A 57,671-nucleotide genomic window follows, 5' to 3' on the forward strand; every position below is an offset into this window, starting at 1 on the left:
AATTAACGGTTACGGGCCGACCGAAAATACGACTTTTACTTGCTGCGCGCCGCTCGACTCGGCCAGTGAAATTAGCAATTCCGTTCCCATCGGGCGGGCGATCGCCAATACTCAAGTTTACATACTCGATCGGTATTTGCAGCCAGTGCCGATCGGCGTTCCGGGGGAATTGTATGCAGGCGGCGCCGGCTTGGCCAGAGGCTATCTCAACCGTCCCGATCTGACAGCCGAAAGGTTCATTCCCAATCCTTTGATCGACAACGAAGAAGATGGATTGGAAAATGCACCAGAGCGATCGGTTTCAAGCCTTCTTCCTTCCTCAAATCGCCTTTACAAAACAGGGGATTTAGCCCGCTACCTGAGTGACGGTAACATCGAGTACCTCGGACGCACCGACAATCAGGTAAAGATTCGCGGCTTCCGCATAGAAATAGGAGAAATTGAAGCAGTATTAGCCGGACATCCAGATGTCACCCAAGCGGCGATCGCAGTTCAGTTAGATGCTTCGGGCAACAAATGTCTCGCAGCTTATGCAGTTTCCCGCCCAGGTCAAATTCTCGCAGCCGGTACCCTGCGCTCCTTCCTGCAAGAGAGACTGCCAGACTACATGATACCCGCTGGGTTTGTGTTCCTCGACGCTTTGCCCTTAAACCCGAACGGCAAAGTTGACCGCCGCGCTTTGGCAACTCAAAAGTGGCAATCTAGCGGCGCTGCGCCCAATGAAATAATTGCTGTTGCTCCCCGCGACAAGTTGGAATTCCAGGTGACAAAAATTTGGGAAAAAGTTTTAGGCATCAATTCAATTGGCATCAGGGACAATTTCTTCGAGGTGGGAGGACATTCCCTGCTAGGGGCGCGCTTGTTAGCTGAAATTGAAAAAGTCTTCGACAAAAAGCTGCCGCTGTCTGCTATTTTCCAATCGCCAACTGTTGAGCAATTGGCTGACATTCTCCGCGAACCGGAATGGTCGTCACCTTCTCCGTCGATGGTGGTTATTCAACCGGGGACAGGGAGTTACAAACCTCCTCTGTTCTGCATCCACGTGCTCGGCCGAGGATTGGAATTTTACCGTCCTTTAATGAATTATTTGGAGCCATCGCAGCCTGTTTTGGGACTGTCAACCCAGATTATGGATGAAAAATTGGCTCCCCCCAATCGAGTTGAGGAATTGGCAGCTTATTACATCAAAGAAATGCAAACTTTTCAGCCACACGGCCCTTATTTTCTGTTAGGAGTATCTTTTGGGGGGACGGTAGCTTTTGAGATGGCTCGGCAACTTCACGATCTAGGTGAGAAGGTAGCTTTGCTGGGATTGTTGGACACTTACGGGCCGGATGCTTTCAAAAATTCGTCTGAGATGAAGAAGAGTCAACGGGCGATGAAAGTTTTACGGCTCACGTCTGCTGTATTTATGAAAAAAGCGAAGAGCAATCTGATGGGAAAAATCGAGGTCCTCACTCATATTCAGTGGAGAATTTTGTGCAAGTGGTACCGGGCGGTGGGGCGTCCCCTGCCAATTTATCTGGAAAACTTCACTCATCGAGAACTCAATGAAGAGGCATTAAGACATTATGTAGCGGGAGTTTATCCGGGTCGAGCCTCTATTTTCAAGGCAATTGAGAGTGCGGAGGCGTTTGGGGTTGACCTCGAATTAGGTTGGGGTAGGGTAATTACGGGAGGAATAGAGGTTCAGGAGATTCCTAGCGACCACCTTGGGATGTTAAAAGAACCTCACGTTCGGATACTGGGGGAAAAATTGCAGGCTGCGGTCGATCGGGCTCAAGGTTAACATAGGACAACTAGGACAATTGACAGTGGACAATGGACAGCAAAAACTCCGAGATAATTTTCGCTGTGAACTATCAACTATCAACTATCAAATCGTTTCTGGTTGCATCGGAATGATTTAACCACAGAGGGCGCAGAGAACACAGAGGAAGATCGCAGAGAGATGAATACAGGACTATGAAGCGCGGATTTGATATGACTCGATTTTACAATTCCGATGCTATGGGATTTGATATCAATTGTTTAAATCCCCATGCTAAAAACTCGCTGTCAACTGTCAACTGTTTAACCTTCCAACGCCGCCAAAAGACACAGCAACAAAGCCTCCGTCCACTCGACTACAGCACCGTAAGTATCGCCCGTGTGGCCGCCCAAACGGTGGTTAAACCAGGCTCCGGCAAAAATTCCGATCGCACTTCCCCCCAAAGCCATCCCCGCCGCCAACAGCCACCGATCGCCCTCCAAGATAACTTGCACCACGCTCAAACTCAGCAGCAACAGCACTCCCGGTATAAAATCAAAAGGAGAATAAATAGATTCCTTGTGAAAAGCTCCCTTACCCTCGGCCCGGAGATAGGGATAGCGGGCGATCGCCACCAGTTGGGCCCACCTTCCCCAACCCGCCACACCCATCAAAGCCAGCCACCGATAGTTATTCAAGTCGGAGAGAGCGGCAGTTTTCAGCAGCACGATCGCGATCGCAGCCATCGCCCCAAAGGCTCCTGTAACGCTGTCCCGCATGACTTCCAGCCTGCGTACCGGGTCGGGTACAGCCAGCCCGTCCGCCGCGTCCATTGCCCCGTCTAGGTGCAGCCCCCCAGTCACCGCGATGCCCAAAACTACCACCAAGGCCGATCGAGTCAGAGCAGGCATTCCCAACAACTGCAACCCAACATCCCCCAGTCCCAGCATCCCCCCAATCAAAAGCCCGATCGCCGGTGCCAAGCGGGCAATGCCCCGAAACTCCAAAGTCCAAGACACCGGTACCGGCAAACAAGTATAAAAAGCGACTGCGGCTGCGATGGCAGCGCCTTGATTCCGGAAAAAGTCGATCGTAGAGCGAACCCATTTATCATGCACCATAAGATAGAAAATTTTTCATCTGGTATGCAGTTGTCAATCGATTAGCGTGTGCCAGAATTGGACTGTAACACCCTAGTTTTTTGGATCGAGCATTCCTCCTGTCGCCCGCTCTTTTCCCCGGAAAACCTCTGTCGGCAGCGATCCCAAAGCTCCCTATCTAAAATGACTAAACTCCAGATCCGCGTTTCCCTTCCCAAGAATTCTAGCTAACTCCCTGATGTTCAAGACGGGAAAATACTACAACAGAGGCTTTTACTCCATGAGTCACGATCAATTGAATAACAGGGTAGTTGCTCCTTGCATCATCGATACAGGGATTGTCGTCAACAAACGCGATATCAAAAGATTGCTGTTTGATTTAGGACGTGTCCGCTACCTTCACATACAAGATGGCGAGATTTATAGCGAAGGAGAAGGTTATGTGCTCGAAGTCTTCGCCAACCCCCACCGTTCTACCCTGATTGCCAATCATGCGCTTTATTTGAACGTCTATAGTTTTGATTACCTGGAACTTAAACAGTCCCCTGAAGATGGTGCTTATTTTGACCTGATTCAAGATGGACGGCAGTTGCGGTTAATTCCCCTCTCCAATCCTTTGCAAGAGCAATTCGCCCGGAATTTAAATGCTGCGGCTTTGGATGCGGTTGTCGATCAGGTACTTTCAGGCAACTGGGATCTGCAATTGGACGACGATGATTCCCCGTTTTAATCGTCAGTCAGTCGATTTTAGATTTTAGATTTACTTGCAGCATTGAATCTGGGAGTTAGAACTAAGGTCTAAAATTTTTTGCCCTCCACGACGATGGTCGGAAACTTGTATCCGTTTTTGTGCGGGGTCATGAGTTTTTTGTCGCGATGTCAACAACAATAGATTAGATAACACGGACGGCCGAGTAGCGGTTAACGAGCATCGGGGACTAATGACTGAGGACAGGGCGAAATTTTCTTTTAAATGTCAGGCTAATTGCAGCCATACCCAAGCCCGTGCAGGGGTTTTTGCCACTCCCCACGGTGTGGTGGAAACGCCTAAATTTATGCCAGTGGGGACGCTAGCTAATGTCAAAACTTTGACCCCGGCACATCTTGAGGCGGCGGGTTCTCAAATGGTTTTGGCAAATACTTATCACTTGCACTTGCAGCCGGGGGAAGCGATTGTCGCAGGCGCCGGCGGATTGCACAAATTTATGGCTTGGCCGGGCCCGATGCTGACGGATTCGGGAGGCTTTCAGGTGTTTAGCTTGAGCCAAATGCGGACTATTTCTGAGAATGGGGTGACTTTTCGCTCTCCCCGCGACGGCCGCATGATTAATTTGACGCCGGAAAGATCGATCGAAATTCAGAATGAGTTGGGCGCTGATGTGATTATGGCCTTTGACGAGTGTCCCCCTTACCCCGCTACGCGGGAGGAGGTGGAGGCTGCCACAAATCGCACTTACCGCTGGCTGCAACGCTGCATTCAAGCTCACTCGCGCCCGGATCAAGCTTTGTTCGGAATCGTCCAGGGGGGCGTTTTCCCCGATTTGCGATCGCGCGCGGCGAACCAGTTGGTAGATTTGGATTTACCAGGCTACGCCATCGGCGGGGTTAGTGTCGGGGAATCGGGGGATTTGATCGCAGAGATTGTGAAGGTGACTGCGCCTCTGTTGCCGGCAAATAAACCGCGTTATTTGATGGGGATTGGGACTTATCGGGAAATGGCGTTGGCGGTGGCGAGTGGCGTAGATATGTTTGACTGCGTGATTCCGACTCGGCTGGCCCGCCACGGGACGGCTTTTGTGGGTGGGGAACGCTGGAATTTGAAAAATGCTCGATTCCGGGAGGATTTTGCTCCGCTGGATGAGTCTTGTCCTTGTTATACCTGCGAAAAATTCAGTCGGGCTTATTTGGCGCATTTGGCGCGGGCTAACGAAGTGCTGGGGTATACTTTGCTGGCGCTTCACAATGTGACGGAGTTGATTCGCTTTACGGGGAGGATGCGGGAGGCGATTTTGGCCGATCGATTTACTGAAGAGTTTGCCTGCTGGCTCGCACCGAGAGTCGATCGATCGTGATTCCCTTGGGTAAAGATATGCGACAATTATGAAAATTCTGTTGGATAGGTAGGTTGATTCATGGAAGCTGCATTACTCTTAGCAAAACTGCCCGAAGCTTATTCGATTTTTGAGCCTTTGGTTAATGTTTTGCCGGTCATTCCCGTATTTTTCTTGCTGCTGGCTTTTGTTTGGCAGGCGGCTGTCGGATTTAGATAAGTTTGATTTCACTAAAAGCAGGGGCAATTTTTGAATTGCCCCTGCTTTTAGGTATTAAGTTTTGTCTCGTTGTTCTTTCTGCGTTCAGCTACCGCCGATCGCACTTTTGAAAGCCGGTCTTTCTGTGATCCGCTTGATGTAATCTACAACGGCCGGATAAGCACTGAGGTCGAGTTTTAGCATCATCGGAATGTAGGCCAACATTGACCCGACTGCTGCGTCGGCTACGCCAAATTCATCACCCATTACAAACGCCTGTTTCTCGAAGATTTCATTTAACGGTTTTAACAACTTGGGAGTTTCGCGATCGCGAGTTGCTTCTGTAAATATTCCCGGCCCCAGGGTGGCGTTAGCAAACGTGACCCACTGCACGATTTGAGCTTGCTGCTCCAAAGTGTCGGGCATCTTACCATATTTTTGAGCTAAATACAGCAGAATTGCGCCGGATTCCCAAAGTTTAAAATCTCCGTCAACAATTGCCGGTACTTTGCCGATCGGGTTAATTTCGAGATACTCTGGCTGCAAGTGTGCCCCTGCTTGCATATCCAGCATGACGAATTCGTAAGGAACTCCTATTTCTTCTAGATACCACTTGACAATTGAGGCCCTGCTGCGGGCTCCGCCGTAAAGTTTCAGCACAAAATTTTTATCCTTTAACGCAATATTGCTGTTATAGCATTTTTTGGGAATTGGTAATTGGTAATTGCAGCCAGCAGAGACTTTGATGTCACTGTTCCACTAATAACTACTGATTAATGACTACTGACTACTGACTAATTGCCGATCGCTAATGGCACTTCCGTCAAGTGCATAAACAAGATTCTGCTGCCAATAAAAATCAAAATTGCTCCGCCCAATATCTCAATTTTATTTGCAAACAAGTTGCCGCATTTGTGACCGATAAACACGCCTGCAAAGGCTAAAAAGAAAGTAATAAATCCGATCGCAGTCACCGCAGGAGCAATAGAATCTTTCAGGACAGCAAATCCGAGGCCAACTGCGAGAGCATCGATACTCGTCGCCACCGACAGCGTTATCAAAGTCCCTGTATCTAAGGGATTGAACTTTTTCTCGCATTCTTCGCTTTGCAGCGATTCATAAATCATTCTCCCGCCAATGAAACTCAAAAGCCCAAAAGCTATCCAATGGTCGATCGGTGTTATCAAAAAACTAAAACTAAGACCAATTAACCATCCTATTACGGGCATTAAAGCTTGAAAGCCTCCGAAAAATAAAGCAATTTTTAAAGCTTTATTGACCTTCATGTGTTTGATTGCTAAGCCGCTAGAAACAGCAACCGCAAAAGCATCTGCTGCTAGTCCCAAGGAAAGTAATATGGTAGTGGCTGCATCCATTTTTGTAAGGTGTTATGTGCTATAAATAAAGTGTTCATCTTGACCGTTTTAGTTTACACTAAATTTTGATATAAGTGCGTTATTATCATAATCTATTCATTTTTTACTCACATTTATTTCACAATTGGCGAGGGTTGAAAAAATCAGAGCTTAGCTGTATTGTGTAAAAGATCATTTATGAAGTAGCAGAATCGACTATGGCGCCATCTAGACCCTACCAGCCATTGCTGCTCAGATTACTGCATGGGGTTAACGCTGCGATCGCCCTTTTAGCAATTTTGAGCGCATTTCTGGTTTACAACACCTACGATGGGCGGTTTGGCAAAGTCCCCCTGCCTCTGATTGCAGATATTATCGGGATTCACGGCACTTTTGGCAAGATGTTGCTGTTAGGAATAATGCCTGCTTTTGCATTGTACAGTTTTCACCTAGGTCAAAAACGCTTGGTGCAGCCGGATTCTTTTGGGAAACTAACGCAGTTGGGAAAACAGATTTGGTGGTACAGTTTGCACCGGATTGTTAATACGTTGATGTTGCTGGCACTGACTTTTTCGCTTACTTCTGGCAGTATGGTTAAGGAAGAATGGCTGCCGGCTGGGGAATTGACGCAGGTTTGGTATTATTTACACGCTTCGGGTTGGGTGGTATTGGTATTTTGTCTGGCAATGCACTTGTTGATGAGTGCGAAGGTGGGGGGTTTGCCGCTAATTTTGTCGATGTTTGATGCCGCATATCGCCCGGAAGATTCGCCGGCGACTTGGTGGAAGAAAATTCGCTCTTTGGTCGATCGCTCTTAATCTGAAAATGCTTAATTTGAAAATGAACAGAAATATTTTATTAATTGTTGCGGAAGTCTTGGTCATGGGAGGCTGGTTGTTTGCTGTGGTTGCACCTTTATTATTTCCCTAATCCTAGGATAGCAATTTAGGTTAACAAAAGATCGTTAGGTTTTTAGTGAGGAATTCCGCCCTCCGTTTTATGAGGACTAAAGTCTTCACTGCCAACCCAAATTAAGCTTTTCGCGGAGCTTGCTGGCAAGATTTGCGACGGTTTTCCCTGGAGGTCAAATGCGAGATCAAAAGAGCGGCAATTTTACCATAAACTCAGCACCGCCCCCAGTTTGAGATTGCACTGGAGATTCAACTGTCAGCTTGCCGCCGTGCAATTCTACAATAATTTTATAGCAAACCGACAACTCCAATCCTGTAAAATTTTTAAATGATTTAGTAGGGCCAAACTGGTCAAATATTCTGTGTTGAATTTCCCGTGGAATTGTGGAGCCGTTGTGGGCGATCGATACAACAATAAATCTGCCTGTATATTCCTCGACAATATCGGTTTTGATTGTAATAATTTGAGCCGAGTTTTCAATCGTTTTAACTGCATCTATAGCATTGATCGTGAGACTTGCGAATACCTGGCTCAGTTGACCGGGATAACACAAAATTGGCGGCAGGTTGTGGTACTCCTTGACTACTAATATTTTTTGCTCCAGTCTGTGAGCGAGCAACAGCAAAATATTGTCGATTCTCTCATTAACGTTGGCGTGTTCTTTGTTGGCTTCGTCAGGAAGTGAAAATTTTCGCAAAGCCAGGACTATCTGGCGAATGCCATCGGCTCCTATTTTCAAAAAATTGAGAATATTTGGCAACTCTTGGCTGATAAAATCTAGGTCGCCTGTCTCTATTTTTTTGGCAATTCGCCGCCCTGGTTCGGGATATTGTTCGCGATAGAGGCGAATAATATGGAGCAAGTATTTGATATAATCGTTGAGGTGAATCAGGCGGCCGTAAATAAAGTTAATCGGGTTATTAATTTCCTGGGCAACTTCGGCGGCTAGTTGACCGACACTGGTCATTCTTTCGCGTTGTACTAAATGCTCTTCGGTTCTTCTGAGTTTGACTAATACTTCTTCTAAAAGTTTGAAGTTTTCTTGAATTTGCCCGTGGACTTGGGATTGGGAAATAGCGACTCCCAGTAAGTCTGCAATTGCTTCCAAAACTTCCACCTCGTCGGGAGTCGCAAACCGCCGATTTGCACAGGCGAACAGATATCCGAGCCGATTAGTCTGAGTTAATACGGGTACTGCTGCGTAGTGACTATTTGTGAGTTCGATATAGGCGTGTTCCTCAGAGGCTGTGGCATCAGCGGCGGCGGTTTTATGTAGCAGAATCGTTTCGCAGCGGTGAAGCCGTGCAGCTAAATCTCCAGAGGGGCCTCCTGGAACACCAAAGATTCCCAAGCGCCCCGGCAAACCTTCCCGGCAATATTCCCAGCCAAATTCTAAAGTATCTTGTCGGGGATCGTACCATGCGAAAATTGCTCGATCGAGCTTCAGTAAAGTACCGAGTTCGTCTACTGTAGTTTGGAGGATGCGATCGAGGTGCAAGCAAGCCCGAATGCGGCCGGTCAAGCGGTGGAGAAGGGCTTCTGTGCATCTGCGAATGCAATTTAGGGCAAACAGCTTGAGCGCCACAATTGCGGAGAAAATAGCTGCGACGGCAAGTACGCCGGCGGCTACTGCTAGTATCTTGAAAGGAAAAAGTTCTTTTTCGAGATTGTCGCGGGGAATTACGAGGGCGATCGACCATTCAGCTTGTTCTAAAGGAAGATAGGCAACATAAACTCTAGCGCCGTTGATTTGAGTCAGCACAATGCCCGTTTTTTGATAAACCATCTCCCTGGCTACATTTGCCAAATTAGCATCTGCGGACTCTAAAAGACTGGGAGCAGAATTGTCGATATTTCCGATTAATCCAGCGTCGGGGTGCACAATCGGCACTCCTTGAGAATTGAGAACAAAAGCGTAAGTTCCGGGGGCATATTCCAGCTTTCTTACTACTTGGGCAATGCGGTCAATGCTAATGACGCCGTTCATTACTCCGATCGGCTTTTGTGCTTTTTTCTCAATATAATTTGCCGAATTTGACCACACCGGAGCCGAAATGGGAACAATACTTTGTCCTTTGAGCGTGCGAGAAATGGTAGGATCGGAAACATAGACTTCCCCAGCCATTGCCTTTTTGAAGTGTTGGCGATCGCTCACAGTAATCAACGCTCTGCCGACTTTTGTGGTGAAATAAGAACCGTCGGGATTGATTAATGCGAAATGCTGGAATTCTTGCAGTCGAATTACTTCGGATTTTAAGTAAGGCTCTGCCACTGACCAATTCATCGAACGAACGGGAGGAGTGTGGGCGAGGATTTCGATCTCTGCCTTTCTAGTGCCGAGCCAGCGATCGATCTTGTTGGCGCGATCCCTAACTTCTAACAAAGCATTTCGCTCGCTTTTGGTGAGAATCAAGCGGTGAACGCTTTGATAGCTAATACAACCAGTGATGCTAGCTGCCAGAATTGTTCCCCCCAAAATTAAGAGCGCAGTTTGGTACCCAAGATGGTATTCGCCCTTTAATCCCGCTGGCAATAGTCGAGTTAATTTCCACCACTTTACTTTCGCAAAGCTTCGCATGGTTTGACCAATTTGTGAGATTGAAATCCTTAGCTCACCTACGATCTACTCGCCCGTATGCCAGTAGTCTTAAACTACTAGCATTCAATAATTGCGGGGATTTTTTAATGTTCCCCCCGAGCAGCTCCATCGTTTCCGGCTGCACCGGAATGATATAAAGGACACGGCAGTGCCGTTTCCCTACCCAGATTAATTGTAGGGACACGGCAGTGCCGTGTCCTGGCGGTGGGTAATATGAATTCCGATGCTACCCGATTTGATATAACTTTGTTAAACAGGAATAATATGATACCATATTTTTGACAAATTAAAAAATTTCATCACCTACTTATTTTTTTTACATTCGTTAATAATTTATGTTATTTAGGTGAATGTGAGCAGTAAATTTTTTAGGTTGAGATTTTTGGTGTTTGTCTTAATCAATAGTCCAGACTGTTTTTAGTTCCTAGCCTGAAACCCTAGATTTTCCGTTGATAGTTCGATTGCCGAATTGCCTAGAAACCCTTATTCTACGGTTTTCTATCAAAAACTGTCTGCAGTATTGCTTAATAACGAAATATTAAAAGTTTTTCCTTCATTAATAATGAACGAAAAACTTGTTAAATCTTTAATTTACATCTCAACAATCAAAACTATTTTCGGTGCATCCGCTGGCTGAGGCACTGCTAAATTGCCCCAGTTGCGGGATTTGTTTAAAGAACCTTGTGAGTGTGTTCGTGCTGTTTCACATTGTCTTCAGTGCGAATGACGCGCTCGGAGTTGAGCACTCTTTTGCGTTCTAAGGAATAAGTAAAGTCGTTGCGAACTGTTCCCAAGGGAATGTGAAGTTGAGCTTGGGGGCGGATTTTGTAAGTGCGGGCAGCGGCGATCGCCCGAAAGGCAAATTCTTCGCTAAACTGAGCTGAGGCCGGGAATTCTGGCAACATTTTGGGTGTTTCGCCGTCGAGCACTGCTCCCAAAGTCGTCCCGCAAACCATTAAATAAGATGTGGGAATTCCCTTCACAATTGCTTCTAAAGCTGCTGAGGGAATAGCTTCGATTACTTGCACTTCAAAAACTTCGCCTTCTTCTTTGATGAAGCAGGTAGCTACACCGACTGCTATGTAGTCGTCGGTGCAGAGATCGGGAGCGTTGGGATAAACTGTTGCAGTCGTCATAAGAAAAGCTTGGTAGTGTGGAAACCGGGAACGAGAAATTATATCATTTCCGGTTACACCGGAATGATGTTGACTGTTGACTGTTCACTGTTGACTGTTCACTGTTGACTGTTCACTGTCAACCGTCAACTCGAATTTACTATTCCGATGCTAACGGATTTGATATTAAGCGATTTTAGATTTTAGATTTTAGATTTTAAATTTGAGATTTCTTCCACGGTTTTTTTCCGGGATTTTACGTGAAAAATCTCAAACTGGCCGTTCTAATACCTAAAATTGTTGAGTTAAGCTCCAAGGAGCCGATCGCACGAGTGTGTCGATCGTACCACATCAAGGTAGATGCCGGATGATTCGGCAAGGATTCCCCGCCGCCACGACGTTTGCGGGAATATCTTTGACCACAACACTGCCTGCGCCGATCGTGCTATTGTCGCCAATAGTGACTCCTGGACAAATAATACTCCCACCGCCAATCCAAACATTATTGCCAATATTAATTTCAGCGGCGAGTTCTTGGCCAGAAAGCCTTATTTCCGGGTCTGTGGGGTGAAGAGCGGTGTAAATTTGTACGTTGGGCCCGCACAGTAAATTTTCGCCAATGTTAACTCGATTGCAGTCGAGAATCACGCAACCAAAATTCATATACAACCCGTTTCCAGCATAAATATTGCTGCCGTAGTCGCAGTAGAAAGGTGGCTCGATTTCAACTTTGGGGCCAACTGCACCGAACAATTCTGCAAGAATTTCTAACCGTTTGTCTGGTTCGTCTTCGCGGGTAGAATTGTAAGTTCTGGCGAGGCGGCGGGCTCGCTGGCGATCTAAAATTAATTGCTCATCAGCAGCTAAATACAATTCGCCGGCGAGCATTTTTTGTTTCTCGGTTTTTTCCATAAGAATAGGCGGTTGTAACCGCCACTATACAAACTTTCCTCGCTCTTTAACAGACGGAAGAATAATGTAGGGTGCGTCAGGGCGCACCTTACCGCTATAATTAGCGCGTCCGATCATTTTTCGATGTTGCAGCAGACATTTAGGGTTCAGCTTTTGACTGCAAACAAACAGCTAAATCCAGATTGGCTAATTGCTCAAAAGCTCGATCGATCGATCCTTTTCCCCGCAAAAAACCAGTATTTGCACCGGGACAAATATACTGTAAAGTTTCCGGTGAAAATCGCTCGATAATTGACTTCACGCTGTTAATTTGCCGGGGCCAGTGAAAAGTTTTTGGCGTCCACAGCGGTACTGGGGCGGCTTCTCGGTTGGGGAGCAAGTGCCTACCCGAAAACAGCACTCCACCGCTGCCACTATGATAAAGGCAAGAGGAACCAGGAGAATGGCCGGGAGTCCAAAATGCTTTGATTCGATCGCTCACAACAAATTCTCGCTCAAAAACCGTCACCTTCAAACCCGGCAGTAAATAAGCTTCCTGTTCTTGAATCAGGATCTCGCACCCCGTGGCTTCCTGAATCTCCCGCGCCTTGGCGATAGCGCCGCGGTGGGTGAGAAACAGCAGTCGCACGCCGCCGTGTTCCCGCAAAAATGTTTGGTTAATCTCATCCCATGCGGGACAATCCACCAGGATGTTAGTTTGGTTTTCTACAATGAAATAGGCTGTTGCACCCAGAGTTTCCCGGTTAGGCGGGAAAGCAAGGATATTGTCGAGCACGGGCCTGGGTTGTTTGGAGACTAAACTCTGTTGTTTCAAGGAAGTATTTCAGAAGGGAATGGGATAAATATTATGTTCTTTTTACTATGGTTGTTCGTATTGGGGCTGATATCGTACTACTTGTTGCAGAACGGCACCAGTCGCATCACCAGAACTCCGGTATGGCTGCTGTGGCTGGTAATGATGGCGCCCGCGCTGATTTGGAGCGGTTGGATTTTAGTCAACGGCACGAGCAAAACTGTACCGCCGGAGTTGGTAATTATACCTTTTCTGGTTTGCCCTTTTTTGTATTGGTTTCTGGTACAGTTGGGGCGCAAGAAAATTACCGCCGAAACTGCTGAGCAGGTAGCAGACTCTGCGACTGAACCTGTTAAGCCAAAACCGCCCGTGCGCCCGATAGATGCAGCGGAAGAAGCGAGTTTGCGCGATTGTTTTCCTTGGTCAATTTACTTTCTGCGAGATTTGGAATTTCGGCCGCAGGCTGTAATTTGTCGGGGACAGTTGCGGACGAACCCGGAGGCGGCTTATCAAACAATTCGGGAGAATGTGGAGAGGCTTTTTGGCGATCGCTTTTTAGTAGTATTTCAAAACAGCTTGAGCGGTCAACCTTTTTTTGCTATAGTTCCCAATCCCAGCCACCAATCAGGGGAAACTCCTGTCAAAACCGAATCTGTAACCCGGCCATTTTTTGCATTAGCTTTGCTGCTGATCACGGTGTTTACGACTACGCTTGTCGGGGCGCGAATTGCCGGAGTTACTGAACAAGCTTTGCAGTCCAACTCATCAATGTTGCTCCAGGGTTTGTCTTACTCACTGGCTCTAATTACAATTTTAGCAATTCACGAATCCGGCCACTATTTAGCTGCTCGATTCTACAAAATTCGCACGACTTTGCCTTATTTTATCCCGATTCCTTTTTTCTTGGGAACTTTTGGGGCCTTCATTCAAATACGGAGTCCAATTCCGAACCGCCGAGCTTTATTTGATGTTAGCATTGCCGGCCCCCTTGCGGGTTTAGTGGTGACAGTGCCATTATTAATTTGGGGTTTGAATCATTCGACTATTGTACCGCTGTCTGACAAGTCGGGAATGTTAAATTTTGACTCTTTCAAACCCAGTTTTTCGCTGCTGATGACTTTGTTGAGCAAGTTAACCTTGGGCGGCGCTTTGAATGCTGAAACTGCGATCGATTTGCATCCGGTAGCGGTGGCGGGCTATTTGGGTTTGATCGTGACGGCGTTTAATTTGATGCCGGTGGGACAACTCGACGGCGGGCACATCGTACACGCGATGTTCGGCCAGCGAGCGAGTATGGCGATCGGGCAATTTGCTAGACTTTGTATGTTGCTGCTTTCTTTTTTGGAACAGGGTTTGCTGCTGTGGGCGATTATTTTGTTTTTGACGCCACTAAACGACGAACCAGCGCTGAATGATGTTAGCGAATTGGATAATCGTCGGGATTTTTTGGGGTTGTTGGCGATCGCGCTTTTGTTAATGATTTTGTTGCCGGCGCCCAGGGTACTCCTTGAGTGGTTAAATGTTTAGAAGGAAGATCGGCAACGGATTATGTAACGGATTTAACTAACGGATTGATGTTGAAGTCTGAGGGAAGAGAGAAGAAGGAAAACAAGAGAGGTTGACAAAATTTTGCAAGGGTTGCTATACAAGGGTGTTTAGCATTTATTAACTCGCTTTGTCTCTCCAAGTAATCTAGAGTTTCAGCGACTTATCTGAAAAATATGCCTTACAAATCCTTTACTTTCCAACAATTAAAAGAGCGATTTGGATTGGAACCGTCACTCAGTCCTATTTTGAGTTCCAAGATTGTTCCTGTAGAACCCTCCGAATGGCTTTGGAGAACCCTCGAAATTAGTTCCAACACTGCGGTTACAACTGCAAAAGAACGTTCCGAACGGATTATTTCTCCTCTTTTGTTAGAATTTAGGGAAAGGAACAACAGACAATTTTCTATTTTTTCTGGTTGGTCGTTTGATGTAGATGTTGACCAGGGATTGACTGGGGAATGCGACTTTCTATTATCTTCCGTGCCGTTTGATTTTGAAATTAAAGTTCCTGTTTTTGCATTGAGAGAAACGAAAGGTCCAAAAATAGAATCTTGTCTGCCACAGTGTGCAGCACAAATGGTAGCGGCTCAGCTATTTAACGAACGCGAACACAATTCCATACCTGCCGTATTTGGCTGCGTAACTACTGGCGTTGTCTGGCGGTTTCTTAAATTAGATGGAAATAATTTAATTATTGATGCTGATGTTTATTGTGTGGATAATGTTCCTATGATTTTAGGTGTGTTGCAAACAATCGTTAATTTATACCAATAATTTGACAACTCTAATAAAATAGGTTTGTAGGGAAAATTCCGTTATTTTTGCAAACTGAATGATAATTTTTACCGGATGCGAAAGCAAAATTTTTTGACCGCCAATCAAATAATCTAGCTCTACAAATGGTCGCAATTACTCCAAAACAAATAGCGCTAATTCCGATTTATCGCGAGAAGTGGCGACAAATTGGACTTTCGATAAAACCAGTCGATCGCCCGCAAGCGACAGCGGCCATCAACACCGCCTACCACATCATCCGCTGTCCTGAACCGGAAATTATTTTCTGTGACAGCCCTTACACGGCTTTGCAAGCTGTTGAACCGCTAAGGATACGCGATTATGGTCTGGGAATGGCTAGCGAAATCAGAAACAAAATTCATAATGAATTGTACGATATATTAAGAAGTCAACTCGACAGGGAACTGGAAAATCAAATTTACAGCAAACTCTATAATCCGCTGTATGCTCAACTTATGAATCAACTGCACGTTCATGTTAAAGACGAAGTTTACGTCAAATTAGCAAGGTATTTGGGCGGGAAATTTCAGAGATTACCGAGCGCTCAAGCTGATATTAATAACAGCATATTTTCAGAACTGTCAGCCTGTCACGGAAGTTGGGTGGATTTTTGTATAGGCGTGTTAAATTTGGAGTACGATCGCCCTTTATACTCAGCCTTTAAATCTTTAGTGGAAAACTGCGGCTGGATTTACCCGTTTGAGAAAAAGTGCTTTGTGTGCGATCGCCCGATCCAACTTCATTTTGATAGCGAATATTTGCTCCACGCAGAAGGTCAACCAGCCGTTGAATTTGCTGACAAGTTCAGTGTATACTGTTATCGCGGCGTCCGACTGCCGGAAATAATTGGTCAAGTTCCGCCGCAGTCTTGGCAAGCTTCCTGGCTGTTAACAGAACAGAATGCCGAAGTGCGGCGAGTTTTGATTAAGGCGATCGGCTATCCGAGAATTTGTCAAGAATTGCAAGCAACTGAATTGGATACTTGGCAAGAATATACTTTGTTGAAAATTGACAATAATATTGACATAGAGCCAATTTATTTGTTAAAGATGACTTGTCCGAGTACGGGACACCTTCATGCCTTGCGAGTGCCTCCAAAAGTGCGATCCTCTTCGAGGGCTTCGCTAACGGCTAAAGAAGCGATTAGCTGGGTAAATTGGGGAATAGATCCCGAAGAATTTCAAGTCCAGACTTGAGGGAAAGTTTAGAGTTTTGAGCGCGCGAGTTTACAGTTAAAGAATTACAGCGCCACAAAAGCAGCATTCTGCACAAGTCCAGAACAATTAAAAAATGTAGAATTGCAGCCACCGCTTGATACTATGTACTCTGGCAGCTAAAACCCACAACTTCAAATCGACATGAGCCAGCATTCAGACCGCATTGCCCCTCACGGCGGCATCCTGGTCAACCGCATTGCCACACTAGACCAAAGACAAGAATTTTTCGACAAAGCAGAAGTATTGCCGCGAGTCCAGCTTTCGGATCGATCGATCTCCGACCTGCAAATGATCGCCATCGGCGCCCTGAGTCCCCTCAAAGGGTTCATGAACGAAGCTGATTATCGATCGGTCGTCAAACAAATGCGCCTCTCCAACGGCCTCCCTTGGTCGGTTCCCATCACCCTCTCCGTCTCCCAAGCAGTCGCCGACTCCCTCAAAGAAGGCACTTTAGTGCGCCTCGACTCGCCGGCGGGCGAATTTGTCGGGCTCTTGGAACTCGCAGAAAAATATCACTACAGTAAAGAAGAAGAAGCCCTCAACGTCTACCGCACTGACGACCTCAAACACCCGGGCGTCCAAGTAGTAGACAAATCCGGGCCCGTTAACCTCGCAGGCGACATTTGGCTGCTGGAACGCGAACTAGATGTCCGCTTTCCCCAATACCAAATTGACCCTGCGAAATCGAGAATGCTGTTCGCAGAAAAAGGATGGAAAACGATAGTCGGTTTCCAAACCCGAAACCCCATCCACCGCGCACACGAATACATCCAAAAATGTGCCTTAGAAACAGTAGACGGCTTGTTTCTGCACCCGCTAGTCGGGACGACAAAAGAAGACGACATCCCGGCTGATGTGCGGATGCGCTGCTACGAAATTCTGCTAGAAAAATACTATCCAAAAGATCGCGTAATTTTGGCAATTAATCCGGCGGCGATGCGCTACGCCGGGCCGCGAGAAGCAATTTTTCATGCTTTAATCCGCAAAAACTACGGCTGCACTCACTTTATCGTGGGGCGCGATCACGCTGGAGTTGGCGATTATTACGGCACTTACGATGCCCAACATATTTTTGATGAATTTGAGCCGGGAGAATTGGGAATTGTGCCGATGAAATTCGAGCACGCTTTCTATTGCAAACTGACGGAACAAATGGCTACAACTAAAACAAGTCCCAGCACTCCCGAACAACGGGTGCATTTGTCGGGAACCAAAGTTCGGGAAATGCTGCGCGCTGGAAAATTGCCGCCGCCGCAGTTTTCCCGGCCGGAAGTCGCCGCAGAATTAGCCAAGGCAATGAATATTTTCAATTACGAGATTTAAATCTTGAACTTGGGTGGGGGCGGCATTCTGCATAGTTTTTAATTTTGAGTTTTGAGTTTTAAATGGGAAATTTTTAACTTAAAGCTCAAAAGTTAAAACTTAAAAACTCCCTTAATACTAAACACTCACAATCTAATTAATTCCCCTAAAATTATTGAGGGGAATGTAACTTAGAATTCAAAACTTAAAATTCAAAGCTATTTAAAAATGGGACTCAAGCGGCGGGAATTTTTGCAGCAAGCTGGCCGGGTGCTGGCCGCCATCGGAATCAGCGAGGCCCTGTGGCTGCCGTTGGGCGATCGCTACCTCCAAGCCTTAGCGCAGCCGACAGCCAGGAAATTGGCTTTGTTGGTTGGCGTTGACAAATATCCAGACTCGCCCCTGCACGGCTGCGTGACGGATGTGGAATTGCAGCGGGAACTGCTGATATATCGGTTTGGGTTTGTGCCGTCGGACATTTTGACTTTGACTGACGCTAAAGCTACGAGGGAGAATATCGAGACGGCTTTTGTCACTCACTTGACTCAACAAGCAAAACCCGGTGACGTGGTAGTTTTTCACTTTAGCGGCTGCGGTAGCCGAGTCAGTTTGGGCGAGTCTCCCGGAAAAATGCAAAACAGTTTGGTGCCGGCGGATGATGTTTTGCCGTTGCTACCAAACCGGGCGGTGAACGATATTTTAGAGGAAACGCTGTTGCTGTTGATGCGATCGCTCGCGACAGAAAATGCGATCGCCATCCTCGACACCAGCTACCCCTATCGGGGTTTCCCTACAAACGGCAACTTTCGCATTCGCTCCCGCCCCCGCCCCACCATCGGCGAGCCTCGCCTCGGAGAATTAACGTTCGCCGAAGACCTCAGATCCGGCACAAATCTCCGTCCGGCCGCCACCGTACTGGCCGCGGGTGCGAATTCCCAACTCGCCGCCGAACAAGAGTGGAACGGATTTACCGCAGGTTTGTTTACCTACGCCCTCACCCAAACTTTGTGGTGGGCAACTCCCGCTAGCAGCTTCAGCGTCAGTTTCAGCCGCGCCGCGGGCAATGTCGAGCAAATGACAGGGTTATCGCAGCAACCGCAAATTCTCAATCACGATTTAACAACCGCGCCGGCGGTGAATTTTTCAAATTTAATCTTCAATTCCCCTGCATCTGACGGCGCTGTGACGGCGGTGGAAGAGGGGGGCAAAACTGTGCAGTTGTGGCTGGGCGGGTTGTCGCCGGGGGTTTTGGAGTGCTCCGGGGGTTCTGTGTTTGCAGTGGATTCCTCGGAGGGCGCGAGGCTTTTGCTGCGGGGACGCACGGGCCTCTCTGCTAAAGCCCAAGTTGTAGACGGGTTCGATCGAACAGACGGCCAACTAACAGTCGGCGAACTCGTGAAGGAAGAAATTCGGGTATTGCCGCGAAACATCGGTTTGACAGTAGCTTTGGACTCGGGTTTGGAACGCATCGAGCGGGTAGACGCTACCAGCGCCTTTGCGACTGTGCCGCAAGTTTCGGCGGTAGGCAGCGAGCAATTGGCTGACTGTCGGTTCGGCAGAGTCCCGGAAACGACTTTAGCCGAAACAGTCTCGCCTCACGAGCCTGCTTTGCCTCAAAGCCGTTACGGTTTGTTTTCTTTGGCTCAAATGCTGATTCCCGATACTCAGGGCGACGGGGGAGAAGCAGTCAAGGTGGCGGTGCAGCGCTTGACTCCGCAGTTGAAAGCGCTGCAGGCTGGGAAGTTGCTGCGGCTGACAGTCAATGAGGGGTCTTCGCGCCTCAAGGTGCGGGCGGAGTTGGCAACTCTCGCACCGCAAGCGCGGGCTGTGGCGCAGCGAGAGCCGGTGCGGGCCGGCGGTGATTATCGCCTGGAACCGCTGAGCGGGGAAAGTGAGAAATCCGCAAGCGCTCATATACTAAGTTTGCCAGAAGGCAGCCGAGTTCGGTACAGATTGTATAACGACAGCGATCGCCCGGTTTACTTTGCGGCGTTTTGCTCGGACAGCGCGGGACGGCTGTCAGTGCTCGGCGTTGAGGGCAAAGATGCTGTGGGGGGAATGTCGCGGGCGATCGCTCCTGGGGAGAATTTGACCGTGCCGGCGGCTGGGGCGATCCTCTTCGAGGGCTTCGCTAACGGGTGGGCGGTATCTGGGCCGATCGGACTTGCAGAAATTATGATTATATTTAGTGAGAGTCCCTTCGCTCAAACTCTGGCTGCAATAGAAGCCGAAATGCAGCAAACGAGGGATGCCCTGCCAATTCGAGAGTTGTTGAATCCTTTAAATGTGGCGCGGGCGGTACTAGAAGATTTGCACGCCGCTAGCATTCCGGGGGTGCAGAAAGTGGGGATATCGACCGATGATTTGGCTTTGGATGTGAATGTTTGGGCAACTCTGAGTTTTGTTTATCGAGTCGTTTAATTGTTAAAAACTCCTCGCTCATAGTCCGCGATTTCAATCGCTTTTGACCTCAAACTACACCAACGAAGTCCACCTACGCAAGACAGAGAAATCATATCAAATTCGGCTTAAACACCCCATTGATCTCGCTTGTCCCTATGATCTATGACGAAAGTTTCACTTGCAGAGCGGTTTCAACCGCCGAATCAGCAACGAGGTGGATTTCGGCGGATTTGGTATAAGAAATCAAGACTGATAAAGCTTTTCTACCATTTGAGCCAAGCGTTTCATTGCAGTTTCAATCTCCTCATTTGTTGCGGTCAAACTGATGCGTAAACACTCATGTTTATGCTGCCAATCTTCCCGCAAACCGGGGAAGAAAGAACTTCCAGGCACGACAATTACACCCACTTTCTTCAACTCTTGATACAGTTCCCAATCAGTCATTGGCAAATCTTTCAGCCACAACCACGCAAAAATTGCTCCTTCGCCCCGGTGCAAAAACCACGGCAAATTTTTCGGCATTGCTTGTTCAAGAGTGCTTTCTACGATCGCAAATTTGCTTTGATAGTACGGCCGAATTACGTTGATGGAAATATCGGCAAGAGCGCCGGAAGCAATGGCACGAGTGGCGATCGCCTGTCCGTATCTTGGCGAATGAATGCACATATTGGTCTGAAAACATTCTAATATTTGAATGAGTTTTTCATCGCCGATCGCAATTCCGATTCTTTCACCAGGTAATCCTGCTTTCGACAAACTCATACAGTGCACGATATTGCCGCCAAAAATCGGCGTCATTTCGGTAAAATTCAAGGACGGGAAGGGAGGGCCGTAGGCGGAATCAACGAACACCGGCACGTCGAAAGCGGCCGCTAAATCGGCAATTTTCTTAACTTCGTCGTCAGTGAGAACGTTGCCGGTGGGGTTGCAGGGACGGGAAAAAATGACGCAACCGGTGGTTTGGTCGATCGACAGTTGGCTGAAATCCGGGCGGTATTTGAACCTGTGGGCGGCTGCATCAATATCGAGGGTGGGTTTGCAGGCGACTACCGCTTCGGGAATCAAGCTAACGCCGCCGTAACCCGTGTAGTCTGGGCTCAGCGGTAAAACAATATTTTTAAGGCTACCCCCCCTAGCCCCCCCTTGGTAAGGGGGGGATGGGGGGGGTGCGGTGTAGCCGCCGAAAGCGTTGGCTGCGTAGAAATAGATCGATTGACTGCCGGGAGTAATTAGAATATTGCGATCCGTCAAATTCAGTCCGTAACGCTGGTTGAAATCCGCCAATACCGCATTGATAAACGGCTGATAACCTTGACTGGAACCGTAGCGACAAACCACCTCGCCGTATTCTGGGCTAGCCAAAAGTTCCGCAGTGCAGTCGCGCCACAACTGCTCGACTTGCGGCAAAATCACCGGGTTTCCGGCGCTCAAATTGATAAACTCCTGCCCGCTGCCGGCTCTGAGAGTTTCAATAATATCTTTCATAATTGCCCGAACTCCCGTGAGGTGGGACATCTGAGCGCCAAATTGAGTCAGGGCAGGGTTCATAGCAAATGCAGCGACAATGATAGAAGTTTACAGTTTACCCATAATAACTCCAGTCGCAGGCGTTAGCCTAGCTTGTCTGGGGCATGGGTTGTCGATCGAGCGTCTGATTAATTCAATAAACTCGATCGCACTGCATTTTGTTTTTCCCCTGTGCGCGCGCCGGATCATAAGATTCAGGCCATTTGTGGAGCTGGATCGATCGATCGAACAGTCTTTTTTGCCTAAAAATTAGCGAACGGAACAGCAATCGCTAATTCAAGAGTTGTGGTAAGATTTCACGCCGTCGCGCCAGATGAATTGCCGATACTTGACAACAACCATTGGGAGAATCTAAAATTAGCCGTAGAACCCGATCGCAACAGAATTTTATGGACTCCTGTTACTTCTATAATTACAGGTTTAATCCAGCCTCAAGAATCAGATTTGTTGCTAGCTCATTTTCATGATTCGCGGTTTGCTGACAGCGGTGCATTTTATTATCAATCCGACTAAAGCCAAGATAGGTCGTAAGGTCGCCCTTTGAGGCGCGTTACATAACAAACACGTAAATTCCCAACCCAATTAACAGCCGTAAAATTCAACACAACAATGACACACTTTCCACTTATAGAATACGAGCAGCTTACCGATCCTAAAGCCAAAGCAGTGTACGAAGAAATCTTGACAGACTTGGGGTTTGGCATCGTCCCCAACCTGTTCAAGTCAATGGCAATCAACCCTGACCTATTAGAAGCAAATTGGAAAAAATTCCGGGGAACAATCCTGCAAGGAGACTTACCTCGCACGCTTAAAGAAATGGTCGGCGTCGCTATTTCCCAATCAAATAATAGCGAGTACGCTCTACAAGTTCACCTGCACGGATTGTCAGCCTTGGGGATGAGCGAAGAACTACTGCGAACCCTAGTTTCTGACTTTGCCAACTGCCCTTTGCCAAAACGTGATAAAGCCGTAATTACCTTTGGCTTGCTGGCTGCTACAAAACCCCTGGAAATGACAGAAACTGATTACCAAAACCTGCGGGATTTAGGACTTGATGATTCAGAAATTTTTGAGATTATTGCGACAGCAGACTTGTTTAGCTTTGTTAACCGATATACTGATGCAATAGCCCTCGAAATAGATGCTTTGTAATCTATATTGTATACCCATATTATGGGCGATCGGCTAGAAGATCAAGATCGAGAAGAGCTTCTGTTGACAGCCCGCCGTTTGTTAGCAGAAGCTCAAGCGCTTTCCATCCGCATTTCCGCTGTCAACGAAGTTGCCACTGCCATTAACCGCACCCTGGATCTCAACCAGATTTTGCGGGTACTAGGCAAGCAAGCCAAATGGCTACTCGACTTTGAACACTGTAGCGTTTGCCTGCACAGCACTAACACTTGCATGACCTTATTTGGCCGGCATATTCCTGTAGATATTGCAGCCCTCCCAAAGGGCGGCCCTATTCACAAGGCTTTCACAACACGTCAACCTCAATTAATTCAAGAAGCGGGTGCTACTGCTATTTTATCCCCCTACGCTTCGCAAATTATCCTTCCTTTGGAAAGCGAAGGTAAGGTTTTAGGGACAATTAATTTTGCCACAACCAAGTCGAGAGCTTACACTCAAGAAGATTTACGAATTGGCTATCTTTTGGCTTTGCAACTATCTTCAGCTATCCGAAATGCTGAACGCTTTAAAGAGATAAATAGGCTGTATTCCGAACTCGATGCCGAAAAGCACAAATCCGATCGGCTACTGTTGAACGTGCTGCCGGTTGAAATTGCCGAGGAACTTAAAAATAACGGCAAAGTGGAACCACTTTATTATGATAACGTATCGGTTTTATTTACTGACTTTCAAGGCTTTACTCAGTTATCTGAAAAAATGAAGCCGCGAGAGTTAGTTGACGAACTAGATTATTGTTTTTCTTATTTCGATCGCGTGATGGATAAATATTCTATGGAAAAACTGAAGACTATTGGCGACAGCTATATGTGCGCTGCAGGAATTCCTACGCCTCGCCCAACACACGCCTTTGACGCTGTACTTGCTGCCCTAGAAATTCGACAGTTCATGGATTTGCGAAAAATACAGAAAGCTCAACAAAATATCCCTTATTGGGATATCCGCATTGGCATTCATTCAGGCCCAATACTTGCTGGGGTAATTGGCAATAAAAAATTTTCCTATGATGTCTGGGGAGATACAGTTAATACTGCATCTCGGATGGAATCTTCCGGCGTAGCTGGAAATATCAATATCTCTCACGACACGTTTGAATTAGTTAGAGATTTTTTTGAATGCGACTACCGAGGAAAAATTTATGCTAAAAATAAGGGCGAGTTGGATATGTATTTGGTTCGCCATCTTAAATAAATTTTGGAAGCGCTAATTGCTAATGGAGGATGGCAAGCCCAGCCTTTATACCCTTTTAAATTTTAGAGAAAAAGTTTTATAATTGGCAATGACTGATAACTATCCTGATTGGGTTCACCAGGCTACAGTGGCCTTTTTTTAACCGCTGTTAGATATACAAATCTAACTCAACTACGAACTCAGAATATATAAGTCGAATTTTTTTCAAAGTTCGGTATTGTATCGGATTGTCACCAGACTATATTAAAATTATCGAGTTGTAGATTTTATTTGTTAATTATTTATGCGTATTTGGCAAGCCGATTTTTACCGCCGTCCTCTCCAAGACGAAACTGGCAAACCACTGTGGGAACTCTTAATTTGCGACTCGGAAGGCAGTTTTCAATTAAGCGCTGTTTGTCGCCAAGGGGACGCAAATTCTCATTGGCTAGCTTCGCAGTTGCAGCAGCAAGCTCAAACTCAGAATTTGCCCGACTTGATTCAAGTATTTAGGCCTCAGTCTCTGGGCTTAATCGAAGCTGCGGGCAAAGTTTTGGGTGTCAAGGTGGAAGCGACTCGGCGCACTGCGAGTCTGAAATTGTTGCTGCAAAAACGCGCAAAAGAATATTTGAGTATGCCTAATTATACAGGTGAAACTTACAGCGCGATCGCCCTCGACTCGCCGCCGCCCGTACCCTTACCCGAAAACCTCTGGGGCGATGGCTGGCGTTTTGCTTCCCTACCCGCCGGCGACATTGAAGATGCTTTTCAAGGGCGTCCCCTGCCAATTTTGGAAATGCCAGAATTGCTGTTACCGCTGAATTTGGGCTTGGCCTCAACAGTACCCGTACCGGGAGTTGTGATTGACGGCGGGCGCCAGTCTATGCGGTTGGCTAGATGGCTTCAGGATGCCAAACCTTTCGCTTTGAATTATATTGCTGGAGAACCAGACGGATTGATATTGGAAGCTGGGTTAGTAGATAGGTGGGTTGTGGCTACTTTTGAAGATAGCGAGGTGAAAGCCGCGGCCCAAATTTACCAACAGCGCAAGCAATTAAGTAAAGGATTGCATTTTTTGTTAGTCCAGCCCGATGATAGTGGCATGACTTATACAGGCTTTTGGCTATTGAATTTTGAGCGATAATTTAAGATGTAAATAATATTATTTGTGATGTCAAGGGTTCGCGCACCTAAAAATAGTAAAACACCGCCCGAACTCAGTTCCCGCCCATACAGACTCAAACACAAATTTTAAAACAGCTTCTTGAGTCAGCAAGAGATAGTGCTGCAAATTTATTCTACAACTAAAATCAATCCGTTTCGGATGCCCTGACACACTCGGTTGATGTGAGAGTGGTCTTTTTCGTTCAGACCTTTCTGGGCTAGCATGGCTGATTTCAGCAGCCGTCTATCAAGGGGGGTAATTTGACGAAAAGCAAAAATACGCTGGACGATCGCCTCGATCGAGATTTTGGGGAGGTTAGCAGAGCTGACTGTCATGGTCTTAACACGCTAAAAGTAGGTAACAGAACTATGTACCTTTATTTTTAAAGATTTTGTGAAGGTAGTTTGTGATTGAGATCACATATATTTAGTGACAAAATAGTGTATGTGGGGGTGACTGTTGTCACCAAATCTTCAATTATCTTTACGTCAACTTAACGATGGCCCGATAGAATCACTGTGGTAAAACTCAAGCAGAGGGTAAAAATGGCACAAGCAAAAATCGGAATTATCGGCGGCAGCGGTTTGTATAAAATGGAGGCCCTCAAGGATATTGAAGAGGTGAAAATTGATACACCTTTTGGATCGCCATCGGATGCCGCAATTGTGGGAACATTGGACGGTACGCCAGTAGCATTTCTGGCTAGACACGGCCGCAACCACACTTTTTTGCCGTCAGAAGTGCCTTACCGGGCAAATGTTTATGCCATGAAGAGTTTGGGAGTGGAGTATTTAATCTCAGCGTCGGCGGTTGGTTCCCTGAAAGCTGAGGCGAAACCTTTAGATATGGTAGTGCCGGATCAGTTTATCGATCGCACAAAAAATCGAGTTTCTACTTTTTTTGGAGAAGGAATAGTCGGTCACATCACATTCGGCGATCCGGTTTGCGGCGAATTGGCTAAAGTATTGGCAAGTGCGATCGAATCCTTGAACCTCTCCGACGTTACCCTGCACCGGGGCGGCACTTACGTCTGCATGGAAGGCCCGGCATTTTCCACAAAAGCAGAATCCCACCTTTACCGCAGTTGGGGGGCGACAGTCATCGGAATGACAAATTTGCCGGAAGCAAAATTAGCCAGAGAAGCAGAAATTGCCTACGCAACTTTAGCATTAGTCACCGATTACGACTGCTGGCACGAAGATCACGACAGCGTAACCGTAGAAATGGTAATAGCAAATTTGCACCGCAATGCAGAGAATGCTCAAAAAGTCATTCAAGAAACAGTACGGAGGTTAACAGAAAATCCCCCCGTTTCCGAGTCGCATTCAGCTTTGAAATATGCTATTCTGACTCGGCTCGATCAAGTGCCTGCCGCAACTAAGGAGAAAATGGGTTTGTTGTTGCAGAAATATTTGTAGTTGAAAGTGAGGCGTTGCATATTTGCGGGATGATTTTGAATTTTATCAAAGCTGAAAACCCTTATTTTTCTGCGTGGCTATAAGAGTCCCCCCTACAAGAGTCCTCCCAAAATTATGCAATGCCGTAAAATCAATATCAAATTGAGGTGAATCACTATTTGCCAATGACTGATTCTATTACGAGGTTTTTTTCTATTTATGTAATTTGACGCTAAGTAGACGCTAATAGGTTCTTGGAGTGTCCTGAAGCCGATCGATCGATAAGTAATTTTTTAGGTGTTATTTTACTAGGAACTTATGAGTAATAGTGCAGTTAAGCCAAATCAAATGATTGATGTTGCAGTTGTGGGTGGTGGCGTTTCTGGGGCCTACGCTGCTTGGCGGTTAGCATCTCATCACAAATCTTCTAAGATTCGTCTCTATGAATTGAGCGATCGCATTGGTGGTCGGTTACTATCAATGACAATGCCGGGGATGCCTCATGTTCAGGCTGAGTTGGGTGGGATGTATGTGACTGAATCTCAGGCTATTGTCTGGGAATTGATTAAGTTGCTGAACCTGAAGACAACGGTTGTTGACTTTAGCAGTCCGGGAGTACGGGCATATGTTCGCGATCGCCATTTGTTGATGAGTGAATTTAACCAACCGGATAAAGTCCCTTATAATTTACGGCCGGATGAAGAAGGTAAAAATTATGAGGAATTGTTCGATTTAGCTGTTGGGCGGGCGATTCCAGGGAAAGAGTTAACTCCTGAATATTTTGCTTCCGATGATTGGAAGCGCGATCGCGAAACGCTGAAAATTGACGGTCAACACTTGTATGACTTGAGTATTTGGGAAGTGTTGCTGAAGGAAATTAGCAACGAGGCTTACAATCTCAGTTTGGATACGGGCTTTTTCTATTCGGATTTGGGTACTTGGAATGCGGCTAGTGCGATCGCTACAAGTATGTCTCTTCCCTACAGCGATACTTGGTACATGATGGCTGATGGCTACCAAACATTACCGAAAACCCTCGCGACAGAATTTGAGAGAGAGGGTGGGGAAGTTTGCTTAAATCATCGCTTAAAAACTTTCGATCGCACTCCAGAAGGGCTGATTAGGTTAAATTTTGTCGATCGCGCGGGTCATTCTCTCCCGCCCGTGTTCGCGAAACATCTGATTTTAGCAATGCCGAAGCGATCGCTAGAACTGTTGGCCGTAGAAAATCAGCAGAATTTCCTATTTAGCAATTCAACTTTTCAGGTAAATATCCAAACCGTTAGCAGCGATCCCGCTTACAAACTTTTCCTCGGTTATCATCATCCTTGGTGGCACGAACTAGATATTCATGGTGGTACTTCAGCTACAGATTTGCCGATGCAAAAGTGTTACTACTTCGGTACAGAAAGCGCCCAAGGGGGCGACCCAAACAATCACAACTCGCTATTATTAAGTGTTTTTTCTGATAATATTGCTGCGGGTTTCTGGCGAACGATGGCCTATAATCCTGATAACCCAGAAAAACGTCCAGCTTTTCGCGGAGAACGAGGCGAAAAAATGGAATTGAGAGCTTTTCTGAAAAGTGATGGTTCTATTACCACAGACCCCTTAGTTCCTTCTCAGAATATGGTACGGACGGCCCAGCAACAACTCAAAGCCCTACACAATTTAGCAGATATTCCAGAACCTTATACCGCCCTTTATATCGACTGGCAAAAAGATCCCTACGGGGGTGGATGGCACTCTTGGAACCCCCGCTGTCAGCCCTGGGAAGTGATGAAACAGATGCGGCATCCGATTCGTGCTGCTAATGTTTATGTCTGTGGCGAAGCCTATTCAAATATGCAAGGATGGGTGCAAGGAGCGTTGAATAGTGCAGAATTAATGTTAGAGGAAAACTTTAACTTGAGTCGGCCTGAATGGTTGCCACCCAGTTATGATTTGGGGTCGTAAAATTCATTTTACTGTTTCCCAGACCGCCAGGGAATGAATTCCCTGGCTAATAGCTAAAGTCCTCTGAAGAGGACTGAAAAACTCATTCTACCTCGACCATATTTCTTGTGGAACAGGCATCTTGCCTGTTCAAAACTCGCTTTTTTGGAGATGTCTATTAGTCCTCTTTGAGAGGACTTTCGCTATTAGACAGGGAATTCATTCCCTGGCGGACTGACAGGCGGACGAAAGAACTGGGCGGACTGACAGCTTAAGTTGACACCAATGGAAACTAATCACCGACTCCCCAAGATAAACTCTCCCACTGAGGATTCGGCAAAATAATCGCATCCGGCTGCTGCTGCAAATAACTCGGAATTTCCCCCGCCCACTCCCGACGGCGCGAGATTCATGGCTGTTGCCACTAAATACATGGTTTGATACAAAATCCCAACGTGCTTTAATATTAGACTATAGGCCATTGATTCATAGCCCCAAGTTACTCTCGAAAACCGAGAGGATAGCAGAATTAAAATCTGTGGTTCTACCTCTATCTGTACTGACAATCCTGCACTTTTTAGCAATGCTTCTACCTGCTTTGTTTTCCCAGAAATTTTACAAAGTTGGTGTTCTTCGGGTGCATAATAATACAACCCAGCATCAATATTTTCACAGGAATTGATAGCTGTATAAATCTCTAAATCGTAGCAAGCGCCTCCGGTTGGATAAGGTCTATTGCTGCAATCCATGTTATCTCTGGGGACAATCTCGCGCAATCTCGCGGAACGATAGAGAAATTCTCCTAATTGTTCAACAGTAATCGGCTTTTCTCCATGTTGCCGAATGGATTTTCTTTCTTCTAAAATTGCTGTAAAAGGTCTATCTATTTGTTTCAAACTATCGATGTTGGGTTGATAAAGATTAATAATCTCGTTCGATGGTTTGGCTTTGAGCACGGGTGTCGGTTCGATTTGCCCTAAAAATCGAAAGGTTTTACCAATCGGATTGGAATGTCGGCCGCCTCGACTGCGGGAGTGAAATAATAAATCGTGAAATTCCCATTGAGTTAGAGTTTCACTTTGTTCTAAGCTGCTATTGTTGTTGACAGATGATAGCAGTTCAGCGGTTAACAAAAAGCTGATAAATAATCGGGCGCTGGCTTCAGAAATCCCCGGAATTTTGGTTAAATCCGAGATGGCTTTAGGTTGCGATAGTTCGTTGATTAAAGCTGCACTGCGCCAATCTTTGAGGATAATTTTGGCTTTGGAAAGGGGGGATTCGACAACTAAATGGGATTTTTCTGAGTGGCAATAGGCAAAGCGCGAAAGTAGATAGTTGTTATCAGTAATTATCTCTGATAATTGCCATTTATAGGGTGTGGCTATGGGGACGGCTGTAGCGATCGCACTGCCGTCTATTTCTAAAGTATGGTAAACTAAACCCAGGATGACAAATTGTTCTAGGTAGTAGTAGAATTTAGCGAGGGCGGAACTGCCATCGGTAGCAACTACCAGTTGAGTTAGGGCTGTTTCGGTTGCGCCTGCGGTAGAAATAACTTTAATCGCGGCGACAATTCCGGGGGAGAGTTTGTTGATGTTAAAGTCGATGTAGGGGGCTTTTAAGATTAAGCCTTTTTCGGCATCCTCAATTATAGAAATTTCTGGCTTAAAAGTTAGGATGATTTGGGGGATGGTTTCACTCATAATTAATCTTAAAAGAATATCGGGAATGGGTTGATTTGGTGTTCGGGGATGGGTGCATCTAGCCAGCCTAATTTCACCGGAATGTCATAAAGTCGCCCTGGTGCTAAGCGTTTCCAAAAGTGCCGCATTCCTGGCACTATAACTTTGACGACATTTAAGCCAATGTCTGGCCGGGTTTGATCTAAAACAAAGGTTTCTAAGCCTAATGTTTCAGCTATTTTTACGCACTTTTCAACGTCTGCTTTTAAATCATCGCTGGCTAAGGGGGGATAGTCAGATAGTAATTTTAAAGGTTGGGAAGTATCGGGCGTTAAATAAGATTTATTTTCTAGGGTGGCGGTTTTGTACCACTCAACGGTGAGGCCGTCGGAAACTCCGTAATTTGTGCTACCATCGCTGTTGAAGGTTAATACTGAGGGTAACGATTGATTGACTTCTGTTAAGGCGCGAGATAGGGCAATTTTGGGGTCAAAATGTGCGCCAAAACCAAAAATAATATCTTCGATTTCTCTGTCGATGCGGTGAGAAAGGGCGGCAAAAACGGGGATGTTAAAATCGTTGGTGAGGTCTAAAACCCACAGAGTGCGGTCTATACTTTGATAATAGTTTCTGAGTTCTTTAATGTAGGAATCGTTAAAGCTATCTAAATCAACGGCGGGGACTTTAACTTGATTGTACCACCACAAGGCAACGCTATCTCGCTCGACTAATTCCATAAATCCTTGCAAAATTGCTTCTTCTTTGGTATTGCCGGCGGCGCTACCGTTGGAGTCCGCCCAACAGTCGGGTTTTTCGGGTTTGGGATAGCCGTAATAACAGTAAGCTGTGGGTAAATATTTGACTCGTTGATGAGTTAATGACCAAATTGGTGTCCAGTCAATTTCTCGGCTGGTATCGAAGGGTTCGGGGACTCTTTGAAAGAAGCTGGGACAGGTTCTATTCCAGTCGTGGCGAGTGCTATATTGTACTTCACTGAAACCCATGCAATCATTGGGGTGAATGGCGGTTTCTCCCATTGTTTGATAGCTGCCTTTTTTTCGGATTTCGTCGCCTTGAAATACGCCGGAATATCTCTCAATGCCTTCTCCCAAGGCGCTGGCTTTGGCTTGTTCGTCGGTTTTGCCTTTGCCGGCACTTCTTCCCCGTAGGTTTTCTTTGAGGAAGTACAAATCATCGAACATGGTGGCGAAATTGTGGCCGGCTAAGTAGTTCGGTGTTAAAGCATTGGTTGTTTGGGGAACTTTGAGTAAACCGCGCACAACTCCGGTGATGGGACTGATTTGGCTGTCAAATCTTTGCAGGGTTTCGGTTGGGGAAAAGCCGCGATGGCCGCCGTCGGCGGTAAAGGTTTTTTTCTGGCTTTGGAGGACAAAGGGCTGGATTTCTTGGGGCGGAAGTTGACCGCATTCGGGGCATTGGGGGCGTTTAGTTATGGTGTGATTGGTGGTTTTGAGGGTTTTGGTGTCAAAGGCAATTATGGTATTTTCTAAATTTTTATTGTCGCCTTGGACAATCCATTTGGCTAGTTCTGTGGCGGCTAAATTTAAGCTTATTTGTAGGGTGGAAGGTAGGTAAGATGGGGGATTTGATAAGGGTTTTGAGTATTTTTTTTGACGCTGGATGAAGCTTTGGGTGGGGCGATTTGCTCTCAGGCGTTGGGCGAGACATTCCCAGCAGGCGGTGGTTTCGGGGTGGAAAATCGGGCCTATCCAAATTGTGGAACTTGTAGGTTTTAGGAGTAGCCAAGGTTTGCCTGTTTGGAGGGCTTTTTGGTTGAATTCTCCCAGTTCTGGTTGCAGGTAATCGTCGGCTACGATCAGGGTGATATCTGCGGTGGTTGAGACTTGAATGCCGAGGGTTTCTAGGGCGCTGACACAAGCTTCGGCTGGGATTTGGCTGTAGGAGATGACGGCAACTTTCAGGGATTGTAGGCGCGATGTGGCTTGTTGGGGGGAGATGTTTAAAAGGGTGTAAAAGGCGGCAGTTTCATCGGGGAGGGAGGTGTCGTTTTCGATGAGGTGGCCTTGTTTTTCTAGCAGGGCTAGGGTATAGTAAATTTCTGCGGGTGAGGCTTGACCTCGCAGTTGGTTGACGATTTCGTCGGCGGTGTTGTTACCGTTAATTAAGGGGGTTAATAGTTCGTAAAGGTGGCCTGAGAGGACGAAGGAATCTGACTCGGAGATCAGGAATACTCCTACCGATTTGATGATTTCGACGGTGAAGCAATTTTTAAACTTTGGTTGGTAGAGCATCCTGAAGGGTGTTTAATATAATTTTGCGATTGATTTTAGTAAAGCGAATCTCGCTATCCAGATACTTCCCAGTCGGTAATCACCTGAGTCTGCCATTCCTCATCCCATCCTAAATTTAGTTCATCAATTAGCTGACAAGCATCTGCTAAAGCTTGTTTTTCTTGCTGTTTTCGCCATTGTTGCAAGAGAGATTCTATCAAAGCACTGGGGTTTGGCGCTTTTTGACTGACATAGGTAACTAAGTCATCTGGTAAGCTGATAGAGATGTTGCTCATTGGCTAATCAGAATAATTTTTTACTCTTAATTTTAGCAATAATTGTGACAAATTACAACCGCCGCGTCCTCTTGTCAAGTCCGATCGCGCTTGCCAGTTTTTATCCCCGGAAAAGCTTCCTCTCCTCAAGTTTTGTAGGGTGCGGATCTGTGAGAGGTTAAATGGAACTTGCTGTTTGACCGGTGGCGACGCACCTTACCTACGACAAGATTGTGTGTACCACAATTTGTGCGATCGCCTCCTCATTCAATCTTTTTCGTTTTAGCCCGATCGCTATTTACGGTTTCCATACTCTTAAAAATTTAAATCTATAAATTAACTATAGTCGATCGCCCGAAAAGCTAACTCTCCTCGATCGACCCCGCTGTGACTAGAGAGTTCCACTTAACCAAGCCTGCGCGATCGCCTTCGACATTTCCTGTTCGCTCGCCGTCAAATCTGGTTGCAAAACTGACATAATTATATTCCTCTGTTAGATCAACCTAATCTTGTTCTGGCAATTAATGCCGATACAGTACAACAGTCTCATCCGCTTGTCAACTGCGGAAACACCAACTCTTCTGAAGCGGCCCCGCTGCGACTAACAAGCGGGGCCGAAAAACTGGCAAGCTACAGGTGCAGCCTGCGGCAAGCTAAAGGGACTTTAGGTAGACTTAGGAGGCGAACCAGGAGCTATCTCTGTTCCCCCCTCAATCCAATCGCTAATCTGTGCGTCTGTCAGATCGTCGGGTTTCGCGGGCAATCGCATTTCACCGATCGTCGTACCTTCAGGAACGCCACTTAACCAAGCCTGCGCGATCGCCTTCGACATTTCCTGTTCGCTCGCCGTCAAATCTGGTTGCAAAACTGACATAATTATATTCCTCTGTTAGATCAACCTAATCTTGTTCTGGCAATTAATGCCGATACAGTACAACAGTCTCATCCGCTTGTCAACTGCGGAAACACCAACTCTTCTGAAGCGGCCCCGCTGCGACTAACAAGCGGGGCCGAAAAACTGGCAAGCTACAGGTGCAGCCTGCGCTAAGCTAAAGGGACTTTAGGAGCAACAGACCCTAAGTCCGCCTGGTAATATCTCAGCCCGCCCATCAATCCAATTGCTAATCTGTTCGTCTGTCAGATCGTCAGGTTTGAGAGGTAGGGGTAGGACATAAATCACCGTTTCCCCTGAAGTACCTCGAAGGATGGGAACTGCATCGGGAGCCTGATTTACTTGGACTTCTACGAAATCTTCCAAAATTAACCCATTGTCTCGCAGCGTGGCTGCGGGTTCGTTGAGTAGCCGATTATATAAAGCTTCGTCCAACCATGCTTGACCAATCAGTCGGGCTATTTGTGTTTCCCAACTTCTCCAATCCTGGGGAAAAGCCATAATTTTCTCCTAGCTCCCTTTTGCGGGAAATACAGATTTTGCTGTTATTGTATAGCAGATGCGTTCTCTACAGTTTCGATCGGCAACTATTGACCGCACCCTGGTTTACAGTCGGCAAAGCCCAAGGCTTCAAAGTCTAGGAAACTGGCGATCGCCCTTTTTTGAGAAAGAGAAATAATATCATTTGCCTTTGACTGGGAATTGTATCATCCTAAATGCTGTAGGGGCGGGTTCGCCAACCATAATCGCCAAAAACAAACAATCTCGAAAACCCGCCCCACCCAACGAACAATCATCATCCACATAGTAATATTCGATGCAAATTTCTGGTTGATGTGGGCGATTGGTGGGGTTGGGCGGGTTTATTTAGATTGTTGGTTATCGTTATATATTGTTGGCGAACCAGCCCCTACAGCTTTTTTATCGTGGTGCAAAATGTGAATTTTTACGGATTTTCTTGATGATACAGTGGTTTTCACTCCCGATAGGTTAATATCACTAACAAGTACAATACCAAATAGCGCACGGACTATGCTCGGACTTAACGGATATCGCATTGTACAAGAACTTCACAGCGGCGTAAAAAGTTTGGTTTATCGAGGCTACCGCGAAGCAGACCAGCAACCCGTTATCGTCAAACTCCTTAAATCCGAGTACCCAACTCTGGAAGAAGTCACCCGCCTCAGAAATGAATACAAAATTGCCCAACCCCTAGACAGTTCTAGTATCACAAAAGTCTATAGCCTAGAAAACTATCGCAATAGCTTTGCCCTAATTTTAGAAGATTTTGGCGGCTCCTCTCTCGACCTGTTACTTACTAACCAAACCTTCCCTTTAACAGAAGTTCTGAGAATTGCCATTGTCTTAATAGATGCCTTAGATTATTTGCACCGCCATTCGATTATTCACAAAGATATTAAACCGGGCAATATCATTATTAACTCTACCACAGGCGAAGTCAAACTCACTGACTTTAGCATTTCCTCCCGCTTGCAACAAGAAAATCAATCTGTGAGCAACCCCTCGGAACTGGCGGGTACTCTCGCCTATCTCTCCCCAGAACAAACGGGGCGAATGAACCGCTCGGTAGATTACCGAACCGACTATTATTCTTTAGGAGTGACTTTATACGAACTGCTCGCGGGTCAGTTACCTTTTGCCACGGTCGAGCCGATGGAATTAATACATTGTCACTTAGCTAAACAGCCGTTACCGCTTTGTGAAATTAGAGAAATTCCCCAAGTTATTTCTGATATCGTCATGAAACTATTAGCCAAAACCGCAGAAGAGAGATATCAAAGCGCAGCGGGGTTAAAATTTGACTTAGAAACTTGTTTAAATCAGTTGCTTGCTACAGAAACAATAGCACCTTTTGCCATTGCCACCCGCGACAAAGGTAGCCAACTTCTGATTCCACAAAAACTTTACGGCCGCGAACAGGAAGTAATAGAATTACTAGCCGCCTTTGAAAGAATCAGCCAATCCACTCTTACCCCGACATCTCTAACCCCCGCCCCCCTTACTAAGGGGGCTTTAGAACCAGCAGAATCCCCTCTTACCCCAACACCTCTTACCCCCCCCTTATCAAGGGGGGCTGGGGGGGATCAAAGCTACGCTTCCGAAGCAGAATCCTCCTCCACTCTTACTCCCCCTTTATCAAGGGGGGCCGGGGGGGATCAAAGCCATGCCGAAATGATCCTCGTTTCCGGTTATTCCGGTATTGGCAAAACCGCCATCGTCAACGAAGTTCACAAACCCATAGTCCGCCAGCGGGGTTATTTCATTTCCGGCAAATTCGACCAATTTAACCGCAACATTCCCTACTCAGCCATCATCACAGCTTTTCAAGCCTTAATTAACCAATTACTCACAGAAAATGCCGGACAAATTGCCAGTTGGAAACATCAACTCTTAGATGCCCTCATCCCCAATGCCCAAGTCATCATTGATGTCATCCCCGAAGTAGAATTTATTATCGGTTCGCAGCCAGAAGTGCCACAATTAGGGCCAACAGAATCACAAAACCGCTTCAATCGAGTTTTTCAACAATTCCTCAAAGTCTTTTGTCAGCCCCAACACCCCGTTGTCCTGTTTTTAGATGACTTGCAGTGGGCAGATGCAGCCTCCCTGAAACTGATGCAACTGCTGATGAGTGACTCTGACAGCCAATTTTTGTTAATCATTGGAGCATATCGCGATAACGAAGTCAACCCCACTCACCCTTTAATTCAAACCTTAGAAAAAATCCGCGAATCCGGGGCTAATCTCAACAACATCACCGTCCAACCTTTAGCGCTAAATCATGTTAGCCAACTGATTGCCGATACTCTCAATGAATCGGCAGCCACAAAACGCATTCAATCCTTTTCCCAACTCCTGTTTAGCAAAACCCAAGGCAACCCTTTCTTTTTAACCCAACTGCTGAAAACCCTTGCCTTGGAAAGCCTACTGCATTATCAAGCCAGCAGCGACAGATGGCAATGGGATATCGAGGCAATCCAAGCCATTGGCATTACCGATTTAAACGTTGTCGAACTGATTGCTAGAAACATCCAAAAACTACCAGAGGTTACTCAGAAAGCCTTAAAACTTGCCGCTTGCATTGGCAACACTTTCAACTTAGATGTTTTAGCCATTGTTAACCAAGCATCAGAATTAGTAACGGGCGCGCAGTTGTGGCCGGCGCTTCAGGCGGGTTTGATTTTGCCTCTTTCGGAAGCCTACAAAATTCCCTTGGTATTTGTCGAGTCGGAATCTGAATCAGTGCGGCTGCAAGATGTGAAAGTAGATTACAAATTCTTGCACGATAGAGTGCAGCAATCTGCCTATTCTTTGATTCCCGAAACCGAGAAAAAATCAACTCACTTCCAAATCGGTCAATTACTGCTGCAAAATACTACAGCAGAAGAACGCAAAAACAATATTTTTGCCCTGGTTAATCAATTGAATTTTGGCATAGAGGCAACCACAGAGGCATCACTTCTACTGGCTACACAGTCAGACAAAAACCTGTTAGCAGAACTTAACTTGATTGCCGGTCAAAAAGCTAAAGCATCCGCAGCCTTTGAAGCGGCTGTTAATTATTTTAATCTCAGTTTGGGACTGCTGGCTGCCGATGGTTGGCAGAGTGATTATGACTTAACGCTGCCTATCTATGTGGAAACCGTAGAAGCTGAATATTTAAACGCTAATTTTGCACGGGCGGAACAGCTTTTAGAAGTGGTGTTGCAAGAGGCAAAAACGCTTTTGGATAGGGTGAAAGTTTATGAAGTTAAAATTCAGTCTTATATTTCTCAATACAGGTTTTCAGAAGCAATAGAGACAGGGCTGGAGGTTCTGGAAAAATTAGGGATATCGCTGTCTGAAATGTCGGAAGATCCCGGAATTTTGATTCAGGCAATTTCAAGAAAACTGGCCGAAGAAAATAAAGAAATTGAGGATTTAGCCAACCTTCCCGAAATGACATATCCTTATCACTTTGCCGCAATTCGGATTCTTTTAACAGTTACTTCGGCTGCTTATATCACGAATCCTGCTTTACTGTCGCGGCTTTTATTTGCAATGGTGGATCTCTGCTTAACTTACGGCAATCCTCCTTTAGCTGCTGGTGTGTACGTTCATTATGGTATCTTTTTGACTGCTTCTGGAGATATTGATTCAGGATATAGATTTGGTCAGTTATCTTTAAGATTGCTGGAGCAATTCAATGCCAAAAATATAAAAGCAATTGTTTTATATTGCTTTAACTCATCTATTCGACACTGGAAAGACCATGTTAGGGCAACCATAGACTCTTTGCAAGAGGCTGTTAATAGTGGGCTAGAAACCGGAAATTTAGAGTATGGCTGCTATGCAATTCTAATAAATAATCTTCATATATTCTTTGCGGGTAACGACTTAGATTTTCTGGATGTTAAAACCAGAGAGTATGTATCTTTGATTGGCAAACTCAAGCAATCTCATTCCTTTGAAGCTATTAAGATGTATCGACAACTTTACTTGAATTTACTGGGTCAGTCAAACCGACCTACTGACTTAACTGGCGATCAATATAATGAAAAAGAGGCTCTTGAAGCGGCATTACAAATGAATAATTATTATAACTTATTTTTTATATACACTTTTAAAACTTTACTTTCATATTTATTTAAAGAACGCGAAGCCGCCGTTGAAAATGCTCGGCAAGCAGATAAATATCAAGCACCTGTTCGAGGGATGCTGGTGACAGCACAACTCAACTTTTACTACTCCCTCAGCCTCCTCGCTCAATATCCCCACGTCAGCGAAACCGAACAGAGAGAATATCTCGAACAAGTAGCCACCAATCAACAAACAATGAGACATTGGGCAAACAATTGCCCCGCCAACTACCAACACAAATACGACCTAATAGAAGCAGAAAAAGCGAGAATTTTAGGAGACTACCCCGCAGCCATCACCCTCTACGATGCGGCCATCAGCGGGGCCAGAGAACAACAATACACCCAAGAAGAAGCCCTCGCCAACGAACTCAACGGCGAATTTCACCTAACTCGCGGCCAAGAAAACATGGCCCGCTTCTTCCTACTAGAAGCATACTACTGCTACATCCGCTGGGGAGCCAAAGCCAAAGTCAAAGACTTAGAAACCCGATATCCGCAATTCTTCGCCAAAATCAACGCTCAAAAACCCTCAGAAACCAGCCTCACCTTAGCCACTATCATCACCAGTAGCAGCAATTCCGAAGGATTTGACCTAGCCTCCGTCTTCAAAGCTGCCCAAGCCATTTCCAGTGAAATAGTCCTCAGTGAATTGCTAGCAAAACTAATTAAAATCGCCATAGAAAATGCCGGCGCACAAACCGGATATTTGCTGCTCAAACACTCAAACACATTCACCATAGAAGCCGTCGGACAAGTCGAAGGCGACAACATCACCCTCTCACAAATCCCCCATCTGCCCCTCCCCGAAATCCTCCCCATGAGCGTCATCAACTATGTAGAAAGAACCAAAACACCTGCCGTCTTAAACAATGCTACTACCGAGGCAATGTTTGCCGCAGACCCCTATATTGTTGCCCATCAAACCAAATCCATACTCTGTACTCCCATCATCAATCAAGGTCGCTTCATGGGCGTAGTTTACTTAGAAAATAACCTAGCAGAAAAAGTATTCACCCCAGCGCGAATAGAAGTTTTAAAACTCCTATCTTCCCAGGCATCTATCGCCTTAGAAAACGCCCAACTTTATCAAACCCTAGAACAAAAAGTAGAAGAACGCACGGCACAATTAGCCCAAGCTAATAAAGAAATATTGGTTTTGAACGATCGGCTAAAAGTAGACAACCTTCGCATGAGTGCGGAACTAGACGTAACCCGCCGCCTGCAACAAATGATTTTGCCTCAACAGCAGGAATTAGAGTCAATTGCAGGGCTAGAAATTGCTGCATTCATGGAACCGGCTGATGAAGTTGGTGGCGACTATTACGACGTACTAAATCACAGTGGTAAAGCCACAATTGGCATCGGCGACGTGACAGGACACGGTTTAGAAAGCGGCGTGTTAATGATTATGGCGCAAACAGCCATTCGCACTTTGCTGGTTCACAAGGAAACCGACCCCGTTAAATTATTGCAGACAGTCAACCAAACGCTTTTTGACAACGTAGAGCGCATGGATTCTGGTAAAAATATGAGCCTTTCTTTGCTAGAATATCGGGACAACACCCTGCATTTGAGCGGACAGCACGAAGAGGTGATTGTCGTGCGTGACTGCGGCGAAGTAGAGCGGATTGATACCATCGAGTTAGGCTTTCCCATCGCCTTGGAACCAGATATTGCCGATTTCATTGCTTCTACTGAAATACAGTTGAATTCGGGGGATGTTGTCATACTCTACACAGATGGAATTACCGAAGCTTTTGATATGAAGAAAAATCAATACGGTATCGAGCCATTGATTGAAGTTGTTGTCCTTAACAGGGAACAGTCAGCAGCAGAAATCAAGCAAGCTGTGATTGACGACGTGCGGCGATACATCGGGGAACAAAAAGTATTTGATGACATTACTTTGGTTGTAATTAAACAGAAGTAATATCATTTCCGGTTACACCGTCAGGTGATGTTGACTGTTGACTGTTCACGGCGTCAACAGTCAACAGTCAACTCGAATTTACTATTCCGATGCTAACGGATTTGATATAAGTAGGTAGGCACAAATAAACCTTGCTGTATAACCGAATGTACAACTGCCCGAACAGAAAGCCAATAGCTTCGTTTCACTCGCTTTTGACTACTTAAAGCAGATTCCCGGTTTATGAAGCAATACGGTTCAGTTAAGCCCGATCCCCCCTAGCCCCCCTTAAGAAGGGGGGGACAAGAACTTACTCAAAGTCCCCCTTCTTAAGGGGGATTTAGGGGGATCTCCGGGGAAGAAACAGTTTTAACTGAACCGTATTGCTGTATGTATTTTCCCACTCATTTCCTTAGTTCCCCTCAATTAATCAACTGCTTGAATGCGTCGTGTTCGCGAATCTTCTCCAAATCAGCTTCACTTTTGGCCAACTCTTTACATACATTCGGATTGAGATTGAGGGCGCGCTTTAAATTTTCAATTGCTAATTCAATTTTACCTTGTAGGGCATAACATCTGGCTTTGTTGTACCAAATTCTGTAAAAGTCAGGCCGAATTTTAGCAGCATTGTCGTAGGAAGCGATCGCAGCTTCGTATTTTTGCAATTTGGAGAGTGCAACGCCTCGATTGTTCCAAGCGTCAGTATAATCATTTTTAATTTGTAGGGCTTGATTGTAAGAAATTACTGCTTGTTCGTACTCCTGCATTTTGGAAAAAGCAACGCCTCGGTTGTTCCAAGCGTCGGCATAATCCGGTTTGGCTTGAATTGCTTGTTCGTAACAGCCGATCGCCTCCTGGTACTTCTGCAACTCCAACAATACCACGCCTCGATTGTTCCAAGCATCGGGATAATTCGGACGAATTGTAGTAGCTTGTTCGTAAGAGGCGATCGCCTCTGGATACCGCTGCATTCTCGTGAGCACTACTCCTCGGTTATTCCAAGTATCGGCTAAATCCGGCTGAATTTGCAGGGCCCGATCGTAAGCCGCGATCGCATCTTGATAACGGTTTTCAAAGAAACAAGCATCTCCCTGTTTAGCATAGTCGCCGGCTGTCAATAGCTGTTGGTAATTGCCATAGTTAACCGGAGCAAATTCTTGAATTTGGGCATCGGGGAATAAAAGGTCTGTTTCTGCCTCGGTCGAGTGACTTTGGTGTTGAATTTCGCCTAAGATAGTTTCAGCGTCGGAAATTAATAGTTTTAATTGAGAGATTGTATCGTAATGGAGACTTTCAATTTCTTGGCGGGCAATTGTTGTCTGCTTGGACAATTTGCTCAACAGAAACCAAACCCCGACTCCGGCTGCTGTCGGAAACAAAGTTAGGGCAATTACCAGCCCGTTAAGCAGTACCGCCGTGCGCCCAAAAGCAATGTCAACTTCTTCTTGAACTCGATCGCGAATTTCTTCTTTAAATTGCTGCTGTGAGAATTGCTGCTGAACCAACGGTATCACCCTCGGTTCAGACGCAGAAACGCTACTGGCGCAGACTAGAATAGTCAAAAGGGCGATCGGGCTAATACTTTTTCTAAAGATACTTGACAAACGCATTGCCTTAGTGATACGCACCTGAGTTGCGATTTCCATGTGTCAAGAGATGCTGATAACGATGATCCCAGACTAGCCCATTTGTTCATAAACTATTAAATACAGGATATCTGTTGTGCAGTCCCCTCCGATCAAATTGCTGACGCAAGAATTGCTAGACGAAGTTGCCGCTTCCTCCCGGCGCAGTCCCCGCCAGCGACAAAACTACAATTTCCACGATTTGTCTGAAAAAGTGCAGCGGTTTGTCAACGTGCTGCAACCAGGCACTTACGTCCGCCCTCACCAACACCTGCGCCCGCCTGCAGTTAACGGTTTTGAGTTTTTTGTGGTGATTCAAGGCGAAGTCGGTATTGTTATTTTGAACGAAAACGGTCAAATCCTGCGCTCCTTGCGAGTCAGCGCTGCGGGCCCGACTCGCGCTGTCGAACTGCCAGAGGGCACTATTCACACGTTAGTAGCTTTGACACAGGATACTGTGATTTTGGAGTTTAAGGAAGGGCCTTACGACGTGGGGGCCGATAAAGACTTTTTGGCAGGTTTTCCGGCTGAGGGAACTGCAGAGGCGCGAGAATTAGTCCTGATTTGGGAAGCGGAATTTAACACTTGACTAATGACTGTTGACTGTTGACTGTTAAATGTTGACTGTTAAAAATCTCAACTCTCAAATCTCAAATCGATGGGCTGATTACTAATTACTGATGAATCTAATTGTCGTCATCCGATTGTATAAATCGGGGGCGGTACGAATGATTTTTCTCAGGAGCTCATCCGTCACCCAAAAGACGAGGGGAAACGAAAATTTTTTGCTGAATTCGCTGCATAATAGGTTGGTAGAAATGAGCAATCGATCGATCGCCTCCACTGATTCCAAACCGAGGAGCATTAAAGCAGGAGGCTTTTCGCCGTCTATTTCTTCTGCAATTGTCGTGTAGAGAGTTGTCGCCGATTTGGGCAAAAACAGTTGCCGCGGTTTCACGGGACAATGTACTTGCAGCCGATCGACTATTTGCTGCCGCAAAGTTAGCGAGTTACAGTTGACTAAAACGAAAGAAAAGTAACCTTGGGAAAGACGGAGCGCCCGCATTAAAGTTGAGAACGACCGCTCGTTATATTTAGCTGATTCGTACTTAGCTGCATCGTCTTTAGCTGTATTTTCTGAGCTTTGCTCGACAAACATAAATTGCATATTTTTTATCTAGTTTTAGAGATTTTCTAGATTAAATGATCTTTCTAAAGAAAATGTGAATATCGGAAATTTATTTTTCGTTTAAAAACTTTGGGTAAATATACCATGGTTTTAAATTAATATCAATAGTCTGATCGAAATAGTCCGATCGACAGATTTGGCTTGCACAACTCAAAAAGCACCTGCGACGGCACAACAAAAGTATAGCTGCAGGCAGAAGGAAGAGCATATTTCGCAATGGTTTCAGCAATTAATAACGTTCTAAATATCTGGCACGATTGCTAGGTAAAATGTAATTAAAAATACAAAAAATCACCTGAAATTCTCAGCCAGTGGCAAAGTAAACCAAAAACTTGCCCCTGCACCGGGAGTGCTAATTACCCCAATTTGGCCGCCGTGAGCACCTATAATTTGCCGACAAAGATAGAGACCCAAACCCAAACCAACCGAGTGTCGGGATCGATCGCCCCTAACGTAAAGGTCAAAAAGATGTTCGCACTGTTCCGGCAATATTCCCGCCCCGTCATCTTCCACGGTACAGTAAATCATCCTAGCTCCGGGATTGGGGATTGGGGATTGGGGATTGGTAATGGGGGATTGTGGATTGGTAATCGGTAACTTGTCGGTGTCTTGTTTTGCTGTGCTTTGATTTATAATTAATTTATCCGCCTGGATTACTTGAGCCGAAACTGTTAAATTCAATCCCGGTAGATTGTGTTTCAAAGCATTAGAAATTAAATTAGATAACACGCGCCACAACTGAGTTTTATCAGCATTCACGGCTGGCAAATCATCCGGGACAAAATTTTTAAAAGTAGCTTTACCCTCATTCATTAAAGGCTCCAAATCTGTCGCAGCAGCTTCAACTAGCGCCCTCAAATCAACCGATTCGCAGTGCAAAACAAAACCGCGCAATTCCCCCGCGTGAACTTCCAACAGCGAATTTATCAAGCGCAATTGCTGCTCGCTACCTTGAATCATCCGCTCCAAAATAGAACGGGGAATTGCGATCGAATCCCCAGGTTTCGTCTGCCAATTTTTCAGCACCATTAACATTCCCGCCACCGGGTTTCGCAAGTCGTGAGAAAGAGCGTGGATAAACATCCGCAGCGATTCTTGTGCCTGTTTGCGCTGCGTGATATCCTCAATTAAACCCTCATAATAAAGCACGGCGCCGCTGCTATCCCGTACCGCCCGCGCCTTCTCAGAAATCCAGACAATACTGCCGTCTGAGCGGTAAATTTTAGATTCAAAATCCGATACTGTGCCGCTTTCCTCGATCGCTCGCAAAAACTCCTTTCTGCGAGCCGGATCGACGTACAACTGCCGCTCAATATCAGTAAACTTTGCTGTCACTTCTTCGGGAGAATCGCAGCCGTAAATCCGCGCCAAAGCTGGATTTGCAGTAATATAACGACCATCGGGAGTGCTTTGAAAAATTCCCTCGCCGGCATTCTCAAAAATGCTGCGGTACTTCGCCTCCGCCACCTCCAACTGCTGGTAAGCAGATTCCAACTCACGCCTGGTACTAAACTCTTTCCGTTGCAGACATTCGTACCAATAAACCGACAAATCGCAAATCAAACAAATCCAAAACAAATATAAGTACAACCCGGTCAACTTAAAAGGAGTATACTTAGCAAAACTTAGATTTAAAACCAAATTTATCCCGACGTGGCAACACAAAACGCCGAGTTGAGAAATCAGGTGGAGGCGCCAGCGGACGGGGATCAGCGTAGCTTGGATCAAAAACGCTAAAATCCAAGTAAAAATTGGTAATTCCCCGGCTTGTGCGACAGCTAGCCCAAGCTGTACAACCACAGTCAGCGACCACGAAAAAGCCAAAAATAGCAAACCGGGATAGCGCTGTCCAAAGGAGGTTTTTTGCAACACAAAACAGGTCAACAAACCCAATTCTACAGCAGCGCTCGTGTACAAATAAACACTTTCAAACTCCTGGTGAGCGAAGAATCTTTCGCCTAGAAAATAGACCGTTATTGTGAAGGCAAAAAAGATGGCAATTCCGACTGCAGGGCGCAGCCGCTCTCGGAGGAAGCGATCGCGCCACACCTCGTAAACCGTTAACGCCTGAACGGATTTTGCATTGCCCAAATAGTTCATAGCATTTTAGATTTTAGATTTTATATTTTATATTGACAAAGATCGATCGTCCGAGTTGACAGCAGGTAGCGAAAACCAGAAAGTCGAACCACCGCCGGGAGTGCTTTCGACGCCAATTTCGCCGCCGTGAGCTTTGATAATTTGCTTGGAGAGGTACAAGCCCAAACCCAGCCCTGTTAATTGTCGGCTATTAGGGTCGTGAACGTAAAGTTCAAATAGAGATTCCCGCTGTTTGGCGCTGATTCCTACTCCATTATCTGTTACAGTACAGCGAACCATTTTTACGGTGACTCCGGGCAATTTGCTGCCGATATTGCCAATTTGACCCTGATAGCGGGGCATTTTGCAACTGCCGTCCAGGTTAAATTTGGCCAGGGTTTCCTGATTTTTTTGGGCTGTCTCGCCTATCCTAGGACGATCGCCCGCAGGAGATATCCGGTTAGCGATACAGCGGGCAAGCGGATTATTGGGCGATGTTAAAGCCTGGGAATTTTCTTCATAACTTAGCGCTGTTTCAAGTTCAATTACCTCGGCTTTAAAAGTTATATTGACTCCCGGAGGATTGTGTTTAATAGCATTAGTCAACAGATTTTCTAGCACCCGCTGCAAGTGTTGGCGATCGGCCTTGACTTGTGGCAAATCCACTGGTATTTCCTGAGTTAAAGTTGCTTGATTTTTGGCTAGCATCGGTTCTAAATCGGCAACAATGGCTGAAGCTAAAGACTGCAAATCTAGCGGTAAAGGATTGAGAACAATACCTTTAACCTCGCTAGCGTGAGCATCAAGCAGGGAATTAACCATAGTCAACTGGTGTTCGCTGGCTTGAACGATGCGCTGCAAAATCGATCGAGAAACCGGAACATCTTGTAGAGAGTCAGAGGGCGATTTGTTGAGCAAATTTTTCAGCAGTATTAACATTCCCATAACAGGAGTGCGGAGATTGTGAGAAACTGCGTGCAAAAATAGGTCTTTGAGGCGGTTGCTTTCTTGCAGTTCGTGCATTTTTTGCTGTAGTTGGCGGGTGCGTTCCTCCACTTGATATTCCAAGTTGGCATTGAGAGCTTTTACCTGCTGCAAAAGTTGGGCTTGCTGGAGAGCGATCGCCACTTGGGTAGCGAGTTTTTCTAACAAATCTATTTCAAATTCCTGCCACTGGCGGGACCCGGAGCACTGGTTGACGGCCAAGAGCCCGAACAATTCATCCCCCAGGACGATCGGCACATTTAACGTCGCGCGAATTTGATAGTCGCTGTACAATTGGGCAATAGGAACGCTGAGTTGAACGCTAGCAGTATCGGAGATAGATCGGACGCGGTTGTTAGCATAAAAAGTTTTCTGGTTTTCGAGGTGATTCTCGTCAGCGAGTACCCACCCCAAAAGAGAACGGTATTGGGCATCCACAGACTCGGCCACAACCTTACCGTATACCGGGCTAGGAAGATTTACCCCGTCCGCGTCCACAATACCGATAAAAGCGCGGTCTGCCTTGAAAAATTGCCGGACTTCGGCAACAGTAGTGTTGAGAATTTCTTCGAGGTCGAGGGAGTTGCGAATTCGCAGGGCGATTTCCGAGAGCAAGCGATCGCGATCGGAGGACGCCCGCAAAGCGGTTTCCGCGCGGTGGCGTTCGGTAACGTCTTGGACTGTGGCGGCGATCGCCCCTGACTGAATGGCCGACTGTTCGCAGACAGTGCGTTCGGAACCGTCTGCCAGCACAATTCGGTAGTTAATGCAATAGGGTGTGCGCTCAAACATAGCTTGGCGCTGCGATCGCGCCACCAATTCTCGGTCTTCTGGATGTACGGCCTGCAAAAAAACTTCTGGTGTAGGTTTGACAGTTCCCGGAGCAAAACCCAAGAGGCGGTAAAGTTCGTTTGACCACCGCAATTCGATATGGGATCTACGATCTTCTGCGGATTCTTGGCAGTTGTCAGTTGCTGTGAGGGCGGCGCAATTTAAATCCCAATTTCCCAACTGAGCGATGCGCTGAGCGTTGGCTAAACTAGCTTCGCGGTCGCGCAGCATGGCGGCCGTGCGGCGCACCTCCACCAGCGCTTGCTGGCGTTCTGCTACGGCGGCGGCCAACATCAGAGCCACAAGGGCGATCGTACCGGTAAAAGCTTGTAAAAATAAAACCGCCTGTTTGAGATTATCGCTTTTGGCCAAAAACGGGCCGCCTCCCTGCACCGCTCCCCAAATCGCGATGTAAGATACGATCGAATAAGCAAAAATCGCTCCCGCCGGTTGAAACCGCAGGGCAGCCCAAACTATCAGAGGAAAAGGCAGATACTCCAGCGGATACTGAGCGATCGCTGCTTGTATTTTAGAGCAAAAAAACAGCCAGCTCACGCTCAGCAATAGAGTCAGCCAGAGCGCTATTTCTGAATAATTAATAATTACAAATAGAAGATTGTAGCGGTTTTCACTTGCAGAAAATCGGCTTGAATAATTTGTAACTTGTGATTCGCAATCGTCCCAGTTAAAAAATGCTTTTAAACTTGAAATAATTCCCGGTTTAATCTTACTTCTTACACCATTTTCAATAACAGGCAAAATGCCTGTCCCACAATCAAATTCATCTCTCGCTTCACAGGCATCTTGCCTGTTCCTAAACAAGTAATTGAGAATAATGAAACATCTCAGTTTTAGTGGAGGTTTAAAACTATTAACGGCGTGGTTCAAAGTCAGCAGAACGGGCGTCACAATCAAAATTCCCATGCCGTCTCCGAGCCACGTAGTCCACCAGTTGCGAGAGAAATTGCTCCACTGAGCCCAACCAAAAATGCACGTTCCCAAGTTGCCGAGGATAGAACCGACCAAAGTAGACCCGATAACAGCGCCCGCCACTAAAGCCAGAACATCTCGCAATCGATCGAGTTTGGTAGAAAATCCGCTCCAAGTCAGCAAAGCCTCTCCAGCCAGCCCTTGCAGGGTAACGCTAAAGGCCGATGTGACAATGACAGCCGACGGTATACCCCCGGTAGAGTTTAACAGCACTGAACCGAGGACAATTCCCGGCCACATCCGTCGCCCATGCAGTAGCAGTGCCGCTAGAGCAATACCGGCGGGCGGCCACACGGGGGAGGGTTCGGCTTTCACCAGTCCCAGCATCGACGCTGCGAGTTTTCCGGTAACAAAGTAGGCCAGCGCCAGGATGCCCGTGTACAGAAGCGTTCGAGTGCGGGAGTTGAGCAGTTTCATGTTTAGGTGCGATCGAATCCTCCATTCCTAGTTTTTAATTTAGGCGGCTTTGGGGCGATCGAGCTTCCTCCTGACGACTCACCTGACTGGGGGAGTGGGGAGTTGACTGTTGACTGTTGACTGTTGACTGTTGACTGATGACTGTTGACTGTTGTGATTGGTGATTAGTAGCAGCTAACAACTCCCCATGCCCCATGCCCCATGCCCCATGACTTCTTAAAATCCAAAACTCCGCTTGCCATCCGGCTTAACAGTAAGCCAATTAGTCTTTGCCATTGCCAGTTGTTCCTCAGAAACTGTAGCGTTCGTAAGATTCGCCCCGCACAAATTTGCTCCCCGCAAATTCGCCTTAGTCAAATAAGCCCCCGTCAAGTCAGCACCTCGGAAATCCGCCCCTTCAAAATTGGCAGTGCTGCAATAAGCCTCAGTCAAATTAGCATCTCGCAAATTCGCCTGAATTAACCTCGCGTGACCTAAATTTGCCCCCGACAAATCCGCTGCTTGCAAATTTGCTTTTACCAACCTAGCCTGATAAAAATTCCCCCCCGCTAACTGCGCTTTTTGCAGTTGCAAACCCGACAGTTCGCAGTCAGCAAAATCGCGCTTGCCTTTAAAATATGCCGCTCGCAAGCTGTTGGTATCCCACTTAGGAGCAACTTTCGATAGCTTTGACGCTGCTAAATTGTCGCTAGAAGGTCCAACCGTTCCGAAAGTTCTGCCGGACTCAGCCAGAGTCCGGGAAACTCTCGGCTGCATCCCCGTGTTCCCAGATTGGCTGAAGGAAGTTCTACCAGCGCGGGTGTGGTTCGATCGTAAATCTTCATTGATTTTGCTCCTCGGCGGTGACCACGAAGAACCCTCGTCATTAAATATTGTCGGTTCTTCAACTGTACGAGAAGAGGCATTGAATTGAGTTGCCAAGCCATCCATAAGACTTGGGTCTTCAAATTGGCCCGAGAGAGCTCTGAGGACATCTGCTGCCGATTGGAAGCGATGCCCAACCATCGGCTTCAGCATTTTTTCGAGAATCCGCGCAAAATTTGGACTCACCTGAACGTGGGGCTGCCAAACAATTTCGCCGGTTACTCCATCAAAATCTAAATCCTTGGGCGATTTTCCTGTCAGCAAGTACAAGCAAGTCATACCCACTGCGTAGATGTCGCTGGCAAATATCGGCCGCAGCGCCATTTGTTCCGGGGGGGCAAAACTAAATGTGCCGACTGAAAATTTCGTGTTGGCGCTTTGGTCGGCGGGGTCTAATAATATTGTTTGGCTAACTTGGTCTTTTACCGCTCCGAAGTCAATCAGAACTAAGTGACCGTCTTGAATTCGGCGAATAATATTGGCGGGTTTGATGTCTCGGTGAATTACTCCTTGGCTGTGGATATATTGCACTACTGGCAGAATTTCTAATAGAAAATTTTTAACATCCGATTCGTTGAAACGGCCTGAGTGCTTGACTTCTTGTTTCAAAGTCGAGCCTTTAACATACTCTTGAACTAAGTAGAATTGCTGTTCCGTTTCAAAATAGTCTAGCAGCCTCGGTACTTGCGGGTGGTCGCCCAGTTGACCGAGGGTTTTTGCCTCTCGCTTAAATAATTCCCGCGCCATTTCTAAAACTCGCGGCGACGAACTACTGGGTCGCAGTTGCTTGACTACACAACTCGGTTGACCGGGCAATGAGATGTCTTTTGCCAGAAATGTAGCTCCAAAACCTCCTTGCCCTAAGGGTTCAATGACTCGGTAGCGAGCGCGCAGCAATAACCGCGCACCGCAAGTCTGACACTGAAGAATAGAGTCAGCAGGGTTTTGAGGATGGGGACAGCCCGGATTTACGCAGTAGCTCATATTGATTGAGTTTGCCTATGTTGTTCTGATCTTGTCAGCGTCGCTCGACTGCACAAATAGCCTGTTCCTGCTTCTGGTAGACATATTAATCTATCAGTTTTCGGCAGGCTGTGCCTTCGATTGCGAATTGGAATTGCACCTAAGTCTTTTAGGCCGATATCTTTTCCCTATTTTGATTATCTCGCTGCTGTGAGTTTTTTCGGTTGATTATCGTTGAAGATAGTTTAAAGACTTGCTAAAGTTGTGCTTTTTTGTGTAAAGTCTTTCTAAACTTAAGTGCTTTTTGCGTTGTTAGATGTCTCTAGCATACCTCATTCTCTGAATGAGAATGCTACTCATCCCCCAGTTGCCATCGACCTTGGGGTATATCCCTAGTTTTTGCCGATCGGTACCATAACACTATTGACAAATTTAAATTAGTATGCTATGAAAAGCTTTCCCCAATAAATTCTGGCACTCAAAAGTCGTAGCCGGTCGGCGCCGACTAATGACTAATAACTACAGAGCACTGACAACTAACTACTGACTAAATTATGCGTATTTCTCTAAAGTGGCTGCAGGAATTGGTGGATGTGGCAATATCCCCGGAAGAATTAGCCGAAACCCTGACAATGGCTGGGTTTGAAGTTGAAGAAATTGAAGACCGCCGCCCGTGGGCAAGCGGCGTAGTTTTGGGCAAAATCATCGCCTGCGAACAGCATCCGAATGCAGATAAATTGAGAGTTTGTCAAGTGGATGTCGGCTCTGGTGAAGCTTTGAATATTGTTTGCGGCGCACCGAACGCTAGGGCAGACATTTACGTGCCTGTCGCTGTTGTCGGCACTTATTTATCGACTATTGATTTAAAGATTAAACCTGCTAAATTGCGGGGCGTTCCTTCCGAAGGAATGATTTGCTCTCTGGCGGAATTGGGACTATCTAAAGAGTCAGCCGGCATTCACATTTTCGAGTTAGAAAATCCCGAATTGGGCAGCGATATTCGCCCGCTTTTGGGTTTAGATGACGTGATTTTAGATTTGACAGCAACTGCCAACCGGGCTGACGCTTTGAGCATGGTGGGCGTAGCGCGGGAAGTGGCCGCGCTGACTGGGGCTAGTTTGAGAATTCCCGCAGCGAATGGTGTGGCGATTGAGGGCAAAGAAAGTCCTGGTTTGGCAGTAGCAATATCGGAACCGCAAGGTTGCCCGATTTACATCGGCACGGCAATTGAAGGTGTGAAAATTGGTGCTTCTCCAGCTTGGTTGCAGCAGCGGTTGCAGGCGGCGGGAGTGCGGCCGATTAATAATGTGGTTGACGTGACTAATTACATTTTATTGGAATGGGGACAACCGCTCCACGCTTTCGATCGCGATCGCCTACAATCTTTCACGGGTACTCAACATATCAGCATCGGCGTCCGCTTTGCCAAAGCAGGGGAATCATTCAAAACTTTGGACGGACAAAACCGCAATTTGCAAGCTCAAAATCTGTTAATTACTGCTAGCGACAAACCTGTTGCCTTAGCTGGGGTAATGGGCGGCGAAGATACGGAAGTTCACGAAGGAACGCAAAATTTAGTCCTGGAAGCCGCGATTTTTGACCAGGCAACGATTCGCCGTTCTGCGCGCGCTCAAGGCCTGCGGAGCGAGGCTTCGATCCGCTACGAACGGGGGGTGAATCAGGCGGCATTGACGACAGCCTGCAACCGCGCTGTCGCCCTAATTTTGGAGTTGGCTGGAGGCACTGCGACGGTTCAGAAAACGGCGAGTTCGGGCGATGATTTAAGTTTTTCGCGATCGCTCGAATTGCGTTTAGACCGAGTAAATTTGGTTTTGGGACAGTTGAAAAGAGGACAAACGGGCGGTTCTAAATATCTGGAACCGGAAGAGGTAAAAAATATTCTCACAGCTTTGGGATGCGAAGTTGTTCCGACGGAAAAAGAACGGGTGTTTGCGATAACTGTTCCTCCTTACCGCTATCGCGATTTAGAAAGGGAAATTGACTTAATTGAAGAAGTTGCCAGACTCCACGGTTATGACAATTTCTGCGATACTCTGCCCAGCAAAACGGAACCAGGTTATTTGTCACCAGAATATGCGGCAATTCGGAATGTGCGATCGGCTTTTCGGGCGGCCGGTTTGACGGAGTTGATGCACTATTCTTTGGTGAAAACTGAGGGAGACAATCAGGTGGTGCTGGCGAATCCGCTGTTTGTGGAGTATTCGGCTTTGCGGACAGAAATGCTGTCGGGTTTGATTGATGCTTTCCAGTACAATTTGGAACAGGGAAATGGGGCGCTAAACGGTTTTGAAGTCGGCCGCATTTTCTGGAAAGATGGGGATGTAATGAAGGAAGCTGATGCAGTAGCGGGGATTATCGGCGGCGATCCGACTGTGTGGAAATGGCAGCAGTCCGGGCGCGATCGACCTTTGACTTGGTTTGAGGCAAAAGGTATTTTGGAAAGCGCATTTCAAGAGTTGGGTTTGTCGGTGGAATATCAAAGCGATTCCTCGAATACACGCTTGCATCCGGGTCGCACCGCTGCGTTATCGTTAAACGGGAAACATTTAGGAGTTTTTGGACAGTTGCACCCGCAATTGCAGCAAGAAAAGGATTTGCCTGAGCAGGTTTACGTGTTTCAATTAGATTTAGCGGTGCTGTTGGCAGCGTTGAATCGATCGAACGAGTTAACTCGCAAATTCGCTGGTTATTCGAGTTTCCCCGCTTCAGACAGAGACATTGCATTTTTCGCACCGGTTGAAGTTCCGGTTGTAGATATGCAGAGTGCGATGAAAAAGGCGGCGGGTAGTTTGCTGGATTCGGTGGAACTCTTCGACGAATATCGGGGCGACAACGTGCCGGCGGGACAGCGGAGTTTGGCTTTTCGGTTAATTTACCGCGCGGGCGATCGAACTTTGAGCGAAACCGATGTCGAACCAGCACAACAAAAAGTTCGCGATGTCCTAGTTGAAAAATTCGGCGTTAGTTTGAGAAGCTAAAGAAGCCGCTACTCAGCAATAGAAACTGCCAGGGAATGAATTCCCTGGCTCAAAGCTAAAGTCCTCTCAAGAGGACTAATAAGATTTACGGATTACAAGGTAAATTTGCCATTTTGAGTAAAGCGAAGAATCTCAAATTCTTGCAATAAAACCGTCTAAAGTGCATAATTGCTAACTAATGAACTCTTCATTCCTCCTAGGGAGGACTTCAGCTTTGAGGCGGGGGTTTCAACCCCTGCCGGACTCAACTTTTAACGTTAATTAAATTGACACCAACGGCCGCAACATCTCCCCAACCATTAAAGTAATAAATTTCTCCTCTTATCTAACAAACCTCTCTCTTTCCCCTCTTCCTCTGCGCCCTCTGCGCTCTCTGCGGTTCATTAATCTTATTCTTAAAATTTTAGTTAAATCCTCTTTCTCTTATTGTACAATAACTTTTAAACAAATTCATCTAAGGCTCAAAACCGTGACCAAATATGTGATGTGGGGAAGTTACTGCGAAGACGTTCTCGAAAAACGCGCTCCGTTTCGAGACGCTCATTTAGCTGGATTGGCTAAGCAGAAGGAATCGGGGGTATTAAGTACGATCGGGCCAACGAAAGATTTAACAAAAGTTTTTGCAATTTACGAAGCGGAAGATGAGGCACAGGTGCGACAATTGGTGGAAGCCGATCCTTATTGGGTAAATGGGGTTTGGACTGAGTACGAAGTGAAAGAGTGGATTCAAGCTTTTTGAAGAGGTTAACAGGGTGAACATCTTAACATTGGGTGACAGCGATTTAGTTCCAGTTGACTATGGCGATTTGCTGGACAAGATTTTAGAAGTTTTGCAGGGAAACAATCCGTTTAGCGTTTCGGGCGATCGCAGACGCTTGCTAATAGATATTGACGCGGTAGCTGCTCAAATATCGAGTATGAGCGTGCGGCCTCCCTTGGGTGGTTTTGAACGCTTCGCACATTCTGCTACAGTCAATTTCACTCCCGAACTTGAAACTCAATTTTGCACTCAAATTAGACAAATTAGACAATATTTGCGACAACATATAGCATCAGTCGTGGGAGGGAATGATGCTATTGCAAATTTCGTGGCTAGCTTAACTGAGCCTTTAGAATCACGGTCTTTTCAGGGAAACGGTACCGACTTAGGCTTCAAATACGATTTTGCAAAATCTTCTCCTACATTAGCAAAAAAGAAGCTAACTTTGCAGCGCCCAAATACTGTTGGGACACAGGCAATTTTGAAACTGCATAAATTGACTATCGCTGTGCGAGATTCAGACATCTTTCAGCAACAACTGAAGGAGGGTTTAGAGAATTACATTAATGAAAATGCTGACACTGAAAGTGATAAACAAGAACTGCATCATCGTCTTGATGAGATGGTTAAAGATAAAAATTCTGATTTCCACAAATTACTCAAACTTGTAGACAAAGAAACTCTAGGGAAGCTCAAAAAAGAAGCTAAAATTACCTACTTGGAGTACCTGCTAGAACACATCCGCACTAGCAGCACAGATAGTGTTGGTATCATCTACTTAGAAGATTTGATCCGGCGGATTAGGTTGCTAGAAGCATACATTGGCGATGGCACTAAAGAAGATGGCTATTATAATGTCAATTATGCCGGTGTCTCAATTAACTACAGAGATATGTTTTCCCGATCAGAAGTTTTAGATGCGCTTCCCATCATTCCGATTGTAGCAGGTTATTTAGGAGAAACCACAGACACCCCTCTGAGCGAACGTAAATATATTTTCGGTTTAAAACTAAAATTTGGCAACGAAGTTCAAGCCCGTGGCGGTGAACCTGTATTTGATTATAACCTGAATTTTCTAAATCCTGACAGCGATGACCACAAAGCAGAATTAGCGGATAGTTACACTAGCGAAACATTCATTCGCAAAGTATTAAAAATAGCATTATTGTACTATTTTGTATTTGCTTCTCACAGCAATCCTTTAGCACCAGATTATAACCATAATTCTGAACTAAGTTACGATCCAAAACAAAGGTTTGAATCAGTCATTCCTGTACTGCGAAGTTCTGATGAAGAAAAGAAAAAGGGGATATTCCGAGGTATCAAAAGAGGGATGAATGAATATAATGTTGAAGTTAAAATAAACCGTCTCAAACAACTATTAAAAAATTTTCTAGACAGACAAACAATTTTGCCAACTCGCACAGAACCGCGGCATATAAGCGTCAAAAGAGGCATCCTAGAAGACCTGGATCGTGATTCAACCCAAAGTAGATTTTTCAATGATGTTCTGCAACGAAATCCTAAAGAATCACTTCAGTATATTGCCGTCGAACAATCTAGTATCAACGAAACAGCTATTTGTCAACTACCCGTCACTATCACCATCGAAGATGTCCGCTATTTTCCTACAGCTCAATTCCAAAATTTCAGTCTAGAATATAATATTAATGGCATCGATGTTTTGCCTGTAATGTGGGTTCCACAAACTATGATGAGTGTATATAGCAGCAGTTTTTGCGAACAGTATAAATTGCTGTTGTTTCGTTATAACAATAAACGTTTAGACAGCCAGGATGGTTTGAAATCGGATGCAGCGTTTGTTTACAAATTTTCTGTTTCACTGCTGTCTTATATTTGCCTAGAAATATTGTTAAATAAAGCAAAAAAGAATTTGTTTATTCCGATGGTGAGACTTCACGAAGGCGACCACAATAACCCTTCGCCGTCGGAAAAGTTTATAGCTAACGTTTCCAAAACATTGTCTCATCTTTTTAGTGAAAAATACCGCTCGACTTCTCAAGGGTTTCGCATCAAGGGAAAAGCAAATGGCTACAGTATCCGCAACGGTTTGAGTTCCCTGTATTCAATATTGCCTAAAAAGTTTAAATTTCGGAATGTTCCACTATCTCCAGAGTTGGACAATTTAGCAATTATTGTCGTCTCAAGCTGCGAAAGCGATGCAAGAAAAGGTAATAGCGATCGCTTTCAGAGAAAAACTTGCTTGTTAGGCGAAGTCGCGGGAATTAAACGTCTATCAGACGATACAATTCAAGTCGGAATGCTGAAAACCTTGTCAGAAAACTACAGCGTTCAACACCTTTACAGTCAGCCATCAATTCTTGAAGATACTGTCAGCCAGCTTTACAAGCATGGCTATCGCAATTTTCTGTATATTGCACAAGCACCTTATACAAGCACGCTGCACATTACCCAGACTGATGAAGACGATCAATTGTTTTTTATGTCGAAAAAGCTCATCCAAACTTTGAAAGGAGATCGGCAAGATATCAAGATTTATCCGGTATTTTTTGATAAATATTACGTCCGAAGTCCTAAAGAGCACAAGGGAGAATCTTTCTACATTCAGGATACAATGGAACTGGAAAGTTTATCAAAAGATCCCAGTCACCAAGCTGTGATGTTTTTTAATCTGTTTAATGGTATCAAAGTAGAGCAAGGGGACAAGAACTTTTACAACGGTGTGATTTCTTACTCGACACTGTTGAAGATATATGAAGGCATTCTGGATGACCAAGATATTCGCCAAGGTTTGATGTACGATGGTGAAATTAAAGATACTTTACTGCACTATTTAACCATCTTCCACTTTTCTAGGTATGAAGCCCGTCAAAACATTAGTTTGAAACTCGATCCATACGCTCATATTATCGGTGATGAATCCGTTGGTGCTTTATCTGTGTTTAGTCATCCGGGCGGGAATGCTGAGTTTAACTCGCTGGCATTTTTGAATAAGGTAAGAGAAGTATTAAATGTCGGTGAGAGAGGTACAAAATAATGATCGGTGAAGATTTTGGGCGGCTGTTTGAGGTGGGATTCAATATCGGGATTCTGGCATATATTCAGCGGGAAAATTTAAGTCACAATTTTGGCGATTCCTACCGTCTCGATTTGCAGAGGCTCAAATTGCCAAAGATGACGGCGGAAATCGTCAGAGAAGCCAATCTCCTGGCTAGTTTAGATGCTCAAATCGTTGAAAAATGGAGTTTGTTCTTTGTCCAAAAAGGTTTTTTAGGTGGGTTAATTTTTTTTCGTGAGTACGTCCAATCTACTGGCTGGAATTTGCAGCGGTTGAAAATTGTGTATTGTCAGTGCAGTTTTAGTGATGCTAATAGTATCAGAACCTATAACAAGGGTGATAAAGAAGCGTTTAAAGAGCTATTGTCTCAGTTAAAAACTGCCAAACCTAGTTTATCAGATGATGAGATTAACTCGTACATCCGCCGCTACTCGAAAAAGGGTGAGTTTTTGCAGGCTGATACGCTGATGCTGTTACAGTATGGAAATGAGTTTAGAATTCTCTGCGTTGATTTGTCTGTTTTTTCTCCGACGCTAGCTCCCAAACCGGAGGATATCAATGAAATAGAGGTGATTCGGAAATATTTGCTGAGAGAAATTAGCTATTTGCGATCGAAAAGTGTGTTTTCTAATCTGCGGATGGATACCAGCACTTTAGGTGTTGATTTCTCGGAGGATTTAAAACGCTTTTTCACAGCTTTTAAGTATAAGGATAAGGAAAGCACTAAGTTAATTCAGGCTGGTAGCTATGCTCACAGCTTCTATGAATTTCTGCAACAAACAGGTATCCTTGGACAAGCTGCTGAGGTTTTGTTTAATGTGGTGGGTTATGGCGATCGCAATATTA

42 protein-coding genes (1 of these 42 running past the window's edge) are annotated in these 57,671 nt (G+C 45.9%); 22 read left to right on the plus strand and 20 right to left on the minus strand.

The genetic code is table 11. The annotated features are described in order from the left end of the window. The coding region (locus QUA33_RS09435; protein ID WP_333148344.1) for a thioesterase domain-containing protein at nucleotides 1–1,789 on the plus strand (1,789 nt) is incomplete at its 5' end. A gap of 284 nt (nucleotides 1,790–2,073) precedes the next feature. On the opposite strand, the gene cobS is transcribed toward QUA33_RS09435, so the two are convergent. Beyond that, nucleotides 2,074–2,871, minus strand: coding sequence for an adenosylcobinamide-GDP ribazoletransferase (cobS, locus tag QUA33_RS09440; RefSeq protein ID WP_333148346.1), 798 nt, complete (start codon nucleotides 2,869–2,871; stop codon nucleotides 2,074–2,076). Nucleotides 2,872–3,130: 259 nt separating this feature from the next. Here cobS and QUA33_RS09445 point away from each other — a divergent pair, with 259 nt between their 5' ends. The 3 genes from QUA33_RS09445 (at nucleotide 3,131) to QUA33_RS09455 (ending at nucleotide 5,120) form a co-directional block, all read left to right on the plus strand. Beyond that, the gene (locus QUA33_RS09445; protein ID WP_190662161.1) at nucleotides 3,131–3,580 is read left to right on the plus strand and encodes a hypothetical protein; all 450 of its coding nucleotides are present in this window, start codon (nucleotides 3,131–3,133) and stop codon (nucleotides 3,578–3,580) included. A gap of 211 nt (nucleotides 3,581–3,791) precedes the next feature. Next, the gene (gene tgt / locus QUA33_RS09450) at nucleotides 3,792–4,922 is read left to right on the plus strand and encodes a tRNA guanosine(34) transglycosylase Tgt (protein WP_333148348.1); all 1,131 of its coding nucleotides are present in this window, start codon (nucleotides 3,792–3,794) and stop codon (nucleotides 4,920–4,922) included. Nucleotides 4,923–4,982: 60 nt separating this feature from the next. Beyond that, nucleotides 4,983–5,120, plus strand: coding sequence for a photosystem II reaction center protein K (locus QUA33_RS09455; RefSeq protein ID WP_006634808.1), 138 nt, complete (start codon nucleotides 4,983–4,985; stop codon nucleotides 5,118–5,120). A gap of 84 nt (nucleotides 5,121–5,204) precedes the next feature. Here the strand turns inward: QUA33_RS09455 and QUA33_RS09460 are convergent, their stop codons facing one another. Both QUA33_RS09460 and QUA33_RS09465 read right to left on the minus strand, forming a co-directional pair. Next, entirely contained in the window at nucleotides 5,205–5,759 is a 555-nt protein-coding gene (locus QUA33_RS09460; RefSeq protein ID WP_333148349.1) for a glutathione S-transferase family protein, read from the minus strand. Between the two features lie 134 nt (nucleotides 5,760–5,893). Then, on the minus strand, nucleotides 5,894–6,475 hold the full coding sequence (locus QUA33_RS09465; protein WP_333148351.1) for a manganese efflux pump MntP family protein: 582 nt from the start codon (nucleotides 6,473–6,475) through the stop codon (nucleotides 5,894–5,896). A gap of 197 nt (nucleotides 6,476–6,672) precedes the next feature. Here QUA33_RS09465 and QUA33_RS09470 point away from each other — a divergent pair, with 197 nt between their 5' ends. Next, nucleotides 6,673–7,272: a cytochrome b/b6 domain-containing protein gene (locus tag QUA33_RS09470; protein WP_333148353.1), complete on the plus strand. Its 600-nt coding sequence runs from the start codon at nucleotides 6,673–6,675 to the stop codon at nucleotides 7,270–7,272. Between the two features lie 278 nt (nucleotides 7,273–7,550). Here QUA33_RS09470 and QUA33_RS09475 read toward each other — a convergent pair whose 3' ends face one another. From QUA33_RS09475 to QUA33_RS09490, 4 genes are all read right to left on the minus strand, one after another. Next, entirely contained in the window at nucleotides 7,551–9,944 is a 2,394-nt protein-coding gene (locus tag QUA33_RS09475) for a cache domain-containing protein (protein ID WP_333148355.1), read from the minus strand. 692 nt (nucleotides 9,945–10,636) lie between these two features. Continuing rightward, complete coding sequence (locus tag QUA33_RS09480) at nucleotides 10,637–11,101, minus strand: hypothetical protein (RefSeq protein WP_333148357.1); 465 nt, start codon at nucleotides 11,099–11,101, stop codon at nucleotides 10,637–10,639. Nucleotides 11,102–11,431: 330 nt separating this feature from the next. Continuing rightward, nucleotides 11,432–11,992 carry a sugar O-acetyltransferase gene (locus QUA33_RS09485; RefSeq protein ID WP_333148359.1) on the minus strand — a complete coding sequence of 187 codons (561 nt, stop codon included), beginning with the start codon at nucleotides 11,990–11,992 and terminating at the stop codon, nucleotides 11,432–11,434. Between the two features lie 139 nt (nucleotides 11,993–12,131). Next, nucleotides 12,132–12,806, minus strand: a complete 675-nt coding sequence (locus QUA33_RS09490; protein WP_333148361.1) for an MBL fold metallo-hydrolase — start codon at nucleotides 12,804–12,806, stop codon at nucleotides 12,132–12,134. Between the two features lie 33 nt (nucleotides 12,807–12,839). Between QUA33_RS09490 and QUA33_RS09495 the strand changes: the two genes are divergently transcribed. The 5 genes from QUA33_RS09495 to QUA33_RS09515 all read left to right on the plus strand — a co-directional run bounded on the left by QUA33_RS09495 (nucleotide 12,840) and on the right by QUA33_RS09515 (nucleotide 20,067). Next, the gene (locus QUA33_RS09495) at nucleotides 12,840–14,312 is read left to right on the plus strand and encodes a site-2 protease family protein (RefSeq protein ID WP_333148363.1); all 1,473 of its coding nucleotides are present in this window, start codon (nucleotides 12,840–12,842) and stop codon (nucleotides 14,310–14,312) included. A 194-nt stretch (nucleotides 14,313–14,506) separates the two neighbouring features. Further along, nucleotides 14,507–15,106: a hypothetical protein gene (locus QUA33_RS09500; RefSeq protein ID WP_333148365.1), complete on the plus strand. Its 600-nt coding sequence runs from the start codon at nucleotides 14,507–14,509 to the stop codon at nucleotides 15,104–15,106. Between the two features lie 125 nt (nucleotides 15,107–15,231). After that, complete coding sequence (locus tag QUA33_RS09505) at nucleotides 15,232–16,323, plus strand: DUF6745 domain-containing protein (protein WP_333148367.1); 1,092 nt, start codon at nucleotides 15,232–15,234, stop codon at nucleotides 16,321–16,323. A gap of 162 nt (nucleotides 16,324–16,485) precedes the next feature. Beyond that, the gene (gene sat, locus QUA33_RS09510) at nucleotides 16,486–17,667 is read left to right on the plus strand and encodes a sulfate adenylyltransferase (RefSeq protein ID WP_333148369.1); all 1,182 of its coding nucleotides are present in this window, start codon (nucleotides 16,486–16,488) and stop codon (nucleotides 17,665–17,667) included. A 207-nt stretch (nucleotides 17,668–17,874) separates the two neighbouring features. Further along, entirely contained in the window at nucleotides 17,875–20,067 is a 2,193-nt protein-coding gene (locus QUA33_RS09515; RefSeq protein WP_333148371.1) for a caspase family protein, read from the plus strand. A 225-nt stretch (nucleotides 20,068–20,292) separates the two neighbouring features. On the opposite strand, the gene QUA33_RS09520 is transcribed toward QUA33_RS09515, so the two are convergent. Beyond that, on the minus strand, nucleotides 20,293–21,597 hold the full coding sequence (locus QUA33_RS09520; RefSeq protein WP_333148373.1) for a valine--pyruvate transaminase: 1,305 nt from the start codon (nucleotides 21,595–21,597) through the stop codon (nucleotides 20,293–20,295). 264 nt (nucleotides 21,598–21,861) lie between these two features. On the opposite strand from QUA33_RS09520, the gene QUA33_RS09525 reads away from it, so the two are divergent. From QUA33_RS09525 to QUA33_RS09540, 4 genes are all read left to right on the plus strand, one after another. Then, nucleotides 21,862–22,089: a hypothetical protein gene (locus QUA33_RS09525; RefSeq protein WP_333148375.1), complete on the plus strand. Its 228-nt coding sequence runs from the start codon at nucleotides 21,862–21,864 to the stop codon at nucleotides 22,087–22,089. Nucleotides 22,090–22,185: 96 nt separating this feature from the next. Further along, the gene (locus QUA33_RS09530; protein WP_333095122.1) at nucleotides 22,186–22,728 is read left to right on the plus strand and encodes a peroxidase-related enzyme; all 543 of its coding nucleotides are present in this window, start codon (nucleotides 22,186–22,188) and stop codon (nucleotides 22,726–22,728) included. Between the two features lie 21 nt (nucleotides 22,729–22,749). Next, complete coding sequence (locus QUA33_RS09535; protein WP_333148376.1) at nucleotides 22,750–23,955, plus strand: adenylate/guanylate cyclase domain-containing protein; 1,206 nt, start codon at nucleotides 22,750–22,752, stop codon at nucleotides 23,953–23,955. A gap of 283 nt (nucleotides 23,956–24,238) precedes the next feature. Beyond that, the gene (locus QUA33_RS09540) at nucleotides 24,239–25,078 is read left to right on the plus strand and encodes a Tab2/Atab2 family RNA-binding protein (RefSeq protein ID WP_333148378.1); all 840 of its coding nucleotides are present in this window, start codon (nucleotides 24,239–24,241) and stop codon (nucleotides 25,076–25,078) included. Nucleotides 25,079–25,227: 149 nt separating this feature from the next. On the opposite strand, the gene QUA33_RS09545 is transcribed toward QUA33_RS09540, so the two are convergent. Continuing rightward, the gene (locus QUA33_RS09545) at nucleotides 25,228–25,434 is read right to left on the minus strand and encodes a hypothetical protein (protein ID WP_333036261.1); all 207 of its coding nucleotides are present in this window, start codon (nucleotides 25,432–25,434) and stop codon (nucleotides 25,228–25,230) included. A gap of 210 nt (nucleotides 25,435–25,644) precedes the next feature. Here QUA33_RS09545 and QUA33_RS09550 point away from each other — a divergent pair, with 210 nt between their 5' ends. Beyond that, complete coding sequence (locus QUA33_RS09550; RefSeq protein WP_333148380.1) at nucleotides 25,645–26,517, plus strand: S-methyl-5'-thioadenosine phosphorylase; 873 nt, start codon at nucleotides 25,645–25,647, stop codon at nucleotides 26,515–26,517. 297 nt (nucleotides 26,518–26,814) lie between these two features. Continuing rightward, nucleotides 26,815–28,452, plus strand: a complete 1,638-nt coding sequence (locus QUA33_RS09555) for an FAD-dependent oxidoreductase (RefSeq protein ID WP_333148382.1) — start codon at nucleotides 26,815–26,817, stop codon at nucleotides 28,450–28,452. Nucleotides 28,453–28,727: 275 nt separating this feature from the next. Here QUA33_RS09555 and QUA33_RS09560 read toward each other — a convergent pair whose 3' ends face one another. The 5 genes from QUA33_RS09560 to QUA33_RS09580 all read right to left on the minus strand — a co-directional run bounded on the left by QUA33_RS09560 (nucleotide 28,728) and on the right by QUA33_RS09580 (nucleotide 34,033). Then, complete coding sequence (locus QUA33_RS09560; RefSeq protein WP_333148385.1) at nucleotides 28,728–30,134, minus strand: SagB family peptide dehydrogenase; 1,407 nt, start codon at nucleotides 30,132–30,134, stop codon at nucleotides 28,728–28,730. Between the two features lie 8 nt (nucleotides 30,135–30,142). Continuing rightward, the gene (locus QUA33_RS09565; protein WP_333148386.1) at nucleotides 30,143–32,386 is read right to left on the minus strand and encodes a TOMM precursor leader peptide-binding protein; all 2,244 of its coding nucleotides are present in this window, start codon (nucleotides 32,384–32,386) and stop codon (nucleotides 30,143–30,145) included. A gap of 53 nt (nucleotides 32,387–32,439) precedes the next feature. Continuing rightward, nucleotides 32,440–32,661 carry a hypothetical protein gene (locus QUA33_RS09570; RefSeq protein WP_333148387.1) on the minus strand — a complete coding sequence of 74 codons (222 nt, stop codon included), beginning with the start codon at nucleotides 32,659–32,661 and terminating at the stop codon, nucleotides 32,440–32,442. A gap of 643 nt (nucleotides 32,662–33,304) precedes the next feature. Beyond that, nucleotides 33,305–33,514, minus strand: a complete 210-nt coding sequence (locus QUA33_RS09575; protein ID WP_333148388.1) for a hypothetical protein — start codon at nucleotides 33,512–33,514, stop codon at nucleotides 33,305–33,307. Nucleotides 33,515–33,700: 186 nt separating this feature from the next. Then, nucleotides 33,701–34,033, minus strand: coding sequence for a hypothetical protein (locus tag QUA33_RS09580; protein WP_333148390.1), 333 nt, complete (start codon nucleotides 34,031–34,033; stop codon nucleotides 33,701–33,703). Nucleotides 34,034–34,564: 531 nt separating this feature from the next. Here QUA33_RS09580 and QUA33_RS09585 point away from each other — a divergent pair. Continuing rightward, nucleotides 34,565–40,105, plus strand: a complete 5,541-nt coding sequence (locus QUA33_RS09585; protein ID WP_333148392.1) for a protein kinase domain-containing protein — start codon at nucleotides 34,565–34,567, stop codon at nucleotides 40,103–40,105. A 401-nt stretch (nucleotides 40,106–40,506) separates the two neighbouring features. Here the strand turns inward: QUA33_RS09585 and QUA33_RS09590 are convergent, their stop codons facing one another. After that, a complete protein-coding gene (locus QUA33_RS09590) occupies nucleotides 40,507–41,730 on the minus strand; it encodes a tetratricopeptide repeat protein (RefSeq protein ID WP_333148393.1) in 1,224 nt (407 codons plus the stop codon). Nucleotides 41,731–41,806: 76 nt separating this feature from the next. Here QUA33_RS09590 and QUA33_RS09595 point away from each other — a divergent pair, with 76 nt between their 5' ends. Continuing rightward, nucleotides 41,807–42,298 (plus strand): WbuC family cupin fold metalloprotein, encoded by a 492-nt coding sequence (locus QUA33_RS09595; RefSeq protein ID WP_333095138.1) that lies wholly within the window; start codon nucleotides 41,807–41,809, stop codon nucleotides 42,296–42,298. Nucleotides 42,299–42,379: 81 nt separating this feature from the next. On the opposite strand, the gene QUA33_RS09600 is transcribed toward QUA33_RS09595, so the two are convergent. The 5 genes from QUA33_RS09600 to QUA33_RS09620 form a co-directional block, all read right to left on the minus strand. Continuing rightward, nucleotides 42,380–42,877 (minus strand): hypothetical protein, encoded by a 498-nt coding sequence (locus QUA33_RS09600; RefSeq protein ID WP_333148395.1) that lies wholly within the window; start codon nucleotides 42,875–42,877, stop codon nucleotides 42,380–42,382. A gap of 312 nt (nucleotides 42,878–43,189) precedes the next feature. Then, a complete protein-coding gene (locus QUA33_RS09605; protein ID WP_333148397.1) occupies nucleotides 43,190–44,998 on the minus strand; it encodes a PAS domain-containing sensor histidine kinase in 1,809 nt (602 codons plus the stop codon). A 27-nt stretch (nucleotides 44,999–45,025) separates the two neighbouring features. Then, nucleotides 45,026–48,199: an MASE1 domain-containing protein gene (locus QUA33_RS09610; RefSeq protein WP_333148398.1), complete on the minus strand. Its 3,174-nt coding sequence runs from the start codon at nucleotides 48,197–48,199 to the stop codon at nucleotides 45,026–45,028. A gap of 34 nt (nucleotides 48,200–48,233) precedes the next feature. Beyond that, nucleotides 48,234–48,395 (minus strand): hypothetical protein, encoded by a 162-nt coding sequence (locus QUA33_RS09615; RefSeq protein WP_333148400.1) that lies wholly within the window; start codon nucleotides 48,393–48,395, stop codon nucleotides 48,234–48,236. Between the two features lie 20 nt (nucleotides 48,396–48,415). Beyond that, nucleotides 48,416–50,047 (minus strand): serine/threonine-protein kinase, encoded by a 1,632-nt coding sequence (locus tag QUA33_RS09620; RefSeq protein WP_333095145.1) that lies wholly within the window; start codon nucleotides 50,045–50,047, stop codon nucleotides 48,416–48,418. A gap of 533 nt (nucleotides 50,048–50,580) precedes the next feature. Here QUA33_RS09620 and pheT point away from each other — a divergent pair. From pheT to QUA33_RS09640, 4 genes are all read left to right on the plus strand, one after another. After that, a complete protein-coding gene (gene pheT, locus QUA33_RS09625; protein WP_333148402.1) occupies nucleotides 50,581–53,025 on the plus strand; it encodes a phenylalanine--tRNA ligase subunit beta in 2,445 nt (814 codons plus the stop codon). 469 nt (nucleotides 53,026–53,494) lie between these two features. Beyond that, nucleotides 53,495–53,764 carry a YciI family protein gene (locus QUA33_RS09630; protein ID WP_333148403.1) on the plus strand — a complete coding sequence of 90 codons (270 nt, stop codon included), beginning with the start codon at nucleotides 53,495–53,497 and terminating at the stop codon, nucleotides 53,762–53,764. A 13-nt stretch (nucleotides 53,765–53,777) separates the two neighbouring features. Beyond that, nucleotides 53,778–56,804, plus strand: a complete 3,027-nt coding sequence (locus QUA33_RS09635; protein ID WP_333148405.1) for a hypothetical protein — start codon at nucleotides 53,778–53,780, stop codon at nucleotides 56,802–56,804. Then, a protein-coding gene (locus QUA33_RS09640) for an ATP-binding protein (RefSeq protein ID WP_333148407.1) crosses the window boundary here: on the plus strand, nucleotides 56,804–57,671 show its 5' portion. 2,789 nt of this gene lie beyond the right edge of the window; 868 of the gene's 3,657 nt are visible here — the first part of the coding sequence; its start codon is at nucleotides 56,804–56,806; the stop codon falls past the right edge of the window. Before QUA33_RS09635 ends, QUA33_RS09640 begins: the two co-directional genes overlap by 1 nt.

Source organism: Microcoleus sp. Pol14D4 (assembly GCF_036701245.1).
Taxonomy (GTDB): domain Bacteria; phylum Cyanobacteriota; class Cyanobacteriia; order Cyanobacteriales; family Microcoleaceae; genus Microcoleus.

Bases quoted from the DNA above. Each gene is read 5' to 3' on its own strand.
- cobS (WP_333148346.1), bottom strand. From the start codon at position 2,871: ATGGTGCATGATAAATGGGTTCGCTCTACGATCGACTTTTTCCGGAAT.
- QUA33_RS09445 (WP_190662161.1), top strand. From the start codon at position 3,131: ATGAGTCACGATCAATTGAATAACAGGGTAGTTGCTCCTTGCATCATC.
- tgt (WP_333148348.1), top strand. From the start codon at position 3,792: ATGACTGAGGACAGGGCGAAATTTTCTTTTAAATGTCAGGCTAATTGC.
- QUA33_RS09455 (WP_006634808.1), top strand. From the start codon at position 4,983: ATGGAAGCTGCATTACTCTTAGCAAAACTGCCCGAAGCTTATTCGATT.
- QUA33_RS09465 (WP_333148351.1), bottom strand. From the start codon at position 6,475: ATGGATGCAGCCACTACCATATTACTTTCCTTGGGACTAGCAGCAGAT.
- QUA33_RS09470 (WP_333148353.1), top strand. From the start codon at position 6,673: ATGGCGCCATCTAGACCCTACCAGCCATTGCTGCTCAGATTACTGCAT.
- QUA33_RS09475 (WP_333148355.1), bottom strand. From the start codon at position 9,944: ATGCGAAGCTTTGCGAAAGTAAAGTGGTGGAAATTAACTCGACTATTG.
- QUA33_RS09480 (WP_333148357.1), bottom strand. From the start codon at position 11,101: ATGACGACTGCAACAGTTTATCCCAACGCTCCCGATCTCTGCACCGAC.
- QUA33_RS09485 (WP_333148359.1), bottom strand. From the start codon at position 11,992: ATGGAAAAAACCGAGAAACAAAAAATGCTCGCCGGCGAATTGTATTTA.
- QUA33_RS09495 (WP_333148363.1), top strand. From the start codon at position 12,840: ATGTTCTTTTTACTATGGTTGTTCGTATTGGGGCTGATATCGTACTAC.
- QUA33_RS09500 (WP_333148365.1), top strand. From the start codon at position 14,507: ATGCCTTACAAATCCTTTACTTTCCAACAATTAAAAGAGCGATTTGGA.
- QUA33_RS09505 (WP_333148367.1), top strand. From the start codon at position 15,232: ATGGTCGCAATTACTCCAAAACAAATAGCGCTAATTCCGATTTATCGC.
- sat (WP_333148369.1), top strand. From the start codon at position 16,486: ATGAGCCAGCATTCAGACCGCATTGCCCCTCACGGCGGCATCCTGGTC.
- QUA33_RS09515 (WP_333148371.1), top strand. From the start codon at position 17,875: ATGGGACTCAAGCGGCGGGAATTTTTGCAGCAAGCTGGCCGGGTGCTG.
- QUA33_RS09520 (WP_333148373.1), bottom strand. From the start codon at position 21,597: ATGAACCCTGCCCTGACTCAATTTGGCGCTCAGATGTCCCACCTCACG.
- QUA33_RS09530 (WP_333095122.1), top strand. From the start codon at position 22,186: ATGACACACTTTCCACTTATAGAATACGAGCAGCTTACCGATCCTAAA.
- QUA33_RS09535 (WP_333148376.1), top strand. From the start codon at position 22,750: ATGGGCGATCGGCTAGAAGATCAAGATCGAGAAGAGCTTCTGTTGACA.
- QUA33_RS09540 (WP_333148378.1), top strand. From the start codon at position 24,239: ATGCGTATTTGGCAAGCCGATTTTTACCGCCGTCCTCTCCAAGACGAA.
- QUA33_RS09545 (WP_333036261.1), bottom strand. From the start codon at position 25,434: ATGACAGTCAGCTCTGCTAACCTCCCCAAAATCTCGATCGAGGCGATC.
- QUA33_RS09550 (WP_333148380.1), top strand. From the start codon at position 25,645: ATGGCACAAGCAAAAATCGGAATTATCGGCGGCAGCGGTTTGTATAAA.
- QUA33_RS09555 (WP_333148382.1), top strand. From the start codon at position 26,815: ATGAGTAATAGTGCAGTTAAGCCAAATCAAATGATTGATGTTGCAGTT.
- QUA33_RS09560 (WP_333148385.1), bottom strand. From the start codon at position 30,134: ATGAGTGAAACCATCCCCCAAATCATCCTAACTTTTAAGCCAGAAATT.
- QUA33_RS09565 (WP_333148386.1), bottom strand. From the start codon at position 32,386: ATGCTCTACCAACCAAAGTTTAAAAATTGCTTCACCGTCGAAATCATC.
- QUA33_RS09570 (WP_333148387.1), bottom strand. From the start codon at position 32,661: ATGAGCAACATCTCTATCAGCTTACCAGATGACTTAGTTACCTATGTC.
- QUA33_RS09575 (WP_333148388.1), bottom strand. From the start codon at position 33,514: ATGTCAGTTTTGCAACCAGATTTGACGGCGAGCGAACAGGAAATGTCG.
- QUA33_RS09580 (WP_333148390.1), bottom strand. From the start codon at position 34,033: ATGGCTTTTCCCCAGGATTGGAGAAGTTGGGAAACACAAATAGCCCGA.
- QUA33_RS09585 (WP_333148392.1), top strand. From the start codon at position 34,565: ATGCTCGGACTTAACGGATATCGCATTGTACAAGAACTTCACAGCGGC.
- QUA33_RS09590 (WP_333148393.1), bottom strand. From the start codon at position 41,730: ATGGAAATCGCAACTCAGGTGCGTATCACTAAGGCAATGCGTTTGTCA.
- QUA33_RS09600 (WP_333148395.1), bottom strand. From the start codon at position 42,877: ATGCAATTTATGTTTGTCGAGCAAAGCTCAGAAAATACAGCTAAAGAC.
- QUA33_RS09605 (WP_333148397.1), bottom strand. From the start codon at position 44,998: ATGAACTATTTGGGCAATGCAAAATCCGTTCAGGCGTTAACGGTTTAC.
- QUA33_RS09610 (WP_333148398.1), bottom strand. From the start codon at position 48,199: ATGAAACTGCTCAACTCCCGCACTCGAACGCTTCTGTACACGGGCATC.
- QUA33_RS09615 (WP_333148400.1), bottom strand. From the start codon at position 48,395: ATGGGGCATGGGGAGTTGTTAGCTGCTACTAATCACCAATCACAACAG.
- QUA33_RS09620 (WP_333095145.1), bottom strand. From the start codon at position 50,047: ATGAGCTACTGCGTAAATCCGGGCTGTCCCCATCCTCAAAACCCTGCT.
- pheT (WP_333148402.1), top strand. From the start codon at position 50,581: ATGCGTATTTCTCTAAAGTGGCTGCAGGAATTGGTGGATGTGGCAATA.